Origin of the sequence: Bifidobacterium sp. B4142 (assembly GCF_026537325.1) — a bacterium.
Lineage (GTDB): Bacteria > Actinomycetota > Actinomycetes > Actinomycetales > Bifidobacteriaceae > Bombiscardovia.
This window is the reverse complement of record NZ_JAFNMJ010000003.1, coordinates 173,014-230,684: the sequence shown is the minus strand read 5'-3', so window position 1 is coordinate 230,684 and position 57,671 is coordinate 173,014. Positions and strand designations below refer to the sequence as shown.

The following is a 57,671-nucleotide window of genomic DNA, read 5'->3' as shown; positions in this document are numbered from 1 at the left end:
ACGACCTGGTGGAGGCCCTGCCCCTGCAGCCCCTATGCCGACCCGACTGCCGAGGCCTGTGCCCCCAGTGTGGCATGGATCTTAATGACCACCCTGACCACCACCACCAGATGATGGACGACCGCTGGGCGGCCCTGGAGGGGCTGAAGCAGCGTCTTGAGCAGGAGGAGAACCCCGGCAGCGACGCCCAAGCTGGCGAATGACCGGAGGTTGCGATAGACTGCTCTACGCTTAAGCTCGAAGTATTCGATCGAAACAGAGGACAATATGGCACTGCCAAAATACAAGACTTCGCGCGCCAACACCCATTCACGGCGCGCCAACTGGAAGACCCAGGCCGCCGCTACGGTGACCTGCCCCAATTGCGGAGCTCCTGCGCTGCCGCACATGGCATGCCCCAGCTGCGGCATGTACCGCGGGCGCGTCTACCGCGACGCCATTCGTCCGCAGTTCAGCAAGTGAGCCAATCGGCGATCGACACGCAATGAGAGAACCCCGGCCATCGACGGGTGGCGGGGTTTTTCCATATCATCAGACGGCAAGTCCGAGAAAGCGAGAAAGGGCCATGCAGACAGGGCGCTCCAGGAAGGATCAGGAAGACTACATGCGGCAGGAGGAACAGGAGCAAGAGGATTCCGGCAACCAGGCTGCTGAGGAGCTCTTCCAGGCCCTGGGCGGCAGGATCAGCCCGGAGCTGCTGGTGCACGCCCTGACCCATCGTTCCTTCGCCCATGAGCACCCGGGCATGCCCAACAATGAACGGTTGGAGTTCTTGGGCGACGCGGTTCTGGAACTGGTAGCCACGGAGACCCTATACAAGGTTCACCCGGACATGACCGAGGGCCAGCTGGCCAAGATGCGGGCCAAGGCGGTCTCCGAGGAGGCCCTGTCGGCCATCGCCCGGGAGAAGCTGCACCTTGGGCAGTATATTCTTCTGGGCAGGGGCGAGAGCGAAAACGGCGGGGCCGACAAGGACTCCATACTCTGCGACACCGTCGAATCGTTGATCGGATCGGTCTTTGTGGAGCACGGCATCGAGGGGGCCAGGACCACCGTCCATACCCTTCTTGACGACACCTTGGCCGAGGTAGCCACCGAAGGGCCGGCTCTGGATTGGAAGACCTCGATCACCGTCAAGGCCCACAAGCTGGGCTTGGGCGAACCGCGGTACGCCATGGCGGTCTCCGGACCGGAATACGCCCAGGTTTTCACCGCCGAGCTGCGCCTGGAGGACGGCGGGACCGTGATCGGCAAGGGCCAGGCCAGCAGCAAGCGGAAGGCCCAGCTGGCTGCCGCCGCCCAGGGGTGGAAGCGGCTGGACGACCGGGATCTGCTTGCGACCCTGCGCGCCGAGCAACCCTCCTGAGGATCCATCCGAAATTCCGGCATGCGGTACTGCGCCAACGCCCCGACCAGACCCCTGTTTAGACTATGGGGATAACCTGGAGGCATGCCGTCACGAACGGCATAGGCGCCTCCTCCTGATCGGGATTCGTCCGCCCACACCGCCGACGCTCCGACAGGTTCATATTTCGACATGCACGGCCGCAGGTCGGCGCGCAGTCTGGAGGTCGAGAGGAAACATGAGTCTGCCGACACCTCTGCAAGCATTCAGTTCGGTACCCAGGAACTGGGGCCCCGACGACAAGGATGTTCCCGCCCAGGGCGAGCCCATGACGGGAGCTCAGGCGCTGATTCGGTCCCTGGAGGATCTAGGGGTCACGCAGGTCTTCGGCGTTCCAGGAGGGGCCATCCTGCCCACCTACGACGCCATCGACGAGCAGGTGCGCTTCAACTTCACGCTGACCCGCCACGAGCAGGCCGCCGGGCACGCAGCCGAGGGCTATGCCGTCTCCACGGGCAAGGTGGGGGTCTGCCTGGTGACCTCGGGCCCCGGGGCCACAAACATGGTCACCCCCATAGCCGATGCCATGATGGACTCGGTGCCCCTGGTAGTGGTGACCGGCCAGGTGGGTGTGGACTCCATTGGCACCGATGCCTTTCAGGAGGCCGACATCGTGGGCATCACCTACCCGGTGGCCAAACACTCCTATCTGCTGACCAAAGCCCAGGACATTCCCCGGGTCATGACCGAGGCCTACCACATCGCCCGCTCGGGAAGGCCCGGCCCTGTAGTAGTGGACCTGAGCAAGACGGCCCAGAACGGCAAGATGCTCTACTCCTGGCCCCAGGAGATGATTCTGCCCGGCTACAACCCGGTGACGCGGGCGCACGGGCACGTCCTGGATGATGCCGCCCGACTCCTGGTCCAGTCGCACAGACCAGTCCTCTATGTGGGCGGCGGCGCAGTCCGATCAGACGCTCGCCGGCAGATCCAGGAACTCGTTCGAGCTACCGGTGCCCCCATGGTCACCACCCTGCCAGCACGAGGCATCGTGCCCGACTCCGATCCAGCCGTTCTGGGAATGCCCGGCATGCACGGCACGGTGGCCGCCAACGGAGCCATCCAACACTCCGACCTGCTGGTGGCCGTGGGCACACGCTTCGACGACCGGGTGACCGGCAGCCTGGAGGACTTCGCCCCAGTGGCCAGGGTCATCCACATCGACATCGACCCGGCCGAAATCGGGAAGAACCGGCAGGCAGACGTACCCATCGTCGGGGACGTGGGCCAGGTGCTGGACGACCTGATTCCGGCGCTCAAAGCGGCCCAGCGCACTTGGGGCAAGCCCGACCTCAAGCCCTGGTGGCGGCTGATCGACGGCTGGCGGCACGACTATCCCACCACCTTTGAGCCCAGCCCGGACGGCACGCTGGCTCCCCAGTGGGTGGTCCAGACCCTGAGCAACAAGGCCGATCCGAATACCATCTGGGTATCCGGCGTAGGTCAACACCAGATGTGGGCCAGCCAGTTCATCGACTTCGAACGCACCCGCTCCTGGGTCTCCTCCTGCGGACTGGGGACCATGGGCTACGGTCTGCCCGCCGCCATCGGCACAGCCATTGGTACCAGGGAACAGGAGGATCCACGGCCTGTCTGGCTGGTTGACGGGGACGGCTCCTTCCAGATGACCTCCGAGGAGCTGGCCACAGCTCAGCAGGCGGGACTGCCCATCCGCATCGCCATACTCAACAACTCGGTCTACGGCATGGTCCGTCAGTGGCAGACCCTCTTTTATGGCAGCCACTACTCCCAGACCGACTTGGAGGACGGCGGCGACAAGCCCACAGACGGCAACGGCATCCCCGACTTCGTCAAGCTGGCCGAGGCCTATGGCTGCCTGGGACTGCGGGCCTTTACCCAGGAGCAGGCCCTGGAAGCCATTGATAAGGCCAACGCAGTGACCGACCGGCCGGTCCTGATCGACTTTCGCGTCTGGAAGGATGCCATGGTATGGCCCATGGTCCCGGCAGGCGCCTCCAACGACACCATCATCTACAAGCCGGGCGTGCAGCCCCTGGCCGGCATCCGTCCGGAACAGGAGCAGCCCGAGCCGCACCAGCAGACCGGAGCCGACCGGGCAGCCATGGCCAACGATGCCGCCGGTCGCATGAACAAGTAGGAAAGGGGCACCACATGGCCAATTATCCAGCATCCAAGCCCGGCTCCGAGCGGCACACCCTTTCCGTCCTGGTCGAGAACCGCCCCGGCGTCCTGGCCAGGGTGGCCGGCCTGTTCGCCCGGCGCGCCTTCAACATCAACTCCCTGTCCGTCTCGTCCACCGAGCGGGACGACATCTCTCGGATCACGGTCACTGCAGACGTGGAGGCCGTCCCCCTGGAGCAGATCATCAAACAGCTCAACAAGCTGCTGCACGTGCTCAAGATCGTCGAGCTCAAGGGCGACGAGGCCGTGGAGCGCGAGCTGGTCATGATCAAGGTCAAAGCCAACGAACGCAACCGCTCCGATGTGCTGGAGATCGTCAAACTCTTCCGCGTGCGTGTTGTCGACGTGCACCCCGAGTCACTGACCATCGAGGCCACTGGGGCCGAAGGCAAACTGGAGGCCCTGCTGCGTCTGCTGCGGCCCTTCGGCATCATCGAGCTGGTCCGATCGGGCGCTGTAGCCGTCACGCGAGGCCCTCGGGCGCTGAGCGAGAGGGTGCTGGGCTCACAGATCACCGACCGCTGATCCTCAGGGCTCCCATCCAAGGCAGGCAGTAGATTGGTGAATCATGCCCATCTATGATCTCGGTCTGGAACACGTCGCCCTGTCCTTTGCCACAAAAACCATCTTCACGGATGTGACCCAGGGCATCTTCGAGGGGGACCGGATCGGCATCGTGGGCCGAAACGGGGACGGGAAATCCACCCTGCTGCACCTTCTGAAGGGCACCCAGGAACCCGATCAGGGACGGGTGACCATGCGCAATGGTCTCACCTTCGGCATGCTGGACCAGCGCGATCCCCTGAAGGACGAGGACACGGTCCGCAGGGCGGCCTTGGAGGATCGGCAAGACTACGAGTGGGCTGCCGATCCCAGATCGCGCGAAATCGTCGAATCCCTTCTGGGCGGCATGGAGCTGGAAGCCAAGGTAGGCACATTGTCCGGCGGTCAGCGCCGCAGGGTGGACTTGGCCCGGCTGCTGCTTCGGGATTGGGACATCCTGGCCCTGGATGAGCCGACCAATCATCTGGACCTGCTCACCATCCACTGGCTGGCCGAGCATCTGAAGAACCGCTGGGCCAAGAATTCCGGAGCCCTCCTGCTGGTCACCCACGACCGCTGGTTCCTGGACGAGGTCTGCACCTCCATGTGGGAGGTGCACGACGGAACCATCGACCCCTTCGAGGGCGGCTACAGCGCCTACATGCTTCAACGGGTGGAACGCGAACGCCGGGCTGATCTGGCCGAGACCAAGCGCCGCAACCTGGCCCGCAAGGAACTGGCCTGGCTGACCCGGGGCGCCCGGGCCCGTTCGACCAAGCAGAAGTTCCACGTCAAGGCCGCCCGGGAGCTGATTGCCGACGTGCCGCCCATGCGCAACAGCCTGGAACTCAAGCGGATGGCCACCTCCCGCTTGGGCAAACAGGTGGTGGACCTGGTCGACGTGACCAAGATCTATCCAGAGGCCGACTCCGATATCGAAGGAGGCAAGGATGACAGGGTCCCCTCCCCTCATGCCCAGCGCCCTCTGATGGGATCAGTGACCGTGGCCGCCGATCCCGGCAAGGACCGCCCGGGCACCGCAGCGGCCGACACCCTCACCATCAGCGGTCACAAGGTCCTGGACGACGTGACCTGGCTGATCGGCCCCGGCGACCGGTTCGGCATCGTAGGCGCCAACGGAGCCGGCAAGTCCACTCTGCTGGGTCTGATTGACGGCAGCGTGGCTCCCACGGCAGGGCACGTCAAGGTAGGCAAGACTGTCCGCTTTGCAGTGCTGACCCAACGTCTGGACGAACTGGAGAAACTGGACCGCTATCGGATCAAGGAGGTCCTCAGCCGCTACAAGCCTACCTATCTGGTGGAGGGCAAGGAGGTGTCACCCAGCCAATTGATGGAGCGCTTGGGCTTTGAAAGCTCCCAGCTGATGACCAGGATCGGCGACCTGTCTGGCGGGCAGAAGCGCCGCATGCAGCTCTTGCTCATCCTGCTGGACGAGCCCAACGTGCTGGTCATGGACGAGCCTGGCAACGATCTGGATACCGACATGCTGGCCGTCATGGAAGACATGCTGGACTCATGGCCGGGCACCCTGATCGTGGTCTCCCACGACCGCTACCTGCTGGAGCGGGTGACCGACCAGCAGTTTGCGCTGATCAACGGCAAGGTGGTTCACCTGCCCGGCGGCGTCCAGGACTACCTGGATATGGTTGAGTCGGCCGATCGGGAAGCTGCGGATGCACCGAGCCGGACATCGGCCAAGGAGGCCGAGGATCCCGATCAGGCCAAGGCCGAACGTGTCGCCAGACGAAATCTGAGCAAGCAGGCCTCTGCCATCGAACGCAAGCTGGCCAAGCTGGCCGATCGGCGCAAGGACCTTGAACGGCAGATGGCTGAACACGACCCCGGCGACTACCAGGGCCTCAACGAACTCAACAGCAAACTCAAGGATCTGACCGGGCAGTCGGACCAGCTTGAGGAGGAGTGGCTGACCATCGGGGAAGAGCTGGAGTAGCCTCAGGCGGCAGCCAGCTGAGCGGCCTGGGTCGAGCACTTGGCCGCAAAGGCAGAGAAGATTGCGTCGGCCAAGGGTTGCATCTGTGGCAACCCTTTCATAAAATCGTCACGCATTTTAGCGATCTTGGACTTCTTCATCGTGCCGACCATGCTCGGCACCTGCATCCACTCCTCGAAGATGGGCGCCGTCACCTCCAGATGGAATTGCAGGCCCAAGGCTGATCCGAGCCGAAAAGCCTGAACCTTGGTTGCCTGGGAGCGGGCCAGGAGCTTGGCACCCGGCGGCAGGGTGACCTGGTCGGCATGCCAGTGCAGCACATCAGTGTTCTTGCTCCACATGGCCACGTCGTCGTCCTGCCCCACCCAGCGGATCGGGCCCATACCGTATTCCGGATCCTGGTTCCTCATCAGGGTGCTTCCCAGGGCCCGCGCCAGAATCTGATGACCCAGGCAAATCCCCAGAATGGGCTTGTTGGCAGCCATCGCCGCCTTGGCAAGCTTGGTCTCCGCCTTGAGTCCGGGGTGATGCTCATAATCGTCAGCCGACATGGGCCCGCCCATGATAACCAGTCCTGCCAACTCACGCGAGCGCGGCAGCTCGGGCTTTTTCTCGTCCACGATATTGGTGATCTCGGTGTCCAGCCCGCACTCCTGAAGATTGTCGAGAATGCAACCCGGCTTTTCCCAATCCACATGCTGGAGCACCAGCACCCTAGGTTTCGCCATGATTCCATTCTTGCACACATGCCGTCGGACCGGGTTCACAGGCTCGGCATTTCCCCTTGGACAGTCAGCAAGCCTTGGTAGGCTCAAGGATATGGATACGAGTTCGCAACCGCATGATTCCAAGGCTTCAGTCAGCCTGGCCGCAGCTGGTCTGCGTCTGTATGACACGGCTGATCACCAGGTGACTCCCTTCAGACCCATTGAACCGGGCAAGGTCGGCATCTACGTGTGCGGGGCCACGGTGCAGAGCTCACCCCACATTGGCCATATCAGGACCACGCTGGCCTTCGACATAATCCGCCGCTGGCTGCTCAAATTGGGGTACCGGGTGACCCTGATCCGGAACGTGACTGACATCGACGACAAAATCCTGACCAAGGCAGCGGCCAACGGCCAGCGCTGGTGGGAGCGGGCTTACATCTACGAGCGCGAATTCACTCATGCCTACGAGACCATGGGAGTCCTGCCGCCCACGTACGAGCCCAGGGCCACCGGGCATATCCCCCAGATGATCGATCTGATTCAGCGCATCATCGACCGTGGCCACGCCTATGTGGTGCCCGACGAGCACGGCCGCCCATCAGGCAACGTCTACTTCGACGTGGCCTCTTGGCCTGAATATGGTGCCCTGACCCACCAGCAGACCGGTACCCAGCCCGCTGACGAGCAGGCCGCCGCCAACGACCGACTGGGGCCCAGCATCGACACCGATGGTCAGAATGCCGACACCGATGAGGAACCCGGCAAGCGCGACCCCCGCGACTTCGCACTTTGGAAGGCGCCCAAGCCCACCGATCCGCCTACGGCTCGCTGGCAAACCCCCTTCGGCACAGGTCGGCCGGGCTGGCATCTGGAGTGCTCGGCCATGAGCCACCGTTATCTGGGTGCGGATTTCGACATCCACGGAGGCGGCCTGGACCTGCGCTTCCCCCATCACGAGAACGAGATGGCCCAGTCGCACGCGGCAGGCTGGGGGTTCGCCCATCGATGGATGCACACGGCCTGGGTGACTCAGAAGGGCGAGAAGATGAGCAAGTCCCTGGGCAACGGGCTGTCAGTAGACCAGGTGCTGTCGCAACATCCAGCCTGGGTGGTGCGCTACGCCTTGGTCTCGGTGCAGTACCGGTCCATGCTGGAATGGTCCGACCAGTCCCTGCAGGAGGCCGAAAGCGCCTACGAGCGCATCCGTAACTTCGTGGACCGGGCCGGGCGGATCCTAGGAGCGCAGCCGGAGCGTGCCCGCGTGGCAGGACTGAGCGCGGATGATCTGCCAGAGGACTTTGTGCAGGCCATGAATGACGACATCAACGTTTCAGAAGCCCTCGCATCTATATTCGCGCTAATTCGGAGCACTAATACAATCATGGATCAGCTAAGCAACTTGGAAAGACCCAACAAAGAATCATCTAGAGCCGAGGTCTCTCACGCTCTCCTGTCCGTGCGTGGCATGTTGGATGTCTTTGGCCTTGACCCCTTATCGGAGCAGTGGAACCATAGCGATGGACCACAGTCAGCAGGTTCATGCGAAAGGACTTTGGACATGTTGGTACGCGCGCGGCTCGATAGTCGAGAAAAAGCCCGAAAGGCCAAGGACTTCAAGTTGGCTGATCAGATCCGCGAAGAGCTTGCGGCAAGCGGTATAACCATCATGGACACTTCCAGCGGACCGACATGGACCTCGAAATGCTGACTGCATGCGCTTGCTGGGTCGGCCGAAGTGTCAAAACCCATCGGTCGTAGCCTTGGAATCCAATACCTGAGGAAATCATGACCGATATTCGCGATGTCGCCAAAATGGCAGGTGTTTCCGTCAGCACTGTTTCCTACGCTTTTTCAGGAAAACGACCGATATCGGCAACCACGTACGAACGCATAATGGACGCGGTCAAAAAACTGGGATACACACCTAACGCTGGTGCACGTATGCTACGTGCAGAGCATAAACACATAGTCGCTATTAGCGCTCCCCTGCGTTTAGGGCAAAACCGGACAGCCTATGCCGACTATTTCATTGAATTCGCTCGCCAGGAGCATTCACGCGGATATGATTCCTTGCTACTGACTGCTGAAAATGGTGTAGAAGATATTCGCCGAGTCGCCTTAGGGAATCTCGCAGATGGCGTTGTTCTTATGGATATTGTGAATGATGACATCCGCGCTACACAGGCATCTACATATAAACGACCATGCGTAGCCATCGGCCTTCCCCGACGTCATGAAGACTGCGCCTGTATTGATTTGGATTTTGAAAAGATGGGTCGAATCGCCATCAAAAACATGGTTCAGGCGGGTCGTCGCCGTTTGATTTTCCTCAAGGGCCCAGATCAGGATTATCGTCGACGCTCTGGATACCGACTCATCCTGCTAGCTAGTTTGCGCAAATGGGCCGCCCAGTATAATGCCGAGTTCCATGAAATATCAAATGGAGTAGCCAATCAAACCCAATATGCGAATCGGGTCCTCAAAGCTATCGGGACGCATAAGGCCAATGGCCTCATAAGTGAGATCAGACCAGTAGTCTTGGATGCGGTTTTAGGACGAATAGCTGAAAACGGCCTAACCATACCAGATGACATAGCTGTAATGTCCTGCGCCGCTGACACCCCAAGCGAAACCTTGAAAGCACTGCATATCTCCGAGATGCCTCTAACACCGGATACACTTTGTGCGGCTGCATCAGACATGCTGACAAAGGCAATCGAAGGCAATCAAGATGTTGCAGGGCAGGTCAGGCTCCAAGACCCGCCGCTGATCCAGCGTCAATCAGTTCCCACCATCGAATGAGCACAATAAGCGGCTGAACTAGCCCTAATCTCAGTTCAGCTGCTTTTCAGCATCAACGAGGACACCGATCACGCTCCGTTACTTGCATGATCTCATCAGTGAATGGATCGTGAGGTTCACACTGGTACCAATAGGCTACACTCGCTATATCATCCTGCCGTTCGAAATATCCATTTTCATCCACACCAATCTGTTGGACGGTGACGCGAATATCGTGATTGAAATGAATGGGATCAGGGATGTGCCAGCGATATAAACCACGCGTGACCGGGCTGGATGTATCCCAATACTCACTCTGACGGTTGCTGTTCAGATTGCTTGAGCGGAAGGGGAAACCCATGTAAGTCCCGCAGTAGGTCTGTTCAACCATCCTGCCATCGGCATCGTGGGCCGCAAAACTCCAAGCTCCACCAAAATAATCCTCACATCCAGTTGAGCACCATGTAGGATACTGGTCATCTCCGTCAAGGTAAATCTTGATCTCGCCCTCTCCCCACCAACGGCTCTCGAGAGTTGTCAAAGCCAAATATGTTCCCACATACGAGCCAGTGCCGCTTACACCGTCAAGAATGGTATAGTCATGGGCCAATTGAGTGATTTTCTGACGCCGCCATTGCGCATGAAAAGTCATGGCCTCCGTTGGAAGATCATCGACTTCATCATAATCAATCTGGTAGAAGAAAGCAGGAATCGCCTCGTTATGCTCATTTCTCAGGATAATTCTGGCTTCACTGTGGAACGGCATAGGGAAGAAGCAGTTGAATCCCCTGTTTGGGTAGACAGCCATCGGCATGGATTCAACCCTGCAAGCTTGGGCGTGACCGCAACAGAAGAAGTCTCCAAGAGGTGAACAGACCGATGGGCTGTCTTCGCCATCCCAATAGCACTCCAATATCAGATTACGCAGCACATTGGGACCTGTGGATGAGGTCGAATCAGTAACCGTCATCCAAATATGACGTATGATGCCTGATCCCTTAATGTCAGCAAGAACCGTCTGGCTCCCTGGAGCAATATTTTTCAAGCAGGGAGTTCCTTTGCGCGCGACACCCAGCTGGCTGGATGACATGGCTGCCTTGCCTTTATCACCGCTTGGATTTTCAGCATTAATGCAACGAGATCGCTCATTCGAAGGAAACACGAGTGCACCCATCCCGATCGATCCCCCACGGCTGTTAATAACCATTTTGTCCTCCTGAAGATGCTCCAACTTGGAAATGGAAATCATTTTCTTCTATGTTCTACTTAACCGACCCAGCAACGATCCCTTGGGACAGCTTCCTCTGGAAGAAGACGAAGAAGACGATCGTGGGAATTATACTAAGCAAGGCCGCAGCAGCCAGATCGGTGGCGGCCATAGTATGCTGGCCTTGCATAGTCGCCAGCGCCAGGGGCACCGTCTGAACACTGTCGCTCATTAGGAAAGCCATGGGAATCATATATTCATTCCAAGTCCAGATGAAGAAGAAAACAAACAGAACACTTATGGTAGGCCAAGAAATCGGGAGGACGATCCGTAAAAGCGTCTGCCAGCGAGATGCACCATCAACAGTGGACGCTTCTAGAATTGCCTGAGGAAAAGTGCCATAAACAGCGGAAAGCAGGTATGTCCCATACGCACTTTGAATAATAGTAAAAATAATGATCATCGACCATTGAGTGTTGTATAGCCCGATAGCCTTGAACATGATATACAGCGGGTACAGTAGAGCCTCTTGCGGCACCATGTTTGCCAACATGATAAAAAGCAGAATCACAGTGTTTCCTTTGACTCGGCCTATTCCAAGGGCAAACGAGTTCAAGACCGACAACAAGACCCCAACGACTGAAACAACCAGCGATATAAGCAAAGAGTTCGCAAACTTCATTGGGAAATCGGTGGTGTTCCAGAAGGAGATCACCCCCTCAAGGCTCATATGCGCCGGGAAGGAGAGGGGGCCCGTCATGTTGTAATCCTCTGTGGTCTTAAAAGCATTCAAGGCCAGGATCACCAATGGGAACAGCATCACTACGGCTCCCAGGACCAGCAATACCAGCGCTGTCCAATTCCCCCATGACCTTATATGTTTAGCGTGTCCGAATGGTGCGGTATCAGCAATTTGTTCTGACATTTGACTACTCATTTTGCTTCCTTGAGGATGAATTAATCCATGTGTTTCTCGACATGCTTCTGAATTGCAGTGAAAGCAATCGAGAAGATAATGATGACTACCGTAAGAGCCGTGGAAATGGCCGCCCCGTAACCCACCTGCTGTATCTGGAAGAACTGGTTGTATGAGTAATATGAAGGGACCATTGTCGACGTGCCAGGTCCGCCTTTGGTCAGAAGGAATACAGGGGCAAATGTTTTGAGCGCTCCTATCGTCGAAGTCAGCACCACGACCAGTAATTCCGGAACGATCGATGGCAATGTGACGACGCGGAACTTCTGCCACCAGTTAGCACCATCAAGGCTGGCAGCCTCATACAATTCAGGGTCCACACGCTGCAGGCCGGACATGAAGATGACGATTGGATATCCCAGCTGAATCCATATCAGAATAATCATCAATACCGGCAAAGCGGTTTTTGCCGAGCCCAGCCAATTCTGCTGCAGCGAACTCAGACCTACCTTGGCCAGCAGATCGTTGACTGCGCCATCTTCTGGCCTGAATATCCAGCCCATAATGATCGTAGCCACAGCCACCGGCAGAACCTGGGGCAGATAATAGAGCGCTCTAAGCGATGAAGATGTACGTGGACCGAACTTCTTCTGAATTACATCTGTCAAAGCCGATGAAATCAATAAGCCCAGTATCGTAGGTATCACTACGATCGCGACGATGATCCATAAAGAATGGCTGAAAGACACCCAAAAAGTCTTGTCACTCATAAGGCGTCGCCAGTTTTTGCCGCCTATCCAACGGGTGGGCCCGACTCCCCTCCACCTCGTAAAGCTCAGATATACATTCCAGCCAATTGGCACGATGACTATTGCGAAGATACCTATCAGCCCCGGCAGCAGGTAGGGCACGAATCGCGATGGCCGACTTCCAGGGAGGCGCGAATGGACGAAGGCCCCGTGATCTTTATTTAATGACACGATTACATCTCCTAAATGCCCCGAACGAGACCGAATAACTTGGACTCAGGGCTGTCACAAAGCCGGGCACTTACGCGTTTAAAGCACCCGGCATAAAAGTTCTTTGTCAGTTGTCATCAAGACCCATTTGCGAGACTCCATCGTCATAATCCTTTTGAAGCGTCTGAAGGACCTCCGAGGGCTTCTTGGTCCCGTTGACCAGTTCCTGGAAAGCGGCGGGCATAGCATCTGTAAGATTCGGCGCTGGATAATCTGGATAGTAACTCATGCGGTTCGCCTTGGCGGCATCGTTGTATTCCTGCACAAGTTCGCGACTCTTTGTGTCTGTAATGGCATTAGAATCAGCATGGACAGGCACACCACCATGGTTGCCGATGAAATTCTGGATTTCATCAGAGAGCACGATGTCGATATATTGTGCAGCCAGATCCTTGTGCTTGGCTTTTTCCGGTATCACCAGAAGATTGCCGGCGCACCCCTCGACCATCTTTGAATCTGGGAAAATGGCCGCCGTCCATTCAAAGTTCTTGATCTGTTCCATGAACCTGTTCTGATTCCAGCTGCCCGTCTGATAAATCGGATATTCTCCACGGATAAAAGCGGTAGTTGTATCCTCCGCCTTCATGCCGGTGGCGTTTCGCGAGATATACCCCTTATCAAACCAATCCTTAATGGTATCTGTAGCAAATGTCAGCGGCTCACCACGCCAATTGACCTTATGCTTGTACAGTTGCCAGTCATCAACGAACTTTCTGTCTGCCTTGGTCATAGCCAGTTGCCACCACAACCATAGAACGCCGAATTCACCAGCATCCGCCGTAATGGGAGTCACGCCCTTATCCTTGAATGCTTGAAGAACCTGAGTAAACTCACTGTATGTCTTGGGAATCTGTAAACCGTATTTTGCAAATATGTCCTTGTTGTAGTACACACGCTGCATTTCCGCATACGAGGGAATGCCATACCAGGTATCCCCGTCCATAACACCTCTTTTGTCGTACTTGCCTACAGCTGCCGCCTGACCGGTGACTTTCTTGTCCCATCCATATTTCTTCACATACGGTTTCAAATCAGTCAACAGGTTCTGTGTAGACAGCACTCCAGCAGATCCATTGCCCCTGTTTGACTTCATGACGTCGGGCGCTTGATCTGAATTCAAAAACTGGCTGCCATTTTGGGCTATCTGGGTGAAAGACTTGACCTCGAATTTCACCTTAATTCCAGTCTTTTTAGTAAAAATCTCAGCGGCACGATGCCAGCCTCTATCCTGCCCGCTTGCCGGCTCGCCATAATCCCAGACCAAGATGCTGTCTGGTTTACCCATCGACTCTGCAGAATCGCTATTAGACCCACACCCCACAAGCGGCGTAGAAGCTAGCGCCATCGCTAAGCAAGCACCGAGCAATTTACATGTCTTCATATTCCACTCCTCCATTGGCTGGAATTTATCTTTTCAATGGATATGTTGTTATGAGGGATCAATTCGTAACAACATTCGGCTCTTTCCTGTTACGCGATTCGCATCATCTCTGAAGTAATCGAATCGTTTCGACAATTATAGCACGGCCTTCTCCTCTGTCAAAAATGACCGCTCTACTTTGTCAGACATTCCCTCAGAGGTGTAAATTGAAGCACCTTCTTGGAACCGAACAATTAAATCCACTAAAAGTTGGAAGTCCTTTTTCCCGCACCCGTCTGAACGTTTAAATAGGAGGGATTCCAAGAAGGCATCCGAACAGAGCGTGCCCATCTGGTTGTATTGCAGCATCTGGTTGCCCGAAAACTACAGGCCGACTGCGACTAAAATCTTTTTTTAATGCTGCTGACCATCAAGGTGGGGTGAAAACAGTCGTTTCAAAGCTCGCGGAATGTGCGACGGATCCGTATGCTGACTGTATCCACACTTCTGCTGCTAGTCGGCTCAGGGAGCAGGTCTTAAGGGCAACCGGCCAATCTCCCGACTGACAGGTAGACTTGGGGCATTATGGCAGCATTTTCATCTTTGACCGATCGGCTTTCCCAGGCCTTCACCCATCTGCGTTCCAAGGGGAAGCTGACCGAGGCCGATATCGACGGCACAATCCGCGAGATCCGCCGCGCCCTCCTGGATGCCGATGTCTCCCTGGACGTGGTGCGCTCCTTTACCGGGCGCATCCGGGAACGTGCCCTGGGCGAGGAGGTCTCCAAGGCTCTGAACCCGGCCCAGCAGGTGGTCTCCATCGTCTACGACGAACTGACTGACATCCTGGGCGCAGGAGTGGATCGACCGCTCAATTTCGCCAAGAACCCGCCTACAGTCATCATGCTGGCTGGCCTGCAGGGTGCCGGCAAGACCACGTTGGCCGGCAAGCTGGGCTTCTGGCTCAAGGACGCCGGGCACACCCCCCTGCTGGTGGCGGCCGACCTGCAGCGGCCCAATGCGGTCACCCAGCTTCAGGTGGTCGGCGAACGCGCGGAAGTGCCGGTATACGCCCCGGAACCAGGTGTGCAGACCAGCGGAGCCGAGTTGGCGGCCCCCGGACAGGTTACAGGCGACCCGGTCAAGGTGGCCGCCGACTCGATCAGAGTGGCCAAGGACAAGCTCTACGACGTGGTCATTATTGATACGGCCGGTCGACTGGGCGTGGATCAGGAGCTGATGGAGCAGGCCCGCAATATCCGCGATGCCGTCCACCCCGACGAGATCCTCTTCGTCATCGATGCCATGATCGGCCAGGACGCGGTCGCCACAGCCAAAGCCTTCGACCAAGGTGTTGACTTCACCGGCGTGGTTCTGTCCAAGCTGGACGGCGATGCCCGCGGCGGCGCGGCCCTGTCGGTGGCCTCGGTGACCGGCAAGCCCATCCTCTTCGACTCCAACGGCGAGGGCCTCAAGGACTTCGAGGTCTTCCACCCCGACCGCATGGCCTCCCGCATTCTGGATATGGGCGACATCCTGACCCTGATCGAGCAGGCACAGCGCCAGTTCGACGAGGAGGAAGCCCGTAAGGCCGCAGGGAAGATGTCCGAGGGCAGCTTCGGTCTGGACGACTTTCTGGAGCAGCTCCAGCAGGTTCGCAAGCTGGGCTCCTTCAAGAGCATCCTGGGCATGATCCCGGGCATGGCCCAGCACCGCAAGGAACTTGAACAGTTCGATGAGAAGGAAGTGGATCGAACGCAGGCCATCATCCAGTCGATGACTCCCCAGGAACGACGCGACCCCAGCATCATCAACGGCTCACGACGGGCCCGAATCGCCTATGGCGCCGGCACTACGGTCTCGGCTGTCAACGGCCTGCTGCAGCGGTTCGAGCAAGCGGCCAAGATGATGAAACGCATGACCAATGGCAGCCGCTCGATCCCAGGCATGGGCGGCATGGGTGCTGGCGGCGGCAAAAAAGGCAAAAGAGGCAAGAAAGGCCGCAAGGGTTCCCGTTCAGGCAATCCCATGAAGCGGGAGGCCGAAGAGAAGGCGTTACGCGAGCGCCTGTCCGGCAAGGGCAAATCCTCCGGCGGCTCGGCCTTCGCCAAGCGCCCCGAGACTCCGCAGATGCCTGAAGGCCTGCCTGACCTGCCCCCCAATCTTGGCGGTGGACTGGGCGGTCTCTTCGGCGGCCGCTAACCACCTCCTTCATGCAGGAGACAATGGCACGTGAACACCCTTCTCTGGATTATCCTGGGGCTCATCGCCTTATGGATGGCCCTGCGCTTCCTGCCTGCCGGAGCTGACTGGCACCGTCCTCTGGTGGAGCTGATCGCTCTGATCGACCTGTTGGTCGTTCCCTTATTGGCCATCTTGATCTGCGCCATTGTGATCCAGGCCTGGCCACAGTCCGCTCTGGCCCTGATTGAGCTGACCCTGGTCACCTTATGGAGACTTCAATACAGGTTTCATCTGGTCTCTCCCATAGGCTCGGGGCACAGAAATAAGCTGCTTGATACAAGGAATCAAGCAGAGGCTGATGCAGACATTGCCGAATCGCATCAGTTCAATCGGGATATAACTGATCCTGCGCTCAACCTGAAAGTCATGACGCTAAACTGCCGCTATGGCATGGCAGATGCACAGTCCATCATGAAGCAGGTTCAAAGCCAAAATGTCGATGTTTTAGCCCTGCAGGAGGTGAACTCGACCCTGCTGACCCATCTTCAGAAAGCAGGGATGAGGCAGATCATGCCATATCTGGTGGAGGGACCGCAGACCCAGAATGACAATGGCGGCAGGAACGCCCTCTTCTCTCGTCAGGAGCCCATTTGGTCTCAACCGGCAGGCCTTGATTTGGAAGCGTCAGCCGTCCCACTAATGCATTTGCATACCCTAGCTGGAACTGTCCGGGTGGCTTCAGTCCATCCGAAGTCGCCCCAACGCGGCGCCAGGCAATGGGGCCTAGGCATCAGGCGTCTGGCTCTATTGAACAGCGAAAAGATGACGGCCGTCCCAGACCTGGAATCACCTGCATTCACCATCATCATGGGCGACTGCAACGCCAACCTGCACCACCCAACCTTTCGCGCCATGATACAGTCCGGCAGGTTGCGTGATGCCTCCCTTTTTCTAGGCTGCGGGCCGCACCCGACCTTTCCGCATTGCCAGGCACTTCTGCCACCACTGATCGAAATCGACCATATCCTGGTCAGCCAGGGCATCAGGGTCGAATCGATGAAGGTGATTAAAGTCCCGCACACCGACCACTGTGGCCTTTTGGCTCAACTGCGTCTGTGAGCTGAGCAGGGGCTGCTCACTTAGGATCACCATGCAGGTAAGGGCCAGGTCCGGTGGACTGTCTGCTGATTATCCTGAAAGGCAGAAAACGCGAACTCGGCTTGTCTGCGGACAAAAGGGCCTTGACCCCTTCCACCCCCATACGGTGAAAGGCCTGAGTAACGCTGGTTATGGTGGGCCTGACCATATCTACAATGTCCGTTCCGTCAAAGCTCATGACGCTCACCTCACCGGGCACATCCAACCCCTGGTCCCTAGCCTGATTGATGGCACCCATAGCCACCAGGTCGCTGGCACCGATAAGGGCGGATATCCGTTCTTTCGACTTTAGACAGTGCTTCATGGCGGCTATCCCATCCTGGTAGAGACATCCCCCATGGAAAACCAGACTTTCCTTATAAGGGATGCTGTTGTCCTCCAGACACTGCCGGTATCCACTGATACGCAGAGTTATTGACCCATGTTGAGGAATGCCAGCCAGCCCAATCCGTCGATGACCCCTGTCAATCAGAAACTGCGTGGCTTCATACCCCATCTGATAGTCATCTGAAGTGATGCAGGGCAGCCGTCCCCCACCCACAAAGGATGAGAGCGATATGCAGTCCATCCCCACCTGCTCTATGGTGGCGATTAATGACTCCTGGAGCTCGAGGGAGACTAGAATAATTCCTCTGACGGCACGCTCTACCGCAGTGGTGATGGCCCGCCGCTGAGCTTGCAGATCAGCGTTGCCCGCATGCAGGATCAGAACATCCAGGTTCCGTTCCGCAGCTGATTGTTCGATCCCCTCGATGATTGAAGAATCGAAATTGGTCTTGGTGTTGGAGAGAATGACAGCCAAAGCATGGCTCTTGCCCTGTACGAGGTCGGCCGCTGCTGTGTTGCGGATATACCCCATCTCCTTGGCGGTCTCCTTGACCAAACGTACGGTCTGACCCCTGTGTTCACCGGTATCGGAAAGGGAACGAGAAACAGTAGCCGTCGACAGTCCCAACCGCTGTGCTATGTCCTTTAAGGTCGCTCTGGAAGCTTCAGCCATGACCTCCATCTTTCCCTCTGGCGAGCCCATGTCGGACCCAATTTCTATATCATCGGCCATCATAGCCACACGCCCGGGCATGATAAGAGATAAACAAAGCTGTATACTCATACCGTAAACGTTTACAGTAATTGTTTACAAAAGATCAAAGGAGATACCTTGAGCGCACCTCAAATGACGAGTGATGCCTCTACCAAGAATCGGCATTCGCTACCGGATATCACCATGAAGACCATGTTCGCCATTACTTTCGGCTACTGCGGCGTCAACATGGCCTTCTCCCTGCAGACCTCGCAAATGAGCCGCATATTCCAGACTCTGGGTGCCGACCCCAGCAAGCTTGGATTCTTTTTCATACTGCCGCCCCTGATCGGAATGATCATTCAACCAATTCTGGGACGCTTTTCCGACGGTCACTGGTCCCCACGCTTCGGCCGCCGGATGCCCATCCTGCTCTGGGCCGCTCCCCTGGCTGCCATCGTCATGGTCCTGCTGCCAAATTCCGGCTCCTTCGGATTCGGTTACGGATCCCTGACTGCTCTATGCTTCGGGGCAGCAGCCATCGTCCTTATGGATTTGTCCAACAACGCCTGCATGCAACCCTTCCGCATGATCATCGGCGACATGGTGAACGAGAAACAGAAGGACCAGGCCTGGTCCTGGCAACAGTCCTTCAGCAATCTGGGAGGCGTTCTGGCCAACCTCTGCCCCTTCCTTTTGACCGGGCTGGGTATAGCCAACATCGATAAGAAGGGAGTGGTCCCCATGTCTGTGCGACTCTCCTTCTACATCGCCGCGGCTGTCCTTCTGGCCACCTCCACATACACCATCCTCTCGGTCAAAGAATACGATCCTAAGACTTATGCCCAATACCACAACTTCGAATATGAGGAGAAGAAGCCGCAGAAGTCCTACTGGACCCTTCTCAAGGAGGCCCCCAGCACTTTCTGGCAGGTTGCAGTCATCCAGTTCTTCGCCTACTTCGGTGTCCAGTACCTCTGGACCTACACCACCGGGGCCATAGCTCAAAACGTCTGGCACACCGCCGACTCTTCCTCAGCTGGATTCCAAGCCGCCGGCAATTGGTATGGCATCCTCACCTTCGTCCAGTCCATCGTGGGCATCATCTACGGATTCCTGGTTCTGTCCAGGACCAGCCAGTACAAGCGCAAGTTCTGGTACCGGATTGGACTGCTCTGCGGCGGCCTGGGAATGATCTGGACCGCTTTCACTCACAACCAGTACGCCCTGATCGGATCCTTTACACTGATCGGCATCTGCTTCCTGACCATGCATGCCGAACCTTTCGCTATTTTCACTACGGAAACCGACGGGGCCAATGATGGAGCCTACATGGGGCTCTTCAACATCTTCATCTGCCTGCCACAGATAATCGCATCGGTCAGCAGCTTCGCGATCTTCCCGCTGGTAGGCAGATCAATGCCGACCATGCTCCTGATCGGAGGCATCTCCTGGCTGATTGGCGCAGCCCTGATGGACATCATCAAGAGCCGGAAGCCCGAATCCAACGAGGCTTAAGAAAATTTACGAAAGGAATACGTCTGCCATGACGAACCTACATTACACCGCGAAAGATCAGACCATCACCCTAAGTTCCGACCAGGGGGCATTGATCCTGACCGTGCTGACGGACCAAATCATCCGCGTCTTTCAGGACCGCGGACGCCACACCAACTCCTATGCCATCGAAGGCGAAAAGAAGGTAGAGACTCCCTTCGATCTGAAGGAAGTCGACAACCATCTGGAACTGTCCACAGGGCAGCTGACCGTCAAAGTCGGATCTGACCTGCTCTTGGACGTCTTCGACGCTCAAGGCAATCCGTTGATCCTGGACTACCGCGGCAAGAGACGTCCCATCGCTAAGACGATTGATGCCGCCCACCAGAGCATCATGCGGGCCGAAGGCCACGAAGTATCCGGCGTGAGCCAGACTGAGGATCACTACTACCAGGTAGTCAAGGCCTTGGATCCTGACGAGCAATTCTACGGACTGGGCGACAAGACCGGGTATCTGAACAAGCGGTCCTATCAATATGACAACTGGAATTATGATGAGCCACGACCGCACATTGAAACCTTCACCAACCTCTATAAGTCCGTCCCGGTCCTCTTCGGACTGAAAAAAGGCCACCCTTGGGGTATCTTCTTCGACAACACCTACCGGAGCCATCTTGACCTGGGCAGGGAGAACGCCGACTACTACTTCTACTCGGCCGTCGACGGAAACCTGGACTATTACATACTGGGCGGATCCTCCTTGAAGGAGGTGGTCTCCAACTACACCTATCTGACCGGTCGGGTCCCTCTCCCCCAGCGTTGGATGCTGGGCTATCAGCAGTCTCGTTGGGGCTACAGCATGAGCCAGGACCGGGTGGAGCAGATCGTCGACACCTTTGCCAAGTATCACCTCCCCCTGGAAGCCGTCCACTTCGACATCGACTACATGGACGGCTACCGCGTCTTCACCTGGAACAAGAGCATCTTCAAGGATCCCGCCGGGTTCCTGGCGGATATGAAAAAACGGGGAGTTAGGGTCATTCCCATCCTGGATCCTGGAGTCAAAGAGGATCCCGACTACCCGATCTATCAGGAAGGTCTGGATAAGGGATACTTCGCAACCAACCCGGATGGCAGCGTCTATGTCAACAGGGTCTGGCCCGGCAAGTCCGTATTCCCTGACTTTGGCCGACCTGAGGTCCGCGACTGGTGGGCCGGGCATTGCCGTTTCCTGGTTGACAGCGGGGCAGCCGGCATCTGGACAGACATGAACGAACCCGCCGTATTTGACGGAGAGATACCGGAGGACACTGTCTTCAGCGATGAAGATCAGAAGTCCGATCTTGCCAGGATGAACAATGTCTACGGGCACAACATGGCTAAGGCCACTTATCAGGGCCTGAAGAAAGCCACCGGCAGACGGCCCTACGTCATCACACGCGCGGCCTACGCAGGAACGCAGAAGTATGCGACGGTCTGGACCGGAGACAACCAAAGCCTCTGGCCACATCTGCAGATGTCAATCCCTCAGCTCTGCAATATGGGGATGAGCGGATTCAGCTTCGCCGGGGCCGACATCGGTGGATTCAGCGCCGATACGACCCCGGAGCTGCTGACCCGATGGATCGAAGCCGACATTTTCAGCCCGCTTCTGCGCAACCATTCCGCCCTCCAGGCACGAGACCAGGAACCTTGGGTCTTTGGCCCCGAGGTCTTGGACATCTACCGACACTTCCTGCATCTGAGGTATCGCTTCATCCCCTACCTCTACGATTGCTTCGCCAAGCAAATGAACGATGGCCTGCCGGTTATGCGTCCCCTGGTCCTGAATTACCCGGAGGATGCGCGCACACGGAACTTGAACGACGAATACATGATCGGCGACCAAGTTCTAGTAGCACCCGTAGTAGAGCAAGGGCAGGTCTCCCGAATGGTCTATCTGCCCGAGGGCGACTGGGTGGATCTACGCACCATGGTCACTTTCGGTGGCCACCGAGATATTTTGGTTGAGGCTCCTCTGGACCAGCTGCCCGTCTTTGTCAGGGCCGACTCCGTGCTACCTTGGGGTCGACTGGTGGAGCATATGGACGACCAGCCCGAGGAGTCCATGACGTTCAGGCTCTTCGGCCAGCATGGCGACTACACCCACTACCAGGATGACGGATACAGCTTCGACTACGAGCAGGGGGCCTACAACCTCTATCAGATCCATATGGGTAACCAGGGTCAGTGCTCGGTTACTGTACCCCATCATGGATTCAAGCCTCTCTATCGAAGGATCCACCTGGTTCTGCCTGAACAAACCCTGACCCTAAGCCTGGATGACAAGAGCCAGGCCCCGGTCTACAGGGAGATCGAAGCTTAGACCTCGGTCAAAACTGGTTGGAGCAAAACCGAACCAAGGGCCTGTTGGGGCGTATGCCACAGCAGACCCTTAATCCTAAGGTTGAGGTATACTTTTGCTGTTATTCATGTCCGGAGGAGCCCTCTCATTCCGACGGCCGTGAGGAACACGCCAGGAGCGCCACCATGCCCCACATGGAGACGTCGCCGGGCACACCAAGTACCAAGGAGAGCCGTTTTGGCAACCAGAATTCGTCTGAAGAGAATGGGCAAGAAGTTCTACCCCTTCTACCGCGTGGTCGTGGTCGATTCCCGCAAGAAGCGCGATGGCAAGGTCATTGAGGAGATCGGCACCTACGATCCCAACACCCAGCCCTCTTCAATCAAGATCGACTCCGAGCGCGCCCAGTACTGGCTGGGTGTGGGCGCTCAGCCCAGCGACCCTGTCTTCAACCTTCTGAAGATCACCGGCGACTGGCAGAAGTTCAAGGATCTGCCCGGCAAAGAGGGCACCCTTAAGGTGCCGCAGGCCGAGGTCGACGCCCAGGCTCGCATCGAGCAGGCACAGAACGAAGCCCAGAAGCTCAAGGCCGCCAAGTCCGAGGCTGATGCCAAGGCCAAGGCCCAGGCGGAGAAGGAAGCCCCCAAGGCCGATGAGTCGGCAGATGCCGCCCAGGCCGAGCAGGCAGCTGAGTAAGGGCACATTCATCAAGGATTGGAAGGACCGGCTAACATGCTTGCACAGGCCGTTGAGCACCTGATCAGGAACATCGTGGACTTTCCCGATGACGTGTCGGTCAAGTCCCACGAGAACTCTCGCGGAGAGCTGTTGAGGGTACGGGTCAACCCCGAGGATATCGGCCGTGTGATCGGCAGGGGCGGCAGGACCGCCAACGCCATCCGCTCCGTGATCCAGGCGCTGGCCGACCACAAGGTGCGCGTCGACATCATGGATGTGCGCCGGTGAGCCCCAGCCGGTCCACCAATCACGACCCGCAGGGTCCGGACCCTCAGCAGCCAAGGTTGCTGAGGGTCTGCCGTATCGGCCGCGCCCAGGGACTCAAGGGCGAGGTCAACGTATATGCTTACACCGACGAGCCTGAGCGGCGATTCGTCCCAGGTTCCCAGTTGCAAACCAAGGACGGACAGATTTTCACGGTAGCCTCCTCCCGCCGCTTCAAACAGCGTTGGATCGTCCTCTTCAAAGGGGTGGAAGACAGGAACGCCTCCGAAGCACTGAACGGCATCGAACTGTATGTCCAGGCTGATCCAGCCGAGGAGCTGGCACAGGAGGATGCCTGGTACCCCGAGGATCTGATCGGACTCGAGGTTCGCATGGCCCCAGGCAACTCACTGGGCGAGCCTGCCGGACGAGTGGTCGGCCGCGTCAGCGACGTGCTGGACGGTGTAGCCCAGCAGCAGCTGCAGATCTGCATGACTACCGAAAAAAGCGACGATGATGCGGAAGGGCTGATACCCTTCGTCGAGGCCTTGGTGCCCCAAGTCGACATTGAAAACGGGTACGTGGCCATCGATCCACCTGGAGGACTTCTGCCCGGTCTGGGCTGAATCCATCTTTCAACAAAACCGTAAGTGGGGAGTCAGCGCCCCTTTTCGAGCCGCTGACTCCCCACTTACGGGAATGCGCCTGCCTAAGCAGGAAATGTTGTAGAGCTACATGTCTTCAACCACCAGATATGTCATATCCAGAGGGCCATGCACGCCCACCACGATCACCATCTCGATGTCGCCCGTGTTGGAAGGGCCGGTGATGAAGTTGATGTTGGAGGTCTTGAGCTCGCCCGAGACCAGAGCCGGATCATAGTAGTCCATGGCCTGCCGGGTTCGGGGCAGGATCTTGGACTTGCGGATGATGCTCAGATAGTGCACCGGCAGGAAGTGGAAGGCACGACCCTGGCCAGGAGTGGTAGCTACGGTGATGGTGCCCGACTCCGCCAGCAGGAAGTCCGCAAAGGCGATGGCCGTACCAGACTCGTCGGCGGTCTTGATGTTCTCTTCGCGGCTGGCTCCCGGCTTCCAGAAAGTAGCGGGCGGATTCAGGCCGTCCCTCCACTCCTCCAGACCGAAATCTGCAAACAGGTCGGAGGTGGGCAGCATCACATGGTCGCTGTCATCCTTGCGCGAATCGATGAACTCATCCAGAGCAGTGGGCAGGCCAGCCTTGGTACAAGTACGGAAGTCCACATGGACGGCTTCGCTGCTCTTCCGGGCGATCTCCAGCAGCTCATCCTGGGTGTGGCCAGACAAGGTGGTCTCCGGCAGGTCGTTGACCGGCACCAAAGGATGATCCTTGAGCTGGTGGCGGGGCCGTCTGCTCTTCTTGGCCAGGTAATCCAGGAATACCTCACGATCGGTCATGCCTGCTGCTCCTTCTTATGATGAGCGAACCAACTGTGGAAGTTCTGCCCGTGCTTGGGCGGATCCGGCAGATCACGAACCTTGGTCCATCCGCCGAAGACGAAGGGCATCCATTCCACGTGCCGATCACTGGCGAAGAGGTTCTTGGCTGTCTCCGGCTGCTTCTTGGATATAGGCGTCAGCATGGTGTGATCCACCCCTAGGGCGGTACGGAAGAGCGAGGAGTGGCCGGTTCCCAGGCCCATGACCCTCATGACTGTGTCGTCGATCAGATTGGCCTGGGACTGATCATCCATCATGATCCGCCTGTGCTCGATCATGAGCTGATGCAGGGGAATCTTGACCGGGCAGGTGGCCGTGCATGCTGCGCACAGGCTGCAGGCGTAGGGCAGATCCCCGAAGTCGTCGTAGCCACCGTCCAGCACTGGCGAAAGCACCGAGCCCACAGGACCGGGATAGATGGATCCGTAGCCGTGACCGCCGATGTGCCGGTAGATGGGGCAGACGTTCAGGCAGGAAGCGCAACGGATGCACTGGAGAATGGGCTCGAAAACCGTTCCCAGAGCGTTGGAGCGGCCGTTGTCCAGAATTACCACATAGACATCGTCCGGCCCGTCCGACTCCTGGCCGGTGCGTGGTGCAGTGTAGGTCAGGTAGGAGGTCAGCTTCTGGCCGACAGCGGACCGGGCCAGCATGTTGTCCATGGTCTCGGCCTCCTTCATGGTCGGCACCAGACGCTCCATGCCCATGACCACCACCTGGGTCCTGGGGATGCACATGGCCAGGTCGGCGTTGCCCTCGTTGGTCACCAGGTTGATCATGCCCGTGTCAGCCACGGCGAAGTTGCAGCCGGTGATGCCCATGTCGGCCTCAAGGAAGTGCTTGCGCAGAACCTTGCGCGAGAATCGAGCCATGTGCTGAGGATCGTTGTCGCCCTTGTAGCCCAGCTTCTTCTCGAAAACCTGACGAACCTGTTCACGGTTCTTGTGCAGGGCAGGGAAGACCAGATGCGTGGGCTGGTCCCAGTCGTCCTCCTCCAGGATGAACTCGGCCAGGTCGGTCTCCAGCACTTCCAGGCCGGGCACAGTCATCAGCGTAGGATCCAGGTTGATCTCGCTGGTCACCATGGACTTGCTCTTGACGACGTGCTTGGCCTTCTTTTCGATGGCGATCTGCTTGATGTACTGAGCAGCCTCATCGTCGGTCTGAGCGAAGAAGACATGGCCGCCGCGCTTCTCTACATTGTCGGCGAATTCCTCCAGGTAGTCAGGCAGGTAGCGGATGACGTGCTGGCGAATCTGCTCGCCCAGGTCGCGCCACTGTTCCCAATTGCCCAGTTCCTGACGGGCGGCCTCCCGCTTGACCCACTGCGCATCCTGGGCCTTGGCCACGGCCTGTTGGGCAAATTCGTCCTGTTCGGACTCTTTGACCCTGGTCAGGAAGGGAGCCTTGCTGGTCCGCAGATATTGCGCAGCCTTCTTGCCATTGACCATGCTGCTCATACCAGAGCCCCCTCTTCTTTGGCAGCCCTGAGGGAACCCGCGGCCCCTTCGCCTGCAGAGCGGCCTTCCACATACTTGACGCGGCTCATGTCCACGTTGTGATTGAGCACCTCAGCCAGGTGCATGATGGTGATCTTCTCGCCACGCCGGTTGAAGCGGCCGCCGATGTTCATCAGGCAGCCTGGATCGCAGGAGATGAGGACGCTGGCCTTGGTGCTGAGCACGTCGTTCACCTTCTCATCCACCATCTGCTTGGAAATCTCAGGCTCCTTCATGGAGAACATGCCGCCGAACCCGCAGCAGTTCTCGATATGCGGCAGGGGTACCATGGTCAGACCCTTGACGTGGTCAAGCAGGACGAATGGGCTGGTCCGCTCCCCCAGCAGCCGTGTCATGTGGCAGGAACGATGGTAAGTGGCCACGGCGTTAAGTTCGGCGCCCGCATCCAGCACACCCAGCACACGATAGAGGAACTGCGAGAATTCATAGGTCTTGTCAGCCATGGTCTGGGCCTTGGCCGCGTAGACCGGGTCGTTCTTGAGATGGAAGGGCAGCTCCTTGAGCATATTCACGCAGGAACCTGCAGGACCCACGATGTAGTCGGCATCCACGCTCAGCAGGGCATCGACCTCGTTGCGCATGACCTGCATGCTCTCCTTGACATACCCGCTGTTGAAAGTGGGCTGGGCGCAGCAGATCTGCTGCTTGGGAAGGTAGGTGTCACAGCCGAACCGCTCCAGCACCTCCACCATGGCCTTCCCCACGTTCGGAAACATGAGGTCCACCACGCAGGTGGAGAATATTACTACTTTCATTACCGCACCTCTCTACAACCTTGCACGCCAGGTCCGAACCATCTCCGGATCGCGGAGAAACCCAAAATCACTTGAACCCCTAATCCTTCCAACGCATCGCTGCCTTGCGACCGACCACGCCCATGGGGACACCGATGTGCAATCCTGAAAGGACCCATCATTATCATGGTCTCGACCTGGAATTCGCGCCGCCGGGAATCGCCCACCCTCAGCTTTTGAACGTGTGAGATTTACCACATCTATGGTACCACGGCGGTCTGGGAAGCGGTGGCATGTCAAGGACGAGCAGCGACTCATCTATTAGCTACAGTGGAATACAACCCTGCCAGTTCGTCCTCGGGAAGGGGAATCACGGCATGACCAACTACCTGCAACTCCTCCTGCTCTATGCACCCGCCATCATCTTCGGCCTGCTTTTCCTCTGGGACCTGCACAAGGAACCACGGCAGTTCCGCAATGCCATCTGGCTCCTGCTCCTGCTGCTGTCCCTGGGCGGAGCGCTTCTTCTGCAGTTCGGGATGCGCTGGCTGATCCTGCCCCTGGTCATCCTGCTCATTGCCTCTCCCCTGCTGGTGATCTGCTTCCTGCTGGCCAACACGGTCATCGTCATCCGGCATGAGGGGATCTCCCTGACCACCCTGTTGCCGGGACTGCTAGCGCTGGCCGTGGTGGCCTACATGTTTCTTTCGCCCCTCCTGGCTGGGTTTGGCGCCCCCTCATGGCTGCAGAAGCTGGCTGGGCTGATCGACCTGGAAGCCACCTGGTTCTTCTTCTCCTTCCTGGCCCTGCTGCTCTATTCCAGCCTTTACAGGCTGCTGCCCCGCAAGCGTCGCTACGACTACATCATCATCCACGGAGCAGGTCTGCGCGGCGAAGAACCCACGCCTCTGCTCCGGGGACGGCTGGACAAGGCTGTAGACCTCTGGAAGCGGCAGGGACGCCTGGGACGCTTCGTGGTCTCCGGCGGGCAAGGCCCCGACGAGGTCATCAGCGAGGCAAGGGCCATGGCACAGTATCTACTCAACTCGTGTGGGGTGCCAGCCGAGGCCATCATCATGGAGGACAGGTCGACCACAACCCTGGAGAACCTGCGCTACTCCAAGCAGATCCTGGATGACCGCTACGAGATGGGCACCGGGCCTGAGCATTACCGGGTGGCCCTGGTCACCAGCGACTACCACGTCTTCCGGGCCAGCGAATATGCCAGCAAGGTGGGACTGAATGCCGACGGGATCGGCTCACACACCAAGGGCTACTACTGGCCGACTGCATTCATCCGGGAGTTCGTAGCCATCACCCGCATGCACTGGTGGCCCTACCTGGTCCTTGCACTAGGCTGGGCCGTCTGGGTCGGTATCTCATTGCTCAATTAACACCATTGGCCTTCCGAAAGGAATCAGAGGTCATACAACCTGAACCCCACCTTTATCCTGACTGGCCAGGCTGTGCTCTAGGAACCAGGCCACCAAGAGGATGACCAGGACGATGAGAAACACGAAAACGAAAGCCCAAACGGCCCCGAACTGGAAGGCCTGAGCGCCGGCATGAATCCCTCTGGCCTTGGGCATGCCCGTGATGATGGCGGCCAGAACGCCGGTCGAGGCGGCGCCTGAATACTGCTGAAGGGTGTTGAAGAGTGCGTTGCCGTCAGGCACCAGTTTGGCTGGGATATGCTGCAGTCCGACCGTGAGCAGGTTGTTGAAGACGCAAGCCTGACCGACCATGTAGCAGGCGTAGAGAAGAACCATCAGCGGAACAGACAAGTGCCGGCTGAGAACCAGGAAGCCTAAGGCCGAAAGGAAGAAGGCAGTGCTTCCCACAGCGAGCAGTCCACGCAGGCCATGGCCATCCAAATAGCCGCCCGTGATGGGCTGGCAGAGGGCCGAGAGCAGGCTCCCCGGCAGCAGAAGCAGGCCGGCCACGGTGGAGGTCTCTCCCAGGACGGACTGGGCCATGTTGGGCAGGATGAACGTCAGGCCAATCTGAACGAACTGGACCAGGAAGTAGAGGATCAGGGCAAGGGTGAAGGTACGGTTCCGGAAGACCACGATGTTGATTAGCCTGGTGCGCTGATGCGTAAGGGTCCAGATCCCTGCAACCAGGGCCAGAACACCGATGAACAGAGACAGCCAGGTAATAGGACCGTGCACATCCAGGGTGCTCAGCCCCAGGGTCAGTCCAGTCAGGAAAATACCCAGAAGAAGGAACTGGAGCCAGGCGAAGGGTCCGACATGGGCGCTCTCCCTGTCTACTGAGATGAGTGCTATGACCCCAAAAACCAGCTCTATGGGCAACACGATCAAAAAGATTGCTCGCCAGGATAAGGCTTGGATAACGGCCCCGCCAAAGGTCGGCCCCAGGGAGGGCGCCAGAGCCACCGCCATGCCGGCGCTGCCCACGTAGCGACCCTGGATGTGAAGAGGGACCTTCCTCATAATCAGGGAGAACACTAAAGGAAGAGCGATACCAGTACTGATGCCCTGCAAGAGACGTCCCGCCATAAGGACAGGAAAACATGGAGCAAGGATGCACATCAGGTCGCTGCACAGGAATATTCCCACGCTGGACAGAATCAATGCACGGGTCGTGAATGAATGCTCCAGCCAGGCGGCGGCCAGAACCGTCAGGGCTACCACCAGCAGATAGCCGGTAGTCAGCCATTGGACCGTGCCCAGCCCGGTGTTGAAGTACCGGGTCATCTCCGGAAAAGTGACATTCAGCGAGGTCTCCAAAAGGACCCCGCAGAAGGCGAGCCCGGCAGTGCCGGTAATCAGCAGTTTTGTTCTCTTATCAACATGGTCGACCATGGACCGTCCGCTCCTCACATATCAGACTGTTCGCATAGCCATCACCACGGATCCGTACGGCATGACATCGTCCGATGCCGCTCTCATTGCTGTTTGCGCAACGGTTATAGCTCTCTGGCTGCGTTGATGACATCTTCCAAGGTGGCGCCGGGCTGACAATCGCATGCTACGACGAGCCGGTTCGCCTCCACAACTTTTGAAGACCCAGCCAGTGTAGCACCCGCAGACGCACCAATCCGTGTCCACTCCGAACCTAAACCAGTTTCGGTAAAGTTGGTGACATGCAAATCGATATCGTCTCCGTCTTCCCCGAGTATTTTGACGTAACTGGGCTCAGCCTGCTAGGCAAGGCCCAGGAGAAAGGCCTGGTGACCATACGCGCCCACAACCTGCGCGATTGGACCCATGACGTTCATCACTCCGTGGATGATACGCCGGTAGGCGGCGGAGCAGGCATGGTGATGGAACCCGAAGTCTGGGGCCAGTGCCTGGACGACCTGCTGGACATGCCAGACGAATCGACTCAGCAACAACCGTCTGCGGACCAGACAGCCGGCACCGCTGATGTTACAGAACACAAAGAAGCAATGAAGAGTTCCGGCATCAAAAGCTACGGCATAGCATCCGAAGCAGATTCATCTGCAGACAGCCGCGAGGCAGGCGTGACCGAACCAGTCCTGATCTTCCCCAATCCATCCGCGCCCCTGTTCACCCAGGCCGATGCGACCGAGCTGTCGCAGGCGGAGAGGCTAATATTCGGCTGCGGCCGCTACGAGGGCTACGATGCACGCATCCCCGACTACTACCGGAATCAGGGAATCGACGTCAGGGAGTACTCCATCGGCGACTACGTGCTCAATGGGGGCGAGGTGGCCGTCTCGGTCATGCTGGAGGCAATCACCCGGCTGCTGCCCGGCTTCATGGGCAATCCCGAATCCATCGTGCAGGAATCTTACACAGGCGATGAGCCACTGCTGGAGTATCGCCAGTACACACGCCCCACCACCTGGCGTGGCATGGCCGTGCCCGAGATACTGACCAGCGGCGACCACGGAAAGGTGGACAGATTCCGGCGCGACGAGGCCATCAGGCGAACCAGTCGGATCCGTCCCGACCTGATCGCCCGATTGGACTGCTCCACTCTCGATAAGCATGACCGCCGTCTCTTGGAGGATCTGGGCTGGCGAGCTTCAGGAACCCATCCGATCCGACAGGATACGAATGAATAGGAAGACGTTCAGCTGATACAGCAAACTCACACACAGACGATTGCCTTAAAAAGGATTCATGATCTCGGTAAAAAATCTGTGAGGCACCTTACCCGGAGGTTCCAGGAAGCATAAGACATACAAATTAACATATCTGCTAGGCTGTCCTAGCCCTTTTTCCATCCTGACTCTGGTACCAGTCTGTTTCCAACTCAGAATCATTATCTAGTAAGGCTGCTGGTACCCTCGCAACTTGAATCAGTGATCTGCCAGACTAAGACAGCTGTGTACCCGATTGCAATTACCAGCCCTTGAACTGTTGACAGCCAGGCAGGACGGTCTCTGTCAAAGACGCTATAATAGTGTTAAAAATTGTTCTTTTTTGGGTTCCCTCGATACCTGTTGTGAGCCGTAAAAAGCAATGCCCGCCCTCAGGAACAGCGTAAAGCCAATGCAGTCACGGCCTTAGAGAAAGCCTTATAGCATCGCTGTCGAAGAAGTCCTTCCAGATATTGTTGCTCTGTCAGACAGCTTCCTTTTCTTTCCTTTGCAACATCATGGCGTGCAGACCTGTTATCTGCACATACATGCACACGTTAACCAAGTCGCCGACTATCATTTCGACATCATTGCATATTTTGATCGCATTCTTGCGAGTTGCTGCCTCTTTGGTGGATATAGCGGTACAACCTGGACTCGGTGCATTTGCTCGCAGACCATACCCCCCCCCCTGTATAAGGTCCGCAAGTCGGCTTTATGACAACGATAGTTACTTAACTTACTATCCCTATTTGCACCCCTCGCGTAAGCACCCCTAGAAGTGTTCCTTTTCAAATACCGATCTCCTCCTCCCCCCCCCCCCCTGGGGTCCAATCAACATCAGCCGAGACTCTATTACGGTAATGTCGCCAGGTCTGGAAACCTGACTATTCAATCGAAATTAGGGCCATCGCCTTACCAGCGATACATCAAAAGGCTTCGTCTTATGTTCTGTTTCGATTTCAGAACCTCCGTTATTAGCTACGGCTACGGAAATGACTGACCCCTCTCCTCAAAGGCACTTTCCCTTCGCGCACGAGATTAAAGGAACAGAGTATCGTGTTGTGAAAAATTGTGATATCTTTAACAAGTAATCACAGTAAAGGAGCTGTAATGGATATAAAGCAACATAGAATTTCTGACATCGAAGCGGTCGGAGCTTTTCTCATTGTGCGGAAATCATCTGCGGAGTCAGCTTATGCGATTGCAAGCACCGCAATCGACAGTGGCTTACGAGCAGTTGAAATCGCCTACGGGACACCCGATGCCTTAGGAGTAATCGAAAAGTTAGCAAATAAGTACCCGTCCGAGGATGTGCTGATTGGAGCAGGGACAGTTATTGACCACCATGGTGCCGCTGCGGCTGTTGATCATGGAGCAAAACTCCTGGTGAGCCCGTATTCGGTTCCTGAAGTCATGGAAGTGGCTGAACGGTTCCAATGTGTGTCGATAGGAGGAGCCTTTACTCCGACGGAAATGATGAAGGTGCTGGCTATGGGCGGGGACATAGTCAAACTTTTCCCTGCAGAATCCTTGGGACCCGCTTATGTCAAATCCATCCATGCCCCACTTCCCCAGATACCAATCTCGCCAACAGGCAAGGTTAACGCGGACAATATCGGGCAATGGCTTGATGCAGGAGCTGTCTGCGCCGGCATAGGGGGGTACATCACCAACGCGACATCCTTGGACGAAGCTTCACGCGCAACAAAGCGAATCATTACCGCAGTCAAAGAGTGGAAAGCAAAAGAGGAAGAGAAGAACAGCCAACAATAGCCATCGATGTGTATGGAACTGGCAATCACTGATGACTGTAATGTTCCAACACCAATGAAGGAATAGATGGATCCGCGGGGGAATTCCACATTGCTAATTTCATAAGGAAGTGAAAGAAAGCATGCAAAACCAAAATCACCAGTCTGCCGCACTAGCAACAGACAAAACATCCGGTGTGCAGATAGATGTTCAAGCAAAACGCAGAAAACTCGAAACCTACGGATGGTGGATGGTGGCCATCATCACCCTGGGCGGAGTCATCAACTACCTTGATCGTTCCACTTTATCCATCGGCAACACAACCATTCAGGGCCAGCTAGGTTTCACAACCATCCAGATGGGCCTGCTCCTATCGGCATTTTCATGGCCATACGCCTTGGCCAACCTACCTGGAGGTTTCCTTATTGATAGGTTCGGCCCCAAAAAGGTATTTCTTGGATGCCTTGCTGGATGGTCAATCGTTGCTATTTTGACTGGATTCGTCTCTAATTTCGTTTCCTTCTATATCGCTAGGGTCTTCCTAGGTATTGCTGAGGCTCCCTTCTTCGCCGCGGGGCTGAAAGCAGCTCAGTATTGGTTCAATGCCAAGGACAGATCCATGCCAGTCAGTGTGATCAATACTGGCTCTCAGATCGGCAACGCAATCGGCCCGCCCTTGCTGACCGCCCTTCTAGTCACTTTCAGCTGGAGAACCATGTTCATCATCGTAGGCGTGGCAGGACTGGTGGTTGCCATACTTTGGTGGTTTTTCTATCGGGACCCCTCCGAAGCAGAAGAGAAAATCATCATGTCAGGTTCAGAGGAAGAGGATGAGGCAGAGACACCCGCAAAGAGCAAGCATGCCGTCAGGGAGTGGCTATCCCTGTGGAAACTCCCCAATACCTGGTATATGACCATTGGCTGCTTCATGATTTTCTACACAGTATGGGTCTATATAACTTGGCTTCCTGGCTATCTGGAAAAGGCCCGCGGTCTCTCTCTAAAGGGTACCGGATGGGCTGCCGCTGTTCCTTACATCTTTGGCATTCTTGGGGTTCTCTTTGGCGGCTGGATAAGCAAACGATTCATCACAAGAGGGATGAAACCCATTGTCGCAAGGAAAATTCCCATTGTTGGCGGAGCCGTGCTTTCAGCCTGCGCCGTGGCACCAATTGCATACGTTGATTCCTTCGGGCTATCAATGGTTCTTCTCTGCATCGGATACTTCGGAGCTCAGGTTCCCATCGGGTGCATCTGGACTCTTGCGGCTGACGTTGCGGACAGCAACCAGGTTGCCTCTTTGGGATCTATACAGAACTTCGGCGGCTTCCTAGGCGCTGCTGTTGCTCCGATCGTAACTAGCTACATACTGACTAAAACCGGCGGCAGCTTTAACCTTGTCTTCGTTGTAGGAGCCATCGCATTGATTCTCGGAGCCTTCTTCTACGGGGTTATGGTCAAAGACCGTCGCACAGCATCTGTTACAGGAAAGTGAAGCGACGATGACCAAGGCCGTTTTCATTCTCGGGAGAGCTTGTTCAGGCAAGACAACTCTGGCCCTTGCTATGGCTCGTAAAGCCAGAGCTGTTTACCTGGACAAGGACACTATGGTGAACGAATTCACCCGGCGCATAATGATCCTGGCCGGCGAGCCCGAATACGCCCGAGACGAGAGCCATTACTATACCAATGTGGTCAGGCCACTCGAATACTCGTCTCTATTGGCAGTGGGCTCATCCAACCTTCAAATTGGCCAAGATGTCATATTTGACGCACCGTTCACACCATATTTGAAAGACAGAAAGTTTCTCGACAAAGTCATGAAGAAACATAAATGGCCCGGACAGGTGGAGTCCTACGTCATCTACGTCGAAACCACTAAATCCGAACTCCAAAAAAGGATGAGAGCCAGAAATCTTGACAGGGATTCCTGGAAACTCGAAAATTGGGATCGATATTGGGAAGGTAGCGCGCTCCCGCCACCGGAATGGACAGGATCACAACTCATTCGCTACATCAACGATGCAGAGGCCAGGTCTGAAACCCTCATTTCTTGCATATTCCCAGATTCCGTTTAAAACTCAAAGGAGAGCAATATGAATAAAAAGGCAGCAGTGCTGTGTTTGGATGCTGGTCAAACCGGGGTAAGAGCCTGTATCGATATTCCCAAGCCCGATGGTGGCGAGGAGCGAATAGACCTACCCGAAAAGCCAGGCGTAAAAAACAGTCACCCGCTGATTCCTCAGCTGATTGAAAGGACCCACGATGCTTTCCGCATGTTTTCGAGGTATCAGAATGAACCTATGAACATCGGCAAAGACACCACAATTGGCTCAATCTGCGTAGGATCCTCCGGCCTTTCCAAAGACTGCCGCGCAGAGGACTTCCTGGATGGTGTATCGGATTTAGGCATATCCGAAGTTTTCCTGGCACATGATTCAGTGACGGGTTATCTAGCGGCTCTGGGACATGAGCGTTATGGAGCCGTCGTCAGCGCCGGAACCGGTGTGGTCACTCGTGGGGTCGGCCCCCACCTGACCAAACGTGTGGACGGCTGGGGGTGGATGATTGGAAATGCCGGCGCCGCTAGCTGGATGGGTAAACTCGCTTTGGAAGCGGCCATGCGTGCTTATGACGGTCGCGGACCGCAGACCAGGCTAACTAAAGTAGCTGAAGAGCACTTTGGACGGCTTGACAAAATATATTTGAAGCTGTACTCGGATGACCAAAGTACCAAGCATCTGGGAAGCATGGCCGAAGACGTGACCAGGCTGGCCGGTGAAGATGCCGTTGCCTTTGAAATCTGCTCAAAAGCTTCAAAGGAGCTGGCAATATCAGCATATACAGCTTTGAGAAAAGCAGATGTGGATAAATATGCTGACATTGCAGTCAGCGGCCGCGGCAGTGTCTTTAATTCACGATTCATCTCAGATCACTTCATCATGTATATTCATTCCATGGTGCCTCATGCCAACATCATCGATCCGATTGGAGACCCACTGTCCGGAGCCAGGCAACTTGGCTATATTGAGCCAGACAATCCCCTGCACAGCCTGATAGCGCACGCGATCAAGTAAGCAGAAAGTGCCGGGGATAGAAAGACTCTCCGGCACTTCTATCACTCATATTCATAATTAGAAGCAGTCGAACACCTCGAAAGGGCAATCGAATTCAATCCTGATAATCACAACGAATCACTATTTTTTACAAAATAGTATATTTGTTGACAATAAATAGAAGCTGACCCGTATTATTGGAAATATGCGAAAGAAGAAAAGTGAAGCGCTGATTCCGGCAGAGCGTCACACAAAAATACTCGATTATCTCTCGCATGAAAACATCCTCAGCATTAAAAAACTCACAGAATTACTCAATGTTTCACATATGACTGTTCGCAGAGACATTGCAACGTTGATCGAAGAAGGCAAGGTTGCTCCTATACGCGGCGGGGTGACCTTGTCCGAAAACGGAAAACCGGTTCCAGCTCCTTTGAAGCGATCTAATAGATCAAACATCAACATACACCTGAAAAAAGGCATCGCAGAAGTCGCCGCACGCTTTATCAATGATAATTCGATCATCTATCTGGATCCTGGTACAACTACTTATGAATTGATCCCTTATATAAAGCGCAAAAAGAACCTAACAGTGGTGTCCAACGATCTCATTATCGTCAACGACCTCATTTCCAGTGACTTCCATCTAATTCATACGGGTGGCGAAATCGACAATCAGACCATGAGCTCAGTCGGCCCCATAGCCATCTCCGCAGTGCAGAACATCAATTTCGACATTTATTTCATGTCAACACCGGGATGGTCTCTTGAATATGGGGTGACTTCGCCTGACATCGAACGTTCGCAGCTCAAGCAGGCTGTACTCAACAACGCCTTTCAAACAATATTGATGGCCGATTCAACCAAATACAACTCAATTTCTTTGGCCAAAGTATGTAGTCTCGATCAAATCGACCATATAGTCACCGACCAAGGGTTAGAGAATGCAGTCGCTGAGAAAATCAAGCAAACAGGCATCCCACTCCATCTCGCAGCCCCAAACGATGGGGAAATAAAGGGAACAGCTCCTCAGGCTGATTCGATGTAGTAAACCGAAGTTTCACCGTAGGATCTGGATTGGGATATAACCCAGGCAACAGGCGGCTCAGGGGGATTCGAACGCCCGGAACGTTCCAGGACCATCACTGAATTGGAGCCAACGAATTGCCTTTCAACTAGACCATTCATGATCTCCTGACAGCCTTCTGTAGGTAAATCGTAAGGTGGATCCATAAATATAAGGTCGTAAGGTCCTTTCATTGGGCATGACTGGCCAGCGGAGAAATCAGTATTCATGTTGGTCTCAAAGGGCCTGACAAAGCGTTCCACTTTGGTTCTGCTCACATGTATATCCATGTCTGAATTCCAAGCGGGATGATGGGCCAGCTTGGCTGCCGATCTGGACAAAAGCCCAGCGGCACGTCCGGATGACTCAACAGACTCCAAGGAGGAAGCTCCACGTGACAAGGCTTCAAACCCTAAGGCTCCAGTGCCTGCATATAGGTCTAGCACCTTGGCTCCATCCAAGGCACCGATAGTCTCCAGATGGGAGAAAATGGCCTCCTTGGTGCGATCGGTGGTGGGCCGGGTGCCCTTGAGGGCTGCAGGAACGGGAAATCCCTTGAAGCGGCCGGCGATGATGTGCATATGGTCTGTTGTCCTTTCAGCTTGAGACCAGGAAGCCTTCGTTGCCCCTCATGAAGTCCAGAACAGCGCCAGCCAGCTCGGGCTGCCCGGCCAGAGTGGGGTCGGATTCCAAGAGTTGGCCTGCCTGGGTTCGGGCACGGGCAATCATGGGCGCGTCGGTGACGACTCGCAGAAGCTTCAGGGAAGAATGGCCACCGGACTGGGCATCACCCAACACGTCGCCGGCTCCTCTGATGCGGATATCCTCCTCGGCGATTTTGGCCCCGTCCGTAGTGTCACGAATGACCTCGAGTCGCTCGGCAGCTGGAGAATCCGCAGGGGCGCGCGAAACCAGGAAAGCCCAAGAGTCAGTGCCGCCGCGTCCCACCCTGCCACGCAGCTGATGAAGCTGGGAGAGCCCGAACCGATCGGCATCAAAGATGACAATGCAGGAGGCTTGGGGCACATCCACCCCCACCTCCACCACAGTGGTGGCTACCAGCAGGGGCGTGCGGCCCGAAGCGAAATCCGCCATAACAGCATTCTTTGTGGCATCGTCATCCCGACCAGTCAGTGTGGCCATGGCAATGCCTTGGAATTGCGGCAGGGCAGCCAGTCGCTGACTCATTTCGGCCACCGAGTGCAGAGGCAGACGCTGGCCATCACCTTGGCCTTCCTCAACCAGCAGTTCAGGTTGGGAGTCAGGCGCACTGGATTGGCCGGAGCGGTCTGAGGAGACCGACGGGTCGTCCTCATCGTCGATGCGAGCGCAGATGACATAGGCCCGCTCTCCAGCCTCGATTCGTCGACGCAGGTGCAGGAACATAGCACCCATGGTCGCTCCGTCAGACTCGGCGATGACGTGGGTACGGACTGGTTTGCGGTTGCTGGGCAGCTCGGTCAGGGCGGAGATGTCCAGATCACCGAACCAGGTCATGGCGGCTGTACGCGGGATGGGCGTGGCGGTCATGATCAACAGGTGGGGAACGCGATCGGATTTGCGACGCAGCTCCTCACGTTGCTCAACCCCGAAACGATGCTGCTCGTCGATGACGGTCAGGGCCAGATTGGGAGCCTGGAAGGTCTTGGAGAAGGCCGCGTGGGTGGCGATGACGATGCAGGGACGGCCCGAGGCCGAGACAGCCAGGGCAGAGCGGCGCTGGGCCAATCTCATGCCACCGGTCAGCAACACCAGAGGCAGAACCAGCTGATCCGTCATGCGGATCATGGTGACGTTGTCCACAGGCTTATGGCGGCCTTCTACGGCGGTCGCGGTCACATCGGCGCCCATGGCCTTGAGCATGCCGCCGATAGAAGCATAGTGTTGCTCGGCCAACACCTGGGTCGGAGCCACCAAGACAGCCTGATGGCCAGCCTGGACCGCCTGAAGCATGGCTGCCAGGGCCACCACGGTCTTGCCGGAGCCGACCTCGCCTTGCAGAAGCCGCTGCATGGGCTGATCCTGGGCCATGTCGACACCGATATCATTGATGACCTGACGCTGGCCATCGGTTAGCTGGAACGGCAGGGAGTCGATGAAACGGGCAGGCAGGGTGTCTGGACGGTCGGCGCCCGAATTCGCACATGGATAAGTGGGTTGCTGCTGGGTCTGGCGACGGGTCTGCAGGAGTGCCGTCTGCGAGACGAAGGCCTCCTCGTAGCGCAGGGTCTTGCGCGCCGCAGCGAAGTCCTCAGGGCTTTCGGGCGCATGCATGCCCAAGAGGGCACGGGCACGATGCATCAGCCTTTGGTCGACACGGACCTGCTCGGGCAGCACATCAGGTATGGCTCGGCCCAGCGCTTCCGGATCAATGCGGACCTCGGCACTGGGCTGCCCCTCTTCGACCCCATCAGCCTGCGCCAGCAGACGCAGAAAACCCAGAATGACATCGTGAATATGGTCCGAGGAGATGCGGGAACTGGCATGATAAACCGGCCGTGGGCGACGGACACGTTCCAAGGCCTCGTCAAGGCTGGCTACATCGGGTCGAGAAGCGTCCGCCAAAACCTCTCGATCCGCATCGGCAACAACCAGGGTCTCCGGATGGGTGAACTGGAGCTGGTCCATGTAGATGCCGGGCTCGCCAGCCACGACCAGATCCGCCCCTACCTGCAGCCGACGGACCATCCAATCCATATAGGGCTTCTTGTGAGAGAAGAAAACCAGCCTGACCGCCAGTGGAGTGCCGCCTTGACTATTGACGAAGGCTGCATCGTCCACCATCACGTCCAGCCGAAAACCCCGGTGCCCGCTCAGTGGCACCAGACGCACTTGATCGACCCGGGCGGCGAATGCACAAGGCTCACCCAGCCGAATACCGGCAATAGTGGTGACCTGCATGGGATCGGTAATGCGGAAAGGATAGTAGGTCAGCGCATCTCCCACCGTGACCACACCCAGAGCCTTGAGGGCGCTCACCCGACGCCTGTTGGCCACCAGCGAGGCCACGGTGCTGTGCAGACCAACACGAGCCACTGCCGACATACCCGATCACCTCCCGCAAGCGCCGACCATCATCCCTCAGGATGACAAGAACCCCCGGAGCTTATGCCCCCGGGGGTCCATATACGACCGACGAACCGCACTCAGGCGGCGATGCGCTGCACCTTGCCGGCCTTGAGGCACTTGACGCAGACGCGCAGACGCACATTCTGACCATCAACGGTGGTGTGCACCGACTGCAGGTTGGGGCGGAAGATGCGCTTGTTCCGGATATGCGAATGAGAAACACTGTAACCGGTCTGCGGGCCCTTGCCGCACACCGCGCAACGAGCTGCCATGGTGACTTCCTTTACGTTGTTTTCCAAGTCGTCCCAGGTGTCCTTACCCGCAACGCAAGGCTACGGATGAACACACAACTTTGTTAGACTACTACATTCCGCCAAGTAAGGCAAATCAGCAGTCTCAGGCACGAGGAGGCTTGCGGAAGATGCCAATCAGTGATTGGAGCACTCCGCAGAACACCCCGCCGATGATCCAAATGGCCCAGAATGGGATGCGCCACCCGAAGAGGTTGTCGTAATTGCCCGAGAAGAGCATGGTCAGGGCCACCAGCGTACAAAGACCCATGATGGTTCCGCTGATGGCATTGCTTATCCGGTGCTCATACCGGTAGGTATCCCAGCGACCATCTTCAACGGAATCAACCTGCCTGTTGTAGGCCCGGAGGTTCATCATCCTATGGCTTGTTCCCGCATGGACCAGCAGAAAAACCCCCAGAGCCAGGAGGAAGAAGAAAACGAACCCCCTGACCTGATCGGACCAGCCCCAGATCAGGAATCCAGCAGAGTTGATCCCCACATCCAAGAGCACGACTGCCAGACCGCAGACCAGCTCCCAGGTAGTCTGCCGATAAACCCGCGAGCGCTCCTCATCGGTATAGAAATCCGCTACATAGGGATGCCGACGGCGAAAATCCCTTCTGGCGGAAACCGCCGGTATCAGACAGGCCAGGCCCAGGACGATGCCAATCATCAGAGCAAGGAAGGCCAGACCATTCTGTGCGTCGGTCGGCTGGCTGACTGCGGCGAAGAGACCACTGAAAGCCAGTCCCAGCATGATAAGGGCGATGCCGAAAGCCATCCGCAGGCTGTAGGCATTGCCGAAGGAGGCGTAGCCGGTCACGTCTTCCGCAGAAGACTGAACAGGTATAGTCGTGTGCGTTGTCGAAGTCGTCTGCGCGGCATCCTGATGGTCCGGCCTGGACGCACGCTGCCCGGAACCCGGATGCCGAACATCGCCTAGAACCAGGTCATCAAGAGTGCAGCCGAAGAGGTCGCAGATGGCCAGGAGCTTGTCCATCTCAGGGTATGCCTTGTCCGACTCCCACTTGGACACCGCCTGACGGGATACCCCCACCAGCATGGCCAGCTGCTCCTGAGTCATGTTGCGCTGCGAACGCAGATATTACACATTGGTTCTGAAACTCATAATGTTCTTTCTCCAGATCGGCAGATTGCCGATTCAACCAGCGACGAGACCATGATGAAACGTGCAGGGCTCCGACCGCCACCAGCTTTGGGTTGCACCCGACAAAGACACCAATATTTTCTGTCAACCGACGGTTGCATCCTAGCAATCCCAAGGAAGCAGGTGGTCGCTGAATCCCAATCAGCCCCCCCTTCCGGCAAGAAATACATTCCCTCTACGTTCACGATACATACCCTTCAGGAGGGGAATGGAGACCCGGCGGGCCTCACCCTGAATCGTCCCCGATTCGACCCTGAAAACACCCTGACAGGAGCTCTCGCCATGGTCTTATAGAGGTAGGAACCAGGCAGATGACGACTGAAAGGAAGGCAACGATGCAGCATCGGGCGATCAAGGATCCATACGCACAACCGCTCATTCTGGACAAGATCTGCTACGACTACGAAACGCGGCAGAAGCAGGGCGCCCGGGTGTTGGACGAGATCAGCCTGGAATGTCAGGCGGGAACCTGGACGGCCATCATGGGCCCTTCGGGCGCCGGCAAATCGACCCTCCTCTATTGCGCCGCAGGACTGCTCCAGGTCAGACAGGGCAAAGTGACCATCGCCGGGGAGGACCTGACGCGAATGAAAGAGAAGGAACTGACCAGACTCCGGCGCGACCATATCGGCTTCGTCTTCCAGGACTACAACCTGGTCAACGCCTTTACCTGCCTGCAGAACACCATGCTGTCCAGCCTCTTCGGCGGCAGGCGGATCCCCGCCCAGGCGGCCCTGTCTGCCCTGTCGAGCGTCGGATTGGAAGGGTACGCCAACACCTATCCGGCCGACATGAGCGGAGGCCAGCAGCAGCGCGTGGCTATCGCCAGGTCACTGGCTGCCAGTCCGGAGATCATCATGGCCGACGAGCCCACCGGCGCCTTGGACACCCACAGCTCGCGTGATGTCATGGACCTCTTCGACCTGGCCGTCCGCAGCGGCCAGACCATACTCATGGTGACCCACGACCCCAACGTCGCCGCCCGCGCCCACCGGGTCATCTTCCTCCAGGACGGGCGCATTCAGGCTGCTTGCCCGGGCGGGGACCCACAGACCATAGCCCAGCAGCTGGCCAGCATCGATGCTGCGCCAAACCAGGAGGCCTTCAGCCCTCCTCTGGCAGTTCCATCCGATCAGCCTCGGTGATGGTACGAATTACCCGGCAGGGCACACCCACGGCCAGGGAGTCAGGTGCGATGTCATGGGTGACTACGGATCCGGCCCCGATAACCGCACCATCGCCGATGGTCACTCCCCCGGTCACAGTCACGTTTGAAGCCAGCCAGCAGTTGGATCCGATGGTTATTGGAGCACCCAACTCGTAGTCGAAGAGGGAACCATCCGTATGGCGCCTCAGATTCCGCTCCTGCCACCGCAAGGGATGCAGAGGGGTGGCCAGGGTGACGTTGGGTCCGATCATCACATCGTCGCCAATCTGCACGGGGCAGGTATCCAGAACAGTGAAGTTGAAATTGGCGAAGATGCGCGAACCAAATTTAGTAAAGCACCCATAGTCGAAGTAGATAGGCCCCATACAGTCAACGTCCTGACCATGTTCGGGCACCAGCTCGTCCAAGAGCCGGCTGCGCAGGTCCCGCTCCTGCTCAGAAGACGCGTTAAAAAGGCGGCAAAGCTCGTGGGCCTTGACCCGCAGCTGACCCAGTTCGGGATCCGAGGCGTCATAGAGCTCGCCGGCAAGCATCCGCTCCCTCTGCGAGCGCCGATTTCCTTTACTGGTTTCGCCAGCCACACCTGTCAGTTTCCAGTCCTGGTCCATAACCATCCCATCGTTCCCGCGTCACTTCAATGTCACTGCTGCAAGCTCGCACTGCTTACAGAGTCCCCATCCATGTAATCGTCTGGGTCAGACAGCCGACAGCAGCAGGCACCGTTCGTCATCCGGTTGCGGGCATCCGTTCATTCCGAGGGTCAAGCTTGGTAGATTGGAGACAGCGGAGGACCGTGGCGAGGAGGAAGCATGCGGTATGAGGTGAGCGAGGCCATTCCCGAGGATGCCAAGGCCATCCGTACGGCCGTATTCGTGGAGGAGCAGGGCTTTCACAACGAGTTCGACCGAACCGACGATGCCTGTCTCCATATCGTGGCCTATGACGGGGATGAACCCGCCGGGGTATGCCGAGTCTTCCCCGACCATGGCAAGACATGGACCCTTGGCCGCTTGGCCGTTCTGAGGCCCTACCGCGGTCAGCATCTGGGCGCCAACTTGGTAGCCAAGGCTGAGGAAACCGCTCGGAGCCATGGGGCGGACCGGCTTACGCTCCACGCCCAGGAGCGGGTGGCGGGCTTCTATAAGTCTTTAGGCTATAGGGACATGGGCATTCACGACCAGGACGAGGGATGCCCGCACATGTGGATGGAAAAGCCTCTAACGAACAATGCTGGCAGCGAGTCAGAGGACGAGGCCTGATGAACCAGACCATCAACTTTGCCAGTACAAGCGTCAATCCGGACAAGGATCCCATGGGAAGATCCGAACAGGCCATCTCCAGCTTCAGCGATGCCGTCATCTACTGGTTCCGCCAGAATTTCGGAAAGATCATCTTTCTGATCGTCGTGGCTGTCTGCGCTGCATTAATCTCCAAGATCGTAGCGGCGGCCATGCGGCGCGCCCTGGAACGGACCAACCTGCCCAGTGCCTCCATCTTCGTCAACATCGTCCGCGCCCTGATCTGGATCTTTGCTGCTGCCACCGTCCTGCAACCCGTCTTCGGAATCAATCCATCCACAGTGGTCGCCGCCCTGGGCGTCAGCGGTCTGGCGCTCTCCTTCGGATTGAAGGATACAATCGCCAATATCGTCGGCGGCTTCGGACTGATGGTCAGCAAGGTGGTCCAGCCTGGAGACATCATCACCATCCAGGGCACCACCGGAACCGTCCGCGACGTGACTTGGCGCCATACCATCGTCATCGACAGGACCGGTAACCAGCTGCTGATCCCCAACTCCATCCTTAACACCACGGCGCTCGAGAAGATCACCGAGGCCGGCGAGGCCGCCACCACGGTTCCCTTCACCCTGCGGGGGAATGCCGATATAGCCAGATCCTCCCATTCCATTGCACAGGTGGTGGCCCAGGCAACCAAGGGCATGGCCATGCCAGCCAACCCACCCATCGTTCAGCTTCAGGGCTTCACCCCTTACGGCATCAAGGGCCAGGTAGTCATGTTCGCCAAGCAGGGCGTCATCGCCGCCGATATGCAGGATGCCGCCACCCGCGCTCTGGCCGGCCAGGACTACCTGGTTCAGGAGGCCGAAATCCAAGCAAACGACATTGAGCACTAACCAGATGGCCTTCTCATCCTGCCAGGGAAATACAAAAGCGTGGTCTCTTCTCTTATGGAGATGCCACATGCTCCGAGAACAACTCCACTTTAGGCCGATATACCCTCAATCAGGTCGGTGATCAGATCGGTGTAGGTGATCCCAGTTGCTTCCCAGGCCTTGGCATACATGGAGATGGGCGTGAAGCCAGGCATGGTATTGATCTCGTTGACAATGACCCTGCCCTCGGGCGTCACAAAGCAGTCGACACGGCTCAGACCGGCACCGTCCACGGTTCTGAAGGCCTTGGCAGCCAGGTCGCGAACCTTCTGAAGAGTCTTCTTTGGCAGGTTCGCGGGAACTTCCACGTGGGATGCGGAAAAATCCACATACTTGCTGTCGAAGTCGTAGAAGGACTCGTCCTGATCAGCCTTGTCCAGCACCACCTCGCCAGGCCAGGCAGTACGTGGCTTTCTGTCCTTGCCGGAGGCGAGCACGGCGCACTCGATCTCACGCCCTTCGATACCCTCCTCTATCAGAACCCTCCAGTCATGCTTTGCCGCCTCGGCGACCGCAGCAGCCAGAGCTTCAGCTCGGGGCTCTTCTACCTTGACCACGCCAAAGCTGGATCCTGCGCGGGAAGGCTTGACGAAGAGCGGGTAATGCAGCTCCGCCTTCTTCACAGCGGCCAACAGGTCGGTCCCAGACCGCTGTTCACGGGAATCAATCGTGATGCCTGGCGCCACAGGTATGGCGGCTTGGCTGAGCAGAATCTTGGTGTAGTGCTTGTCCATGCATGCGGCAGAGGCGAAGACCCCGCATCCTACGTAGGGCAGCCCCATCATTTCAAGCAGGCCCTGCAGGGTGCCGTCCTCACCATAGGGGCCATGAAGCACTGGGAAAACCGCGTCAACACGCCCCAAAGGCTCCAGAGAACCGGCGGTCCTCGAAGGCTCGGCTCCAGAGACCAGGTCGGCATGGTCGCCGATCAGAAACCCATTCCTACCACGAGCCGTGTCAAGGATGACCGGGCGGCTGCCTTCGGTTATCTGCACGGATGGCAGACTGGCATCACCCAGACCCCACTGCCTGGGATCCTGGCCGCCAATAGTCCATCGACCGTCCTTGGTGATGCCAATGGGAATGGGCTCGTATCGGTCGGTATCGATGGCATTGAGCACGCCGGCCGCCGACACGCAGGATATGGAATGTTCGTCCGCTCGCCCGCCATAGAGCACTACAACACGTTTCCTGACCATCATTCCTCGTCTTTCCTCATCCTGGACATGAATTCCAGCCTCACGCACCTGCCCTGGGCAGATACATCACTCAAGACAGCAGAATATTCCCTTGGCGGGCGGCAGGGCCTAGTCAGGGCCGCTCATCTACAAGCTTGGCACGAACAAGGCATCTTGGGAAGCTGATGCAGACACCAGACAAGCCAGGCATACCGTCTGATTCGGAAAACCGTTCATCGCCGAGCAAAGGGCTGATAGCGCCGGTTTCACAGCCTATCCCTATAGCCTTCAGAATTTTCTGATGGGCATCAGCCTCATTCTGCAGTGATCTGCCCGCCGAACAGCTCGTCAATCATGCCCCGGCAACTCAGGCCCTGATCCAGCACATGGCTCATGGCCGTAGCCAGCGGGGTCGCCACCTTGTAGCGCTTGCCCAGGGCGACGACAGCATCGGTGGTAGGCACGCCCTCGGCGACACCCTTGCTGACGCGAGTGGCTTCCTCAATGCTTTTGCCCTGGCCCAGATTAAAGCCGAAAGTGTAGTTCCTGCTCAGGGACGACCCACAGGTGGCCACCAGGTCGCCGACTCCTGCAAGACCTGCAAAAGTCTTGGACTTGGCACCGCAGGCCTCTCCTAAGGCAGCGAGTTCAGCCAGCCCCCTGGCCTGGATCATGGCGGCCGTGTTCTCCCCGAATCCAGCCCCCCGTGACATCCCCACGGCCAGCGCAGTGACGTTCTTCAGTGACCCGCACATTTCGAGGCCGATCACATCGTCCGAGACGAAGGCCTTGAAATAGTCGGTCGTGCAGGCACGGGCTACTCTCATAGCGGTATCGGCATCAGCGCTGGCAACCACGGTGGCGCTCGGTTCGCGGGCTGCCACCTCCTTGCTTAGGTTGGGGCCGGATACGGCCGCAAACCTGACTGGGGCCAGGTCCAGCGTCTGGCAGACCACCTGATCCATCCGCCTGTCAGTGCCCCGCTCAATCCCCTTCATCAAAGAAACTGCAATGGCATCATGGCCCAACAGACCCTTGAATTCCGTCAAGGCCTCACAGGCGTGCTGAGCTGCTATGGCCACGACCACGATTTCTGCCCCCGAGACAGCCTCGGCCCGGTCACCCTCAGCGTGGATGGCCTCGGGAAGCCTCTTCACATTCGGCAGACGGCGAGCATTCGAATGTTGACTGTTGATTTCGTCCACGACATCCGGGGCGACATCCCACATGACCACCTGATTGCCTGAGTCAGCCAACACTTGGGCAAAAGCGGTTCCCCATGCGCCTGCTCCCAATACCGCGATCTTCGTCATCATTCTCCTTTGCATAATGCCGTGCGCACGGGAACGCCGACTAGCAGCCTTATTCTTGTCCCTACCATCCTATGACACCACCGCCAGACAGGAGGAATTAGAGGTGGGTTCCGGCCTTATTGCTCGCTTCTGGGCCGACGGGTCATGGTCAAGTAGTCGAAGTAACCAGCCTTTGGGGGTTCTTCGCCACGAATCTCGGCCATGACCTCCTCCATACGGTTGCGCAGGCGAACACAGAAGGCATGCACGGACTGCTTGGGGGGTTCCGCACCCCACTGATCCATATCTTCAAGCAGGTCGGAATAGTCAAGGAGCCGGTCATAGCACATGACCACGTTCTTGCGAGGCCAGGGCCACTTGTGATTGATCGAAGCCGCCCCCCAGGTGATGCTGGGATACAGAGGAACCATGCGACCCAGCTGCCGCGAGGCCTCCAGAGCGATGAATCCGACCCCGGGCTTGAGCGACATGGGCCACTTCAGGGGGTCACGGGTCACGGTTCCCTCCGGCCAGATGGTCAGTGGCCTGCCGGAGGTGATGATGCCGATCGACTCCTCCTCAATCGACCTGGCCTTGCCGGACTTGCGTTCCACCGGCTGCATGCCCACCATGCGGAACCAGCTGCCAATCATGGGCCAATGGGCCATCTCGGCCTTGGCCATGTAGCGTGGACGACGCCCCTGGTGGAAGAGGGCCATCATGGGAATGAAAACATCGAACTGGGTCACATGGGTGGCTGCGGTGATAAAAGGCCCGGTCTGCGGCACCCGCTCCAGCCCCCAGGCATAGACCCGGCAGGAGTCACGCACCACTTGGGAGACCCCGCGCAGTAGACGGGTGGTCCCCACGGGGTGTTGACCGTCTATCTCGTCCAGGGCCGGCGTGCGGTGTCCAGTGGGATAGTAGCGGGTCGGATCCACCAGCCTGTGCCTTTGGGCCAGCAGGGCCACCTGCTGGTCGGACAAGGAAGGCACCGCAGACCGGGGTGAGGGTTTGCCTTTGGAAGCCATCTATGATGCCTGCCGGATCAGTCGATCTGTGCGTCCAGGGCCAGCAGCTTGTCGCGGAAGTCCTCGTAGCCACGGTCGATCAGGGAGATTCCGTGGACGGTGGAGGGGCCGGAAGCTGTCAGTGCGGCGATCAGGTGACTGAAACCGCCACGCAGGTCGGGCACATCGATGTCCTGGCCGGTCAGCGGAGTGGGCCCGAAGATGACAGCCGAGTGGTTGAAGTTGCGCTGCTGGAAGCGGCAGGGCAGGGACCCCAGGCACTCCTTGTAGAGTTGGATGGTAGCGCCCATCTGAATCAGCGGCTTAGTGAAGCCGAAACGATTCTCATAGACGGTCTCGTGAACGATGGAAAGACCCTTGGCCTGGGTCAGAGCGACCACCAGGGGCTGCTGCCAGTCGGTCATGAACCCGGGGTGCACGTCGGTCTCGATGGCCACAGGCCGCAGGTCGCCGCCCGGATGCCAGAAGCGGATGCCGTCGTCGCGTACATCGAACTGGCCGCCTATCTTGCGGAAGACGTTCAAGTAAGTCATCATGTCAGGCTGGTGGGCGCCCTCGACCATGATGTCGCCATGGGTGGCCAAAGCGGCAGAGGCCCAGGAGGCAGCTTCGATCCGGTCGGGCAGGGAAGTATGGGTGAAGCCCTTCAGGGAGGGCACCCCCTCGATGCGGATGGTCCGGTCCACGTCCACGGAGATCTGCGCGCCCATCTTCTGCAGGACCGCCACCAAGTCCATGATTTCGGGTTCGGTCGCAGCCCCTGACAGCTCGGTGCGGCCCTCGGCAAGAACGGCCGCCAGCAGGGTCTGTTCCGTGGCGCCCACAGAAGGGTAAGGCAGGTGGATTTTGGCCCCATGCAGACCATCGGGCGCAGTGATGTGGATGCCGGCCTCATGCTCCTTGTCAACATCGGCCCCTAGCTTACGCAGGGTTTCCAGATGGAAATCAATGGGCCGGCTGCCGATGCGGCAACCGCCCAAGGCGGGGATGAAGGCCTCCCCCATCCGATGCAGAAGCGGACCCGAGAAGAGTATGGGGATTCGGGAGGAGCCGGACAGGGTGTCTACGTCGGCCACGTCGGCCAGCTCCACATGGCTGGCATCGATGGTGACCACGCCCTCCTGCGGGCGGACATCCACCTTGACCCCGTGCAGCCTCAGCAAATCCGAAACGACCTGGACATCACGGATCTCAGGCACATTCTTGAGTACCGAGACACCAGGAGCCAAAAGGGCGGCCACCATAGCCTTGCTGACGAAGTTCTTGGCCCCGCGGACCTGTATGGTGCCATGCAGGGGTCTGCCGCCCACCACATGCAGCACATCATTCTGTGTATTCACCTTGGGCATTTATCGGCTTCTTTCTCGTATCCGCTCAGAGCCGGGCTTTGGCGCGTCATCGGCCCCTATTTGCAAGTCTGCCACAGGGGGTGTGGGGACACCGTGAATTGTCGCCTCAGGCATAGAGCATCCACCCAGTCAGATACTGGTCAGGCGCCGGCTGAAACGAAGGGGACCAGCATCGTGAAGCCCATGATCAGCAGCAGCATGATAAAGAACGGGCAGGCCCAGGCACCATAGACGTTCGTATAGGTGCGGTTTTCCCGCAGAAAAGCGACAATCCGATGACGGCCCAGATAAAGGACCAGGACGGCTGCCAGCATGCCTGCCAGCATCATGAGCACGTTTATGTAGGAGGACATATTGTCGCTCATAAAGCCGAGAAGGAGTTCCAACCCGTCGCTGACGACCAGGTTGTTGAACACATGCAGAGCCATGGACCAGAAGATGGAGTATTCGCAGGCCAGATAGCCCAAGAGCAGACCCATAATGAAAGCGAAGAACCCCTGGCCAAGATCGCCATGGAAGAAGCCGAACATAACGGCGGAGGTGACGATGGCGAAGACATGGCCATAGGGCTTCAGCGCGTGCAGGATGGCCCCTCTGAAGACCAGTTCCTCGATGACGGGAGCCAGCAGGCTGACGTAAATAAACATGGGAATGGTACCCGAAGCCTGCTGGATCTGCTCAGTGGTGGTCCAGGACTGCTGCACTCCCAACCGCGCCGTGGTCCAGTCCATACCTGACTGATACCAGTCAGCCAGGGTCTGCCCAGTCAGCGTCAGCGCAAAGCACCCCAGCAGAACCTGCCAGGTCATGCGATGCAGATCCGTGTGGAAAATGCCCAGAGGGCCTGAATCGCAAATCTGCCGACGTCGTGTGAAGACCAGGAAGCAGAGGCCTGTGCAGGCGGCGATCAGATTGATGGTGCCGCCATACTCCTTGTCGGCATGTCTCGTCACATATACAAATCCCGAGTGAGCAGGCACTGGATCAAACACGGCATTCCACTCCATCTGAGCCAGAACACCGAACAGAAGGCCGACGCTGCTGATGATAAGCAGGTAGACCAGCAGCAGGGCCGCTTGACGGTTGAGCATGCCCCTGGCCGCGCTCATCCATGCGCGACCCGCTGTGCCTCGTCTGGGCTTCTGAGTCTGCCCGGTCCCTGACGCGTCGGCTGCCGTCGCTGTCTGCCCCATGTCACCATGCCCTTTCATGATCCTCCGCAGGTTTGGCCGTTCAGCACCGACCTCCAGCTGGTCCAAGTCTACGCCACCAGCGGCGGCACCTATGCATCATGCTCTAGAGCAGGCCGGGCACGAACTTGAAGATTGCCAGCAGCAGGCAGAGCAGCAAATAGAGCAGGAACCAGGGCTGCCTCCAGGACGCATAGGTCCCCCTAGGGGCTCGATAGCGCCGCCGGTAATCCAAGAGACTGGCGCGGTGCAGGAAGAACATGAGCAACCCAGCCAGCATCAAGACCAGAGCCACTGCCAAAACCAGCAGACGGGCAGTTCGCGAGGCGCTCATCAGATAACGGTTGGGCAGACCGCTGAAGAGCAGATCGCCGACCACACGGGCTCCGATGGCCCAGATCAGACCATACTCCAGGGAGCAGTATCCCAATGCCAGCCCCAGCAGGAAGATCCAAAGCCCAGAGACCGGATCACACTGCAGCAGGGCGCAAAGCAGGGATGAGGTCAGAATGGCAAAGACCCGGCCAAACCGACGCAGTCCGTTGAGGATGATGCCGCGGAAAACCAGCTCCTCAGCCAAGGGAACCGCCAGGAGGGCATACAGGGCCATCATCGGCGAGGACGTGCCTGTGACCAGCAGGCTGCGCGAGGCCAAGGAGGGGATGTGCAGAAGCAGACAGAAGTGGTTGAAGAACTTGTTCAGTTCATGGACCATCCCCTGGCCGAGCAGGAGAACTGCTATAAGAGCCAGCAGAGCCGCCAGCGTCATTCTTCTATCTGTGCGCCAATGGACGGCGTCCTCTCTTCGCCGATCCTCACCTCGAATAACGCTCCACTCTGAAATGCAGGCATAGGTCAGCGCCAGCAGGGCCGACAGGAGGGTAATTCCATCGGATAGGAAGGCTATGGACCCGGGGTCTTTGACCTGTTCCATGATGGCAGGCAGAATCATCCCCGAACCGACCATGAGCACCAGAACGGATATGGCCAGGTAGACGAAAGCGAAGGCGGCCTGCCCGTTGACGGCATGAAGAACCCCCGAACTGGCTGTGTAGGCGGTGGACTTTTGGGCAGCGGGCTTAGCCGTCTGCGATTCTGCCCGACCTTGGGATTGGGCCGCAACTGCAGCAGCTGGCTTGGCAGCATCAAGTTCACTTGGAACAGCAATCGGCTGTGAACCGACCGGCACCGGACGGCTTGCGCCTGCGACGGGTGCTGCCGAAGCATTGGAAACGCCCCTGGGGGCTGTCGGCTCGACTGAAGGACGGGTGCGGTTACGAGCAGATCGCCGCTTGGACGGCCGACGGGCTTCCCCACCCTTTTCATGGCCTCTGGCGGGAAGGCCGAGATGAAGACCCCCGAAACGCTTGCGAAAACCATGCGAAGAGCCGGACGGCTTGGTTGCGTCCGTCGCGGCATCCTCGGTCTCGGCCGACTCGGCCTTGGCAGCCACGGCAGCTGCAGCAGCCTCGGCAGCCTTGGCAGCAAGAGCTACCGAAGCACCCGGAGAGGATGCGGACGTCGGCGAAGATGCAAACTGGACGACCGACTGCGTCCCTGGAGCTGCGTTCACAGCCTCAGAAGTTCCGGAGGGAGCAGACTGAACGGCAATGCCTTCTTGGCCGGTCTGCATGGGCTGACCGACACGATCCTTCTGCGCGAGCGCAGTCCCCTGTCCGTCAATAGCCTTTGACGAAACGACCCGACCACCGGAGCCGTTACCGGCGACTGCAGTAGGCTGGACAACTACCCGTGGAGTCGAACAGACCCGACGCCCATGATGATCGGCTTCGCTGACCGCGGATCGTGTACCAGCATCATTCTCCGCTGGAGCCGACGAACCAGTGACCAGGGAATCCCAGTCCGCATCCGAGCGACGGACAACGACTGGTCGGTCGGCGAATACCACGGAAGTTGCAGGTGCAGAGACCTCCGAACCCGGTTTCGCAGACATCGGATCCTCAGAACCAGAGGCCGATGGCGTTCCGGCCGTGGTCACCGATTTGGGTTCGGCTGTATCGACTGAAGAAGGAGCGGGAGCAGAAGCTTTTGAAGACTCCTGCTCAGCCTTGGAAGGTGCCAGAGCAGATGAATTGACGGCATTGGCAGATGACGCAGGAACGGATGAAGTCTTTGCCACGAAAGCTGCAGGTTTGCCTGCACGAGTGCTTGCGGAGGGCTTACGACGCTTGGACATATTCCAAGAGAAGACCGGACCTTTGTTCGTCTCGGGCTTGGTCCAGGACCAGACGACCTCGACCGCAGGCTGCTCCTGCTGTGCCGGGGTCTCTTTGGCCGTCCCGGTGGCCCTGGAAGCCTCCAGCTCTCGGCGAACCATCACGCGCCGCGGGGACGGCTCCTGGCTAGAATCCTTCCCGCCGTGCCCATCAGCTGGCAGGCCTGTCGGAGGAAACGCAGGAACTTCCGGTTGACCGGCCATGGTGACCGAGTTCAAAAAATTATAGGATCCGGGAAGCACCGAAGGTCGTTCACCGACTGGCAGGGCACCCTTGTGCCCCTTGCCACCGGCTCCTTCATCACCCAGAACCGCCGTCTTCCTATGAGCTATCCGCCCCGGGTAGGCCAATCCATCATCCACGGCCTCCCCCGGCAGGCTCAAGGGTGGCAGGTCGACGGATCCTTCCTCATAATCCCAGTGGCGTGCGTAGTCCTTGCTGGCACTGTGGGTTGCGGTCATGAGGGCAATAGAGGAGCGCGACACTTTCCAGCGCCCCTGATCGCTTTGGGCATTGGCAGACTCGCTGCCGCTGCTGCGATCCTCATCATCCCTCATCCGTCGATGATCCTTCCCCTTCATGCACTACCGTACGGCCGTCAAGGACGTCCAGCGACACGAACCTTTCCCCGTCTTCTTATCTTGACACCGCATATCCGAGTCTAGCCCGACCCCGCCCTTCTCTCGACAGAACCCCGACAACGGGCCGGCATTACCGACTGCCCGGTCAAGCCAGCCCCGGCACGAATTCGCTCAGGGCCATCAGCAGGCATGCCAGGCAGAAGAGCAGGAACCAGGGCGCCTTCCAGGAAGCGTATATCCCCTTGGGAGCGCGATTGCTGCGGCAGTAATCACGGAGAGCCCTAATCTTGAACAGCAGTCCGACGACTCCGGTCAGCAACACCAGGATCATGAGCAGACCTAGGCCGATGCGAACCACCTCGGGTGCCAGGGACATGTACTTGGCCAGCAGACCTGAAGAGAAGGCATTGTTGAGCATGTGCACCAGCAGGGACCAGACCAGCCCGTACTCCATGGCCAGATAGCCCAGAACCAAGCCGGAGACGAAACCGAACAGACCCTGAACCAAGGAACCATGCATGAAGCCGAAAAGCAGAGAAGAGGTAATAATGGCAAATACTCGACCAAAGCGGCGCAGGCCGTTCATGATGACCCCACGAAAGACCAGCTCCTCGGCAAAGGGCCCCAAAAGAATGCCATAGAAGAGCATGATCGGCGTATCCATGCCCCCGTCGTCAGACGCGGTCGGCGGATGCAGACCAGTACCGGAGAGAATGGCACTTAGTCCGGAGTTAGCCGCCCCGGCCACAAGCTGACTGAGGAAGAAGCAGGCCAGGGCGATGATCAACGCCAGCAGGCTGAATCTGCGCGCAGTGACCCAACGCACCTGGTCCTGGCCATGCCGTTCATGGCCTACGATGACCGGCCATTGACTGATCAAGGCAAACAGCAGGGCCAGCACCACGGAGATAACCACTGTCCAGTCCGACAAAGGACCGTTGTACTGCTCCTTGGAAGCGTGTGGGAAGAGAGCAGGCAGAACCACCTTGCCTCCCAGAAGGCCTGCCAGAGTCTCAATGGCCACATAAATGAAAGCAAAAGCACTTAGGGCATTCACTGCCTGTCTGACGCCCCAGTTGTGCACATCGCCGCTGCTGTGCCTCATGATAATCGCCCCTCTTTGTTTGCCAGCCGGTCACAGTCGACCAATGACTGGCACATTCCATGGTAGGCGAAGAGGGAGCGAATGACTTTCATATAAAGGCGCTCGGCCCGTCGGTCAGATGATGCCGCGGTCAGCCAGGGGACCAGGCCAGTCGATTTGACTCTCCCTGGCTGAAGTGACTGGCTCTTCGGGCATGTGCCGGGCCGGCAGGGTACGCGGCTTGAAGGGGAATCGCTCAGCCCGCATGCGCTCATAGGCACGGATATCATCCTCGTGCTGCAGGGTCAGATCGATGTCGTCGTAGCCGTTCATGAGCCGCCATCGCACATAGTCGTCCACCTGGAAGGGCAGGGTCACATCCGCGCAGGTAACCGTGCGAGCGCCCAGGTCCACGGTCATCTCGGCGCCGGGGTCCTCCTCCAGGAGCTTCCAGAGCAACTCCACTGATTCCTGGGGCATGATGGCGGCCAGGACCCCGTTCTTGGCGGTGTTCCCATAGAAGATGTCAGCAAAACGGGGGGCGATGATCACGCGGAAGCCATAGTCCCGCAGAGCCCAGACCGCATGCTCGCGCGAGGATCCGATGCCGAAATCCGGCCCGGCCACCAGGATGCGGGCACCCGAATATTCGGGCCTGTTGAGTATGAAATTCGGATCCCTTCGCCAGGCGTAGAAGAGCGCATCTTCGAAGCCGGTCTTCTGCACCCGCTTCAGGAACACGGCGGGGATGATCTGATCAGTGTCGACGTTGGAGCGGCGCAAGGGCACCCCTACCCCGGTTACAACGGAAAGTGGCTCCATGATAACCTCCTGCCTTCTGGATGGCGATGACGATGGCGAACGATTGATGACTTACAGATCGGCCGGGGAGCAGATGGTTCCCTTGATGGCCGTCGCGGCAGCCACCTCGGGCGAGGCCAGATGCGTCCTGCCGCCCTTGCCCTGACGACCCTGGAAGTTGCGGTTGGATGTGGAAATGGAACGCTCCCCCGGCACCAGCTGGTCGGGATTCATTCCCAGGCACATGGAGCAGCCGGCGTTGCGCCATTCGGCTCCGAAGTCCTCGAAGATGCGGTCCAGCCCCTCCTTCTCGGCCTGAATGCGAACTCGCGAAGAGGCCGGCACCACCAGGACGCGATGGAGGTTCTTGGCCTTGTGATGCCCCTTCATAATGGCCGCTGCCGCGCGAAGATCCTCGATGCGTCCGTTGGTGCAGGAGCCAATAAACACGGTGTCCACGGCGATGTCCCGGATGGGCATCCCCGGCTTCAGCCCCATGTAGTCGATGGCCTCCTGGGCCGCCTGGCGCTTAGCCGGGTCGGCGATCTTTTCTGGCACAGGCACATCAGCTGCGATGGGCAGGCCCTGTCCGGGGTTGGTGCCCCAGGTCACGTAGGGGGTCAGCTGGTCGGCATCCAGGATGACCTCCTTGTCGAAGGCTGCATCCGGATCGGTGGGCAGAGTCCGCCAGTAGTCCAGGGCCTGATCCCACATGGCCCCCTTTGGGGCGTGCGGCCGACCCTCCAAGTAGGCGAAAGTGGTCTCGTCGGGTGCGATCATCCCAGCCCTCGCCCCGGCCTCTATGGACATGTTGCAGATGGTCATGCGCGCATCCATAGACATGCGCCGAATGGCGTCACCCCGATATTCCAGAACGTGCCCTTGGCCGCCGCCAGTGCCGATCCTGGCTATGACTGCCAGGATGACATCCTTGGCGCTCACGCCCGGCTTGAGCTGGCCGCGGACGGTGATGGCCATGGTCTTGAAAGGCTTCAGACTCAGGGTCTGGGTGGCCAGAACATGCTCCACCTCGGAGGTTCCGACGCCGAAGGCCAAAGCCCCAAAGGCCCCGTGGGTCGAGGTATGCGAATCGCCGCAGACGATGGTCATGCCGGGCTGGGTCAACCCCAGAAGGGGTGCAAAGGCATGGACGATGCCCTGGTCCGCATCTCCCAATGGATGCAGGCGGACCCCGAACTCGCGACAGTTGCGCTCCAAGGTGGAGATCTGCAAAGCCGAGACCCTGTCGGCGATGGGTCGATCGATGTCGATGGTAGGGGTGTTGTGGTCCTCGGTGGCTATGACCTGGTCCAAGTGGCGGATCTTCCGGCCTGCCAGACGCAGTCCCTCGAAGGCCTGTGGACTGGTCACCTCATGCATGAGCTGCAGATCGATGTAGATCAGATCGGGCTCGCCTCCCTGGCCCTTCCTGACCAAATGGTCAGCCCAGACCTTTTCCGCCATTGTGCGTCCCATATCGCCTCCTACAAGCCTGCACCGGCCAGGGCGCCAACCTCGCCGGCTCCCCGTCGGCCTTTCATCACTGAGTATGGAACTGCCCAACGATTATGAACTTTTGCATTTCATATACTGAGATGGCATAATTCAACCATGGACACACCTTCTAAGAACGACGACAGATTTCCTTCGGCGAATGATCAGAACCTGCATCAGGAGGAGATTCATTCGGGCGTCGGCGTTCTGGACAAGACGGTGCGGATTCTGGATACTTTGGAGACCGGACCCATGACCCTGGGCCAGCTGGTCAACGCGACCGGATTGGCCCGACCCACGGCCCACCGACTGGCCATCGCCTTGGAGCGCCACCGTTTCGTGCTGCGGGACGCGCATGGCCGCTTTGTCCTGGGCTCCCGCTTCGCCGAGCTGGCCGCTGCCGCCGGCGAAGACCGCCTGCTGACCGCCTCAGGGCCCATCCTGCATACACTGCTTACCCGTTCGGGCGAGTCGGCCCAGATTTTCCGCCGCCAAGGCGAGGTCCGGATCTGCATCGCCGCAGTGGAACGCGCCTCCGGCCTGCGTGACTCCATCCCCGTAGGCGCTCTGCTGTCCATGGAGGCCGGGTCGGCTGCACAGATTCTGCTGGCTTGGGAGGAGCCTGAGCGCCTTCATCAGGGTCTGAGGCATGCCAAG

The 57,671-nt window shown here is 58.0% G+C and carries 50 protein-coding genes (2 of these 50 only partly in view); 26 read left to right on the top strand and 24 right to left on the bottom strand.

The genetic code is table 11. From position 1 onward, the window contains the following. From J3U06_RS06990 to J3U06_RS06965, 6 genes are all read left to right on the top strand, one after another. Positions 1-203, top strand: partial view of a YceD family protein gene (locus tag J3U06_RS06990; RefSeq protein WP_267444730.1) — the 3' end only. 418 nt of this gene lie to the left of the window's left edge; 203 of the gene's 621 nt are visible here — the last part of the coding sequence; its start codon lies off the left edge, out of view; the stop codon is at positions 201-203. A 64-nt stretch (positions 204-267) separates the two neighbouring features. Continuing rightward, positions 268-462 (top strand): 50S ribosomal protein L32, encoded by a 195-nt coding sequence (gene rpmF, locus J3U06_RS06985; protein WP_220236867.1) that lies wholly within the window; start codon positions 268-270, stop codon positions 460-462. A gap of 142 nt (positions 463-604) precedes the next feature. Continuing rightward, on the top strand, positions 605-1,366 hold the full coding sequence (rnc, locus tag J3U06_RS06980; RefSeq protein ID WP_267400598.1) for a ribonuclease III: 762 nt from the start codon (positions 605-607) through the stop codon (positions 1,364-1,366). A gap of 217 nt (positions 1,367-1,583) precedes the next feature. Continuing rightward, complete coding sequence (locus J3U06_RS06975; protein ID WP_267444729.1) at positions 1,584-3,524, top strand: acetolactate synthase large subunit; 1,941 nt, start codon at positions 1,584-1,586, stop codon at positions 3,522-3,524. A gap of 14 nt (positions 3,525-3,538) precedes the next feature. Further along, positions 3,539-4,093 carry an acetolactate synthase small subunit gene (gene ilvN, locus J3U06_RS06970; protein WP_267444728.1) on the top strand — a complete coding sequence of 185 codons (555 nt, stop codon included), beginning with the start codon at positions 3,539-3,541 and terminating at the stop codon, positions 4,091-4,093. A 43-nt stretch (positions 4,094-4,136) separates the two neighbouring features. Then, positions 4,137-6,083, top strand: coding sequence for an ABC-F family ATP-binding cassette domain-containing protein (locus J3U06_RS06965; protein WP_267444727.1), 1,947 nt, complete (start codon positions 4,137-4,139; stop codon positions 6,081-6,083). Between the two features lie 2 nt (positions 6,084-6,085). Here the strand turns inward: J3U06_RS06965 and J3U06_RS06960 are convergent, their stop codons facing one another. After that, positions 6,086-6,811 (bottom strand): type 1 glutamine amidotransferase, encoded by a 726-nt coding sequence (locus tag J3U06_RS06960; protein WP_220236863.1) that lies wholly within the window; start codon positions 6,809-6,811, stop codon positions 6,086-6,088. 91 nt (positions 6,812-6,902) lie between these two features. Between J3U06_RS06960 and cysS the strand changes: the two genes are divergently transcribed. Next, on the top strand, positions 6,903-8,501 hold the full coding sequence (gene cysS / locus J3U06_RS06955) for a cysteine--tRNA ligase (protein WP_267444726.1): 1,599 nt from the start codon (positions 6,903-6,905) through the stop codon (positions 8,499-8,501). A gap of 77 nt (positions 8,502-8,578) precedes the next feature. Next, positions 8,579-9,595, top strand: a complete 1,017-nt coding sequence (locus J3U06_RS06950; protein ID WP_267444725.1) for a LacI family DNA-binding transcriptional regulator — start codon at positions 8,579-8,581, stop codon at positions 9,593-9,595. Positions 9,596-9,647: 52 nt separating this feature from the next. On the opposite strand, the gene J3U06_RS06945 is transcribed toward J3U06_RS06950, so the two are convergent. The 4 genes from J3U06_RS06945 to J3U06_RS06930 all read right to left on the bottom strand — a co-directional run bounded on the left by J3U06_RS06945 (position 9,648) and on the right by J3U06_RS06930 (position 14,097). Next, positions 9,648-10,781: a glycoside hydrolase family 172 protein gene (locus J3U06_RS06945; protein WP_416378945.1), complete on the bottom strand. Its 1,134-nt coding sequence runs from the start codon at positions 10,779-10,781 to the stop codon at positions 9,648-9,650. 55 nt (positions 10,782-10,836) lie between these two features. Continuing rightward, positions 10,837-11,718 carry a carbohydrate ABC transporter permease gene (locus J3U06_RS06940; RefSeq protein WP_416378944.1) on the bottom strand — a complete coding sequence of 294 codons (882 nt, stop codon included), beginning with the start codon at positions 11,716-11,718 and terminating at the stop codon, positions 10,837-10,839. A gap of 20 nt (positions 11,719-11,738) precedes the next feature. Continuing rightward, entirely contained in the window at positions 11,739-12,680 is a 942-nt protein-coding gene (locus J3U06_RS06935) for a carbohydrate ABC transporter permease (protein WP_416378947.1), read from the bottom strand. 103 nt (positions 12,681-12,783) lie between these two features. After that, positions 12,784-14,097: an ABC transporter substrate-binding protein gene (locus J3U06_RS06930; protein ID WP_267444723.1), complete on the bottom strand. Its 1,314-nt coding sequence runs from the start codon at positions 14,095-14,097 to the stop codon at positions 12,784-12,786. A 564-nt stretch (positions 14,098-14,661) separates the two neighbouring features. Between J3U06_RS06930 and ffh the strand changes: the two genes are divergently transcribed. Further along, positions 14,662-16,278, top strand: coding sequence for a signal recognition particle protein (ffh, locus tag J3U06_RS06925; RefSeq protein ID WP_267430705.1), 1,617 nt, complete (start codon positions 14,662-14,664; stop codon positions 16,276-16,278). Positions 16,279-16,308: 30 nt separating this feature from the next. Then, the gene (locus J3U06_RS06920; RefSeq protein ID WP_267430706.1) at positions 16,309-17,379 is read left to right on the top strand and encodes an endonuclease/exonuclease/phosphatase family protein; all 1,071 of its coding nucleotides are present in this window, start codon (positions 16,309-16,311) and stop codon (positions 17,377-17,379) included. Positions 17,380-17,395: 16 nt separating this feature from the next. On the opposite strand, the gene J3U06_RS06915 is transcribed toward J3U06_RS06920, so the two are convergent. Further along, entirely contained in the window at positions 17,396-18,418 is a 1,023-nt protein-coding gene (locus J3U06_RS06915; RefSeq protein WP_267444722.1) for a LacI family DNA-binding transcriptional regulator, read from the bottom strand. A gap of 159 nt (positions 18,419-18,577) precedes the next feature. On the opposite strand from J3U06_RS06915, the gene J3U06_RS06910 reads away from it, so the two are divergent. The 5 genes from J3U06_RS06910 to rimM all read left to right on the top strand — a co-directional run bounded on the left by J3U06_RS06910 (position 18,578) and on the right by rimM (position 23,848). Then, positions 18,578-19,957, top strand: coding sequence for an SLC45 family MFS transporter (locus J3U06_RS06910; protein ID WP_267430708.1), 1,380 nt, complete (start codon positions 18,578-18,580; stop codon positions 19,955-19,957). A gap of 28 nt (positions 19,958-19,985) precedes the next feature. Then, positions 19,986-22,301 carry a glycoside hydrolase family 31 protein gene (locus J3U06_RS06905; RefSeq protein ID WP_267444721.1) on the top strand — a complete coding sequence of 772 codons (2,316 nt, stop codon included), beginning with the start codon at positions 19,986-19,988 and terminating at the stop codon, positions 22,299-22,301. 216 nt (positions 22,302-22,517) lie between these two features. Next, positions 22,518-22,976 (top strand): 30S ribosomal protein S16, encoded by a 459-nt coding sequence (gene rpsP / locus J3U06_RS06900; protein ID WP_046322448.1) that lies wholly within the window; start codon positions 22,518-22,520, stop codon positions 22,974-22,976. A gap of 36 nt (positions 22,977-23,012) precedes the next feature. Next, complete coding sequence (locus tag J3U06_RS06895) at positions 23,013-23,246, top strand: RNA-binding protein (RefSeq protein ID WP_267444720.1); 234 nt, start codon at positions 23,013-23,015, stop codon at positions 23,244-23,246. Beyond that, positions 23,243-23,848, top strand: coding sequence for a ribosome maturation factor RimM (gene rimM / locus J3U06_RS06890; RefSeq protein WP_267444719.1), 606 nt, complete (start codon positions 23,243-23,245; stop codon positions 23,846-23,848). Before J3U06_RS06895 ends, rimM begins: the two co-directional genes overlap by 4 nt. A gap of 105 nt (positions 23,849-23,953) precedes the next feature. On the opposite strand, the gene J3U06_RS06885 is transcribed toward rimM, so the two are convergent. From J3U06_RS06885 to J3U06_RS06875, 3 genes are read right to left on the bottom strand one after another with little or no spacing between them, the layout of a single operon-like run. Continuing rightward, a complete protein-coding gene (locus J3U06_RS06885; RefSeq protein WP_267444718.1) occupies positions 23,954-24,658 on the bottom strand; it encodes a LutC/YkgG family protein in 705 nt (234 codons plus the stop codon). Further along, the gene (locus J3U06_RS06880) at positions 24,655-26,160 is read right to left on the bottom strand and encodes a LutB/LldF family L-lactate oxidation iron-sulfur protein (RefSeq protein WP_267444717.1); all 1,506 of its coding nucleotides are present in this window, start codon (positions 26,158-26,160) and stop codon (positions 24,655-24,657) included. Before J3U06_RS06880 ends, J3U06_RS06885 begins: the two co-directional genes overlap by 4 nt. After that, positions 26,157-26,975, bottom strand: a complete 819-nt coding sequence (locus tag J3U06_RS06875) for a (Fe-S)-binding protein (RefSeq protein WP_267430712.1) — start codon at positions 26,973-26,975, stop codon at positions 26,157-26,159. The genes J3U06_RS06880 and J3U06_RS06875 overlap by 4 nt, the downstream gene beginning before the upstream one ends. Positions 26,976-27,331: 356 nt before the next feature. Here J3U06_RS06875 and J3U06_RS06870 point away from each other — a divergent pair, with 356 nt between their 5' ends. After that, positions 27,332-28,348 carry a YdcF family protein gene (locus tag J3U06_RS06870; RefSeq protein WP_267444716.1) on the top strand — a complete coding sequence of 339 codons (1,017 nt, stop codon included), beginning with the start codon at positions 27,332-27,334 and terminating at the stop codon, positions 28,346-28,348. Between the two features lie 30 nt (positions 28,349-28,378). Here J3U06_RS06870 and J3U06_RS06865 read toward each other — a convergent pair whose 3' ends face one another. Further along, positions 28,379-29,782, bottom strand: a complete 1,404-nt coding sequence (locus J3U06_RS06865) for an MFS transporter (RefSeq protein WP_267400573.1) — start codon at positions 29,780-29,782, stop codon at positions 28,379-28,381. A gap of 281 nt (positions 29,783-30,063) precedes the next feature. Here J3U06_RS06865 and trmD point away from each other — a divergent pair, with 281 nt between their 5' ends. The 6 genes from trmD (at position 30,064) to J3U06_RS06835 (ending at position 36,888) form a co-directional block, all read left to right on the top strand. Beyond that, entirely contained in the window at positions 30,064-31,011 is a 948-nt protein-coding gene (gene trmD, locus J3U06_RS06860; RefSeq protein WP_267400572.1) for a tRNA (guanosine(37)-N1)-methyltransferase TrmD, read from the top strand. A gap of 1,131 nt (positions 31,012-32,142) precedes the next feature. Next, the gene (locus J3U06_RS06855; RefSeq protein WP_267400571.1) at positions 32,143-32,805 is read left to right on the top strand and encodes a bifunctional 4-hydroxy-2-oxoglutarate aldolase/2-dehydro-3-deoxy-phosphogluconate aldolase; all 663 of its coding nucleotides are present in this window, start codon (positions 32,143-32,145) and stop codon (positions 32,803-32,805) included. 121 nt (positions 32,806-32,926) lie between these two features. Then, positions 32,927-34,279, top strand: a complete 1,353-nt coding sequence (locus tag J3U06_RS06850) for an MFS transporter (RefSeq protein ID WP_267444715.1) — start codon at positions 32,927-32,929, stop codon at positions 34,277-34,279. Positions 34,280-34,286: 7 nt separating this feature from the next. Beyond that, positions 34,287-34,862: an AAA family ATPase gene (locus J3U06_RS06845; protein WP_267444714.1), complete on the top strand. Its 576-nt coding sequence runs from the start codon at positions 34,287-34,289 to the stop codon at positions 34,860-34,862. Between the two features lie 18 nt (positions 34,863-34,880). Further along, entirely contained in the window at positions 34,881-35,861 is a 981-nt protein-coding gene (locus tag J3U06_RS06840) for an N-acetylglucosamine kinase (protein ID WP_267444713.1), read from the top strand. A 184-nt stretch (positions 35,862-36,045) separates the two neighbouring features. Continuing rightward, a complete protein-coding gene (locus tag J3U06_RS06835) occupies positions 36,046-36,888 on the top strand; it encodes a DeoR/GlpR family DNA-binding transcription regulator (RefSeq protein WP_267430720.1) in 843 nt (280 codons plus the stop codon). Here J3U06_RS06835 and J3U06_RS06830 read toward each other — a convergent pair. The 4 genes from J3U06_RS06830 to J3U06_RS06815 form a co-directional block, all read right to left on the bottom strand. Next, a complete protein-coding gene (locus tag J3U06_RS06830; protein WP_267400564.1) occupies positions 36,870-37,487 on the bottom strand; it encodes an RsmD family RNA methyltransferase in 618 nt (205 codons plus the stop codon). The two genes, J3U06_RS06835 and J3U06_RS06830, sit on opposite strands and share 19 nt — an antisense overlap. 16 nt (positions 37,488-37,503) lie before the next feature. Further along, positions 37,504-39,951, bottom strand: coding sequence for an ATP-dependent DNA helicase RecG (locus J3U06_RS06825; protein ID WP_267444712.1), 2,448 nt, complete (start codon positions 39,949-39,951; stop codon positions 37,504-37,506). 101 nt (positions 39,952-40,052) lie between these two features. Further along, on the bottom strand, positions 40,053-40,247 hold the full coding sequence (gene rpmB / locus J3U06_RS06820; protein ID WP_015021347.1) for a 50S ribosomal protein L28: 195 nt from the start codon (positions 40,245-40,247) through the stop codon (positions 40,053-40,055). A 124-nt stretch (positions 40,248-40,371) separates the two neighbouring features. After that, on the bottom strand, positions 40,372-41,352 hold the full coding sequence (locus J3U06_RS06815; RefSeq protein ID WP_416378943.1) for a helix-turn-helix transcriptional regulator: 981 nt from the start codon (positions 41,350-41,352) through the stop codon (positions 40,372-40,374). Positions 41,353-41,771: 419 nt separating this feature from the next. Here J3U06_RS06815 and J3U06_RS06810 point away from each other — a divergent pair, with 419 nt between their 5' ends. Beyond that, the gene (locus tag J3U06_RS06810) at positions 41,772-42,581 is read left to right on the top strand and encodes an ABC transporter ATP-binding protein (protein WP_267444711.1); all 810 of its coding nucleotides are present in this window, start codon (positions 41,772-41,774) and stop codon (positions 42,579-42,581) included. On the opposite strand, the gene J3U06_RS06805 is transcribed toward J3U06_RS06810, so the two are convergent. After that, on the bottom strand, positions 42,541-43,212 hold the full coding sequence (locus J3U06_RS06805) for a sugar O-acetyltransferase (protein ID WP_324123889.1): 672 nt from the start codon (positions 43,210-43,212) through the stop codon (positions 42,541-42,543). The two genes, J3U06_RS06810 and J3U06_RS06805, sit on opposite strands and share 41 nt — an antisense overlap. Before the next feature lie 201 nt (positions 43,213-43,413). On the opposite strand from J3U06_RS06805, the gene J3U06_RS06800 reads away from it, so the two are divergent. Further along, positions 43,414-43,863: a GNAT family N-acetyltransferase gene (locus tag J3U06_RS06800; RefSeq protein WP_267430724.1), complete on the top strand. Its 450-nt coding sequence runs from the start codon at positions 43,414-43,416 to the stop codon at positions 43,861-43,863. Beyond that, positions 43,863-44,738 (top strand): mechanosensitive ion channel family protein, encoded by an 876-nt coding sequence (locus tag J3U06_RS06795; protein WP_267441423.1) that lies wholly within the window; start codon positions 43,863-43,865, stop codon positions 44,736-44,738. Before J3U06_RS06800 ends, J3U06_RS06795 begins: the two co-directional genes overlap by 1 nt. A gap of 89 nt (positions 44,739-44,827) precedes the next feature. On the opposite strand, the gene J3U06_RS06790 is transcribed toward J3U06_RS06795, so the two are convergent. The 9 genes from J3U06_RS06790 to leuC all read right to left on the bottom strand — a co-directional run bounded on the left by J3U06_RS06790 (position 44,828) and on the right by leuC (position 56,996). After that, on the bottom strand, positions 44,828-45,976 hold the full coding sequence (locus J3U06_RS06790) for a D-alanine--D-alanine ligase family protein (RefSeq protein ID WP_267444746.1): 1,149 nt from the start codon (positions 45,974-45,976) through the stop codon (positions 44,828-44,830). A 293-nt stretch (positions 45,977-46,269) separates the two neighbouring features. Then, positions 46,270-47,268, bottom strand: coding sequence for an NAD(P)H-dependent glycerol-3-phosphate dehydrogenase (locus J3U06_RS06785; RefSeq protein WP_267444745.1), 999 nt, complete (start codon positions 47,266-47,268; stop codon positions 46,270-46,272). Between the two features lie 116 nt (positions 47,269-47,384). Beyond that, positions 47,385-48,278, bottom strand: a complete 894-nt coding sequence (locus tag J3U06_RS06780) for a lysophospholipid acyltransferase family protein (protein ID WP_220236835.1) — start codon at positions 48,276-48,278, stop codon at positions 47,385-47,387. 17 nt (positions 48,279-48,295) lie between these two features. After that, complete coding sequence (gene murA, locus J3U06_RS06775; RefSeq protein ID WP_220236834.1) at positions 48,296-49,627, bottom strand: UDP-N-acetylglucosamine 1-carboxyvinyltransferase; 1,332 nt, start codon at positions 49,625-49,627, stop codon at positions 48,296-48,298. Between the two features lie 140 nt (positions 49,628-49,767). After that, positions 49,768-50,820: a CPBP family intramembrane glutamic endopeptidase gene (locus J3U06_RS06770; protein ID WP_267400554.1), complete on the bottom strand. Its 1,053-nt coding sequence runs from the start codon at positions 50,818-50,820 to the stop codon at positions 49,768-49,770. Between the two features lie 103 nt (positions 50,821-50,923). After that, positions 50,924-53,611 carry a type II CAAX prenyl endopeptidase Rce1 family protein gene (locus J3U06_RS06765; RefSeq protein ID WP_267444709.1) on the bottom strand — a complete coding sequence of 896 codons (2,688 nt, stop codon included), beginning with the start codon at positions 53,609-53,611 and terminating at the stop codon, positions 50,924-50,926. A gap of 169 nt (positions 53,612-53,780) precedes the next feature. Continuing rightward, positions 53,781-54,740 carry a CPBP family intramembrane glutamic endopeptidase gene (locus J3U06_RS06760; RefSeq protein ID WP_267430730.1) on the bottom strand — a complete coding sequence of 320 codons (960 nt, stop codon included), beginning with the start codon at positions 54,738-54,740 and terminating at the stop codon, positions 53,781-53,783. 114 nt (positions 54,741-54,854) lie between these two features. Continuing rightward, the gene (gene leuD / locus J3U06_RS06755) at positions 54,855-55,541 is read right to left on the bottom strand and encodes a 3-isopropylmalate dehydratase small subunit (RefSeq protein ID WP_267430731.1); all 687 of its coding nucleotides are present in this window, start codon (positions 55,539-55,541) and stop codon (positions 54,855-54,857) included. A 51-nt stretch (positions 55,542-55,592) separates the two neighbouring features. Next, entirely contained in the window at positions 55,593-56,996 is a 1,404-nt protein-coding gene (leuC, locus tag J3U06_RS06750; protein ID WP_220236829.1) for a 3-isopropylmalate dehydratase large subunit, read from the bottom strand. A 135-nt stretch (positions 56,997-57,131) separates the two neighbouring features. Here leuC and J3U06_RS06745 point away from each other — a divergent pair, with 135 nt between their 5' ends. Then, a protein-coding gene (locus J3U06_RS06745; RefSeq protein WP_258561538.1) for an IclR family transcriptional regulator crosses the window boundary here: on the top strand, positions 57,132-57,671 show its 5' portion. Its footprint extends 261 nt past the window's final position; only the first 540 of its 801 coding nucleotides appear in the window; it begins with the start codon at positions 57,132-57,134; its stop codon lies off the right edge, out of view.

What these genes read in the sequence shown, in the direction of transcription:
- J3U06_RS06960 (WP_220236863.1), bottom strand. Translation starts at nt 6,811, where the DNA reads ATGGCGAAACCTAGGGTGCTGGTGCTCCAGCATGTGGATTGGGAAAAG.
- J3U06_RS06790 (WP_267444746.1), bottom strand. Translation starts at nt 45,976, where the DNA reads ATGGTCAGGAAACGTGTTGTAGTGCTCTATGGCGGGCGAGCGGACGAA.
- leuD (WP_267430731.1), bottom strand. Translation starts at nt 55,541, where the DNA reads ATGGAGCCACTTTCCGTTGTAACCGGGGTAGGGGTGCCCTTGCGCCGC.
- J3U06_RS06870 (WP_267444716.1), top strand. Translation starts at nt 27,332, where the DNA reads ATGACCAACTACCTGCAACTCCTCCTGCTCTATGCACCCGCCATCATC.
- J3U06_RS06865 (WP_267400573.1), bottom strand. Translation starts at nt 29,782, where the DNA reads ATGGTCGACCATGTTGATAAGAGAACAAAACTGCTGATTACCGGCACT.
- J3U06_RS06805 (WP_324123889.1), bottom strand. Translation starts at nt 43,212, where the DNA reads ATGGACCAGGACTGGAAACTGACAGGTGTGGCTGGCGAAACCAGTAAA.
- leuC (WP_220236829.1), bottom strand. Translation starts at nt 56,996, where the DNA reads ATGGGACGCACAATGGCGGAAAAGGTCTGGGCTGACCATTTGGTCAGG.
- murA (WP_220236834.1), bottom strand. Translation starts at nt 49,627, where the DNA reads ATGCCCAAGGTGAATACACAGAATGATGTGCTGCATGTGGTGGGCGGC.
- J3U06_RS06830 (WP_267400564.1), bottom strand. Translation starts at nt 37,487, where the DNA reads ATGCACATCATCGCCGGCCGCTTCAAGGGATTTCCCGTTCCTGCAGCC.
- J3U06_RS06885 (WP_267444718.1), bottom strand. Translation starts at nt 24,658, where the DNA reads ATGACCGATCGTGAGGTATTCCTGGATTACCTGGCCAAGAAGAGCAGA.
- J3U06_RS06795 (WP_267441423.1), top strand. Translation starts at nt 43,863, where the DNA reads ATGAACCAGACCATCAACTTTGCCAGTACAAGCGTCAATCCGGACAAG.
- J3U06_RS06845 (WP_267444714.1), top strand. Translation starts at nt 34,287, where the DNA reads ATGACCAAGGCCGTTTTCATTCTCGGGAGAGCTTGTTCAGGCAAGACA.
- J3U06_RS06780 (WP_220236835.1), bottom strand. Translation starts at nt 48,278, where the DNA reads ATGGCTTCCAAAGGCAAACCCTCACCCCGGTCTGCGGTGCCTTCCTTG.
- J3U06_RS06950 (WP_267444725.1), top strand. Translation starts at nt 8,579, where the DNA reads ATGACCGATATTCGCGATGTCGCCAAAATGGCAGGTGTTTCCGTCAGC.
- J3U06_RS06835 (WP_267430720.1), top strand. Translation starts at nt 36,046, where the DNA reads ATGCGAAAGAAGAAAAGTGAAGCGCTGATTCCGGCAGAGCGTCACACA.
- J3U06_RS06965 (WP_267444727.1), top strand. Translation starts at nt 4,137, where the DNA reads ATGCCCATCTATGATCTCGGTCTGGAACACGTCGCCCTGTCCTTTGCC.
- J3U06_RS06765 (WP_267444709.1), bottom strand. Translation starts at nt 53,611, where the DNA reads ATGAGGGATGATGAGGATCGCAGCAGCGGCAGCGAGTCTGCCAATGCC.
- J3U06_RS06840 (WP_267444713.1), top strand. Translation starts at nt 34,881, where the DNA reads ATGAATAAAAAGGCAGCAGTGCTGTGTTTGGATGCTGGTCAAACCGGG.
- J3U06_RS06850 (WP_267444715.1), top strand. Translation starts at nt 32,927, where the DNA reads ATGCAAAACCAAAATCACCAGTCTGCCGCACTAGCAACAGACAAAACA.
- J3U06_RS06915 (WP_267444722.1), bottom strand. Translation starts at nt 18,418, where the DNA reads ATGGCTGAAGCTTCCAGAGCGACCTTAAAGGACATAGCACAGCGGTTG.
- J3U06_RS06975 (WP_267444729.1), top strand. Translation starts at nt 1,584, where the DNA reads ATGAGTCTGCCGACACCTCTGCAAGCATTCAGTTCGGTACCCAGGAAC.
- J3U06_RS06875 (WP_267430712.1), bottom strand. Translation starts at nt 26,975, where the DNA reads ATGAAAGTAGTAATATTCTCCACCTGCGTGGTGGACCTCATGTTTCCG.
- J3U06_RS06930 (WP_267444723.1), bottom strand. Translation starts at nt 14,097, where the DNA reads ATGAAGACATGTAAATTGCTCGGTGCTTGCTTAGCGATGGCGCTAGCT.
- J3U06_RS06895 (WP_267444720.1), top strand. Translation starts at nt 23,013, where the DNA reads ATGCTTGCACAGGCCGTTGAGCACCTGATCAGGAACATCGTGGACTTT.
- J3U06_RS06810 (WP_267444711.1), top strand. Translation starts at nt 41,772, where the DNA reads ATGCAGCATCGGGCGATCAAGGATCCATACGCACAACCGCTCATTCTG.
- J3U06_RS06880 (WP_267444717.1), bottom strand. Translation starts at nt 26,160, where the DNA reads ATGAGCAGCATGGTCAATGGCAAGAAGGCTGCGCAATATCTGCGGACC.
- J3U06_RS06945 (WP_416378945.1), bottom strand. Translation starts at nt 10,781, where the DNA reads ATGGTTATTAACAGCCGTGGGGGATCGATCGGGATGGGTGCACTCGTG.
- J3U06_RS06825 (WP_267444712.1), bottom strand. Translation starts at nt 39,951, where the DNA reads ATGTCGGCAGTGGCTCGTGTTGGTCTGCACAGCACCGTGGCCTCGCTG.
- J3U06_RS06800 (WP_267430724.1), top strand. Translation starts at nt 43,414, where the DNA reads ATGCGGTATGAGGTGAGCGAGGCCATTCCCGAGGATGCCAAGGCCATC.
- cysS (WP_267444726.1), top strand. Translation starts at nt 6,903, where the DNA reads ATGGATACGAGTTCGCAACCGCATGATTCCAAGGCTTCAGTCAGCCTG.
- rnc (WP_267400598.1), top strand. Translation starts at nt 605, where the DNA reads ATGCGGCAGGAGGAACAGGAGCAAGAGGATTCCGGCAACCAGGCTGCT.
- rpmB (WP_015021347.1), bottom strand. Translation starts at nt 40,247, where the DNA reads ATGGCAGCTCGTTGCGCGGTGTGCGGCAAGGGCCCGCAGACCGGTTAC.
- J3U06_RS06940 (WP_416378944.1), bottom strand. Translation starts at nt 11,718, where the DNA reads ATGAGTAGTCAAATGTCAGAACAAATTGCTGATACCGCACCATTCGGA.
- ffh (WP_267430705.1), top strand. Translation starts at nt 14,662, where the DNA reads ATGGCAGCATTTTCATCTTTGACCGATCGGCTTTCCCAGGCCTTCACC.
- trmD (WP_267400572.1), top strand. Translation starts at nt 30,064, where the DNA reads ATGCAAATCGATATCGTCTCCGTCTTCCCCGAGTATTTTGACGTAACT.
- rpmF (WP_220236867.1), top strand. Translation starts at nt 268, where the DNA reads ATGGCACTGCCAAAATACAAGACTTCGCGCGCCAACACCCATTCACGG.
- J3U06_RS06785 (WP_267444745.1), bottom strand. Translation starts at nt 47,268, where the DNA reads ATGACGAAGATCGCGGTATTGGGAGCAGGCGCATGGGGAACCGCTTTT.
- J3U06_RS06905 (WP_267444721.1), top strand. Translation starts at nt 19,986, where the DNA reads ATGACGAACCTACATTACACCGCGAAAGATCAGACCATCACCCTAAGT.
- J3U06_RS06760 (WP_267430730.1), bottom strand. Translation starts at nt 54,740, where the DNA reads ATGAGGCACAGCAGCGGCGATGTGCACAACTGGGGCGTCAGACAGGCA.
- J3U06_RS06770 (WP_267400554.1), bottom strand. Translation starts at nt 50,820, where the DNA reads ATGGGGCAGACAGCGACGGCAGCCGACGCGTCAGGGACCGGGCAGACT.
- J3U06_RS06815 (WP_416378943.1), bottom strand. Translation starts at nt 41,352, where the DNA reads ATGACTCAGGAGCAGCTGGCCATGCTGGTGGGGGTATCCCGTCAGGCG.
- J3U06_RS06855 (WP_267400571.1), top strand. Translation starts at nt 32,143, where the DNA reads ATGGATATAAAGCAACATAGAATTTCTGACATCGAAGCGGTCGGAGCT.
- ilvN (WP_267444728.1), top strand. Translation starts at nt 3,539, where the DNA reads ATGGCCAATTATCCAGCATCCAAGCCCGGCTCCGAGCGGCACACCCTT.